General features: G+C 35.0%; 50 protein-coding genes and 1 pseudogene (2 of these 51 cut by a window edge). 35 read left to right on the forward strand and 16 right to left on the reverse strand.

The annotated features are described in order from the left end of the window. The 10 genes from EKM01_RS07570 to EKM01_RS07615 all read left to right on the forward strand — a co-directional run. A protein-coding gene (locus tag EKM01_RS07570) for a dienelactone hydrolase family protein (RefSeq protein ID WP_126576836.1) crosses the window boundary here: on the forward strand, positions 1–470 show its 3' portion. Its footprint begins 301 nt before the window's first position; the window shows 470 of its 771 coding nt (coding positions 302–771); the start codon falls outside the window, past its left edge; it ends in the stop codon at positions 468–470. 749 nt (positions 471–1219) lie between these two features. Beyond that, positions 1220–2995, forward strand: a complete 1776-nt coding sequence (locus tag EKM01_RS07575; protein ID WP_126460681.1) for a long-chain fatty acid--CoA ligase — start codon at positions 1220–1222, stop codon at positions 2993–2995. 5 nt (positions 2996–3000) lie between these two features. Then, complete coding sequence (locus EKM01_RS07580) at positions 3001–4053, forward strand: proline iminopeptidase-family hydrolase (protein WP_126515481.1); 1053 nt, start codon at positions 3001–3003, stop codon at positions 4051–4053. Between the two features lie 404 nt (positions 4054–4457). After that, positions 4458–4967, forward strand: coding sequence for a MarR family winged helix-turn-helix transcriptional regulator (locus EKM01_RS07585; protein ID WP_231507419.1), 510 nt, complete (start codon positions 4458–4460; stop codon positions 4965–4967). A gap of 43 nt (positions 4968–5010) precedes the next feature. Further along, positions 5011–7401: a 3-hydroxyacyl-CoA dehydrogenase/enoyl-CoA hydratase family protein gene (locus tag EKM01_RS07590; protein WP_126767641.1), complete on the forward strand. Its 2391-nt coding sequence runs from the start codon at positions 5011–5013 to the stop codon at positions 7399–7401. Positions 7402–7494: 93 nt separating this feature from the next. Further along, the gene (locus EKM01_RS07595; RefSeq protein ID WP_126460675.1) at positions 7495–8676 is read left to right on the forward strand and encodes an acetyl-CoA C-acyltransferase; all 1182 of its coding nucleotides are present in this window, start codon (positions 7495–7497) and stop codon (positions 8674–8676) included. Between the two features lie 147 nt (positions 8677–8823). Further along, positions 8824–10629, forward strand: a complete 1806-nt coding sequence (locus EKM01_RS07600) for an acyl-CoA dehydrogenase family protein (protein ID WP_126556028.1) — start codon at positions 8824–8826, stop codon at positions 10627–10629. A gap of 152 nt (positions 10630–10781) precedes the next feature. Then, positions 10782–14066 (forward strand): amidohydrolase family protein, encoded by a 3285-nt coding sequence (locus EKM01_RS07605; protein WP_126767644.1) that lies wholly within the window; start codon positions 10782–10784, stop codon positions 14064–14066. A gap of 403 nt (positions 14067–14469) precedes the next feature. Further along, complete coding sequence (locus tag EKM01_RS07610; RefSeq protein ID WP_233589313.1) at positions 14470–15129, forward strand: superoxide dismutase; 660 nt, start codon at positions 14470–14472, stop codon at positions 15127–15129. Between the two features lie 220 nt (positions 15130–15349). Continuing rightward, the gene (locus EKM01_RS07615) at positions 15350–16549 is read left to right on the forward strand and encodes an LETM1-related biofilm-associated protein (RefSeq protein WP_126767647.1); all 1200 of its coding nucleotides are present in this window, start codon (positions 15350–15352) and stop codon (positions 16547–16549) included. A gap of 45 nt (positions 16550–16594) precedes the next feature. Here the strand turns inward: EKM01_RS07615 and can are convergent, their stop codons facing one another. From can to EKM01_RS07635, 4 genes are all read right to left on the reverse strand, one after another. Beyond that, complete coding sequence (can, locus tag EKM01_RS07620; protein WP_126561731.1) at positions 16595–17230, reverse strand: carbonate dehydratase; 636 nt, start codon at positions 17228–17230, stop codon at positions 16595–16597. Positions 17231–17320: 90 nt separating this feature from the next. Next, positions 17321–18985: a SulP family inorganic anion transporter gene (locus EKM01_RS07625; protein WP_126767649.1), complete on the reverse strand. Its 1665-nt coding sequence runs from the start codon at positions 18983–18985 to the stop codon at positions 17321–17323. Between the two features lie 90 nt (positions 18986–19075). Continuing rightward, positions 19076–19351 carry a hypothetical protein gene (locus EKM01_RS07630; protein ID WP_233589311.1) on the reverse strand — a complete coding sequence of 92 codons (276 nt, stop codon included), beginning with the start codon at positions 19349–19351 and terminating at the stop codon, positions 19076–19078. Positions 19352–19486: 135 nt separating this feature from the next. Continuing rightward, entirely contained in the window at positions 19487–19966 is a 480-nt protein-coding gene (locus EKM01_RS07635; RefSeq protein WP_126460653.1) for a Dps family protein, read from the reverse strand. Between the two features lie 117 nt (positions 19967–20083). Between EKM01_RS07635 and EKM01_RS07640 the strand changes: the two genes are divergently transcribed. Continuing rightward, positions 20084–21025 (forward strand): LysR substrate-binding domain-containing protein, encoded by a 942-nt coding sequence (locus EKM01_RS07640; RefSeq protein ID WP_126460650.1) that lies wholly within the window; start codon positions 20084–20086, stop codon positions 21023–21025. A gap of 30 nt (positions 21026–21055) precedes the next feature. Here EKM01_RS07640 and EKM01_RS07645 read toward each other — a convergent pair whose 3' ends face one another. Together EKM01_RS07645 and mnmD are read right to left on the reverse strand one after the other, a co-directional pair. Beyond that, on the reverse strand, positions 21056–21253 hold the full coding sequence (locus tag EKM01_RS07645; protein ID WP_126455626.1) for a hypothetical protein: 198 nt from the start codon (positions 21251–21253) through the stop codon (positions 21056–21058). A gap of 165 nt (positions 21254–21418) precedes the next feature. Then, the gene (mnmD, locus tag EKM01_RS07650) at positions 21419–22081 is read right to left on the reverse strand and encodes a tRNA (5-methylaminomethyl-2-thiouridine)(34)-methyltransferase MnmD (protein ID WP_126460647.1); all 663 of its coding nucleotides are present in this window, start codon (positions 22079–22081) and stop codon (positions 21419–21421) included. Positions 22082–22378: 297 nt separating this feature from the next. Here mnmD and EKM01_RS07655 point away from each other — a divergent pair, with 297 nt between their 5' ends. Further along, positions 22379–23446 (forward strand): branched-chain amino acid aminotransferase, encoded by a 1068-nt coding sequence (locus EKM01_RS07655; protein ID WP_126460644.1) that lies wholly within the window; start codon positions 22379–22381, stop codon positions 23444–23446. 96 nt (positions 23447–23542) lie between these two features. Here EKM01_RS07655 and EKM01_RS07660 read toward each other — a convergent pair whose 3' ends face one another. After that, on the reverse strand, positions 23543–23929 hold the full coding sequence (locus tag EKM01_RS07660) for a nucleoside triphosphate pyrophosphohydrolase family protein (protein WP_126455620.1): 387 nt from the start codon (positions 23927–23929) through the stop codon (positions 23543–23545). Between the two features lie 83 nt (positions 23930–24012). Between EKM01_RS07660 and EKM01_RS14780 the strand changes: the two genes are divergently transcribed. The 5 genes from EKM01_RS14780 to EKM01_RS07685 all read left to right on the forward strand — a co-directional run bounded on the left by EKM01_RS14780 (position 24013) and on the right by EKM01_RS07685 (position 27151). Next, on the forward strand, positions 24013–24201 hold the full coding sequence (locus EKM01_RS14780; RefSeq protein WP_126460641.1) for a hypothetical protein: 189 nt from the start codon (positions 24013–24015) through the stop codon (positions 24199–24201). Positions 24202–24477: 276 nt separating this feature from the next. Next, entirely contained in the window at positions 24478–25599 is a 1122-nt protein-coding gene (locus tag EKM01_RS07670) for an SRPBCC family protein (protein WP_126767652.1), read from the forward strand. Between the two features lie 64 nt (positions 25600–25663). Continuing rightward, the gene (locus EKM01_RS07675) at positions 25664–26206 is read left to right on the forward strand and encodes an RNA polymerase sigma factor (protein ID WP_126576842.1); all 543 of its coding nucleotides are present in this window, start codon (positions 25664–25666) and stop codon (positions 26204–26206) included. A gap of 33 nt (positions 26207–26239) precedes the next feature. Beyond that, complete coding sequence (locus EKM01_RS07680) at positions 26240–26656, forward strand: hypothetical protein (RefSeq protein WP_126561727.1); 417 nt, start codon at positions 26240–26242, stop codon at positions 26654–26656. A gap of 36 nt (positions 26657–26692) precedes the next feature. Further along, positions 26693–27151, forward strand: a complete 459-nt coding sequence (locus EKM01_RS07685; protein ID WP_126460629.1) for a sensor of ECF-type sigma factor — start codon at positions 26693–26695, stop codon at positions 27149–27151. Between the two features lie 68 nt (positions 27152–27219). Here EKM01_RS07685 and EKM01_RS07690 read toward each other — a convergent pair whose 3' ends face one another. Next, positions 27220–28281 (reverse strand): oxidoreductase, encoded by a 1062-nt coding sequence (locus EKM01_RS07690; protein ID WP_126767655.1) that lies wholly within the window; start codon positions 28279–28281, stop codon positions 27220–27222. 115 nt (positions 28282–28396) lie between these two features. Between EKM01_RS07690 and EKM01_RS07695 the strand changes: the two genes are divergently transcribed. The 3 genes from EKM01_RS07695 (at position 28397) to EKM01_RS07705 (ending at position 33151) form a co-directional block, all read left to right on the forward strand. Continuing rightward, the gene (locus EKM01_RS07695) at positions 28397–29674 is read left to right on the forward strand and encodes a hypothetical protein (RefSeq protein ID WP_126767659.1); all 1278 of its coding nucleotides are present in this window, start codon (positions 28397–28399) and stop codon (positions 29672–29674) included. Between the two features lie 117 nt (positions 29675–29791). Continuing rightward, positions 29792–31753 carry a KUP/HAK/KT family potassium transporter gene (locus EKM01_RS07700; RefSeq protein WP_126460620.1) on the forward strand — a complete coding sequence of 654 codons (1962 nt, stop codon included), beginning with the start codon at positions 29792–29794 and terminating at the stop codon, positions 31751–31753. Between the two features lie 141 nt (positions 31754–31894). Beyond that, positions 31895–33151, forward strand: a complete 1257-nt coding sequence (locus EKM01_RS07705) for an RsmB/NOP family class I SAM-dependent RNA methyltransferase (protein WP_126455602.1) — start codon at positions 31895–31897, stop codon at positions 33149–33151. Between the two features lie 103 nt (positions 33152–33254). Here the strand turns inward: EKM01_RS07705 and rho are convergent, their stop codons facing one another. Continuing rightward, on the reverse strand, positions 33255–35021 hold the full coding sequence (gene rho, locus EKM01_RS07710) for a transcription termination factor Rho (protein ID WP_126460613.1): 1767 nt from the start codon (positions 35019–35021) through the stop codon (positions 33255–33257). Positions 35022–35202: 181 nt separating this feature from the next. On the opposite strand from rho, the gene EKM01_RS07715 reads away from it, so the two are divergent. The 3 genes from EKM01_RS07715 (at position 35203) to EKM01_RS07725 (ending at position 38290) form a co-directional block, all read left to right on the forward strand. Next, positions 35203–35616: a DUF4293 domain-containing protein gene (locus EKM01_RS07715; RefSeq protein WP_126460610.1), complete on the forward strand. Its 414-nt coding sequence runs from the start codon at positions 35203–35205 to the stop codon at positions 35614–35616. Between the two features lie 141 nt (positions 35617–35757). Continuing rightward, the gene (locus EKM01_RS07720; protein WP_126460607.1) at positions 35758–36420 is read left to right on the forward strand and encodes a response regulator transcription factor; all 663 of its coding nucleotides are present in this window, start codon (positions 35758–35760) and stop codon (positions 36418–36420) included. Between the two features lie 142 nt (positions 36421–36562). Next, positions 36563–38290: a tetratricopeptide repeat-containing sensor histidine kinase gene (locus EKM01_RS07725; RefSeq protein WP_126767662.1), complete on the forward strand. Its 1728-nt coding sequence runs from the start codon at positions 36563–36565 to the stop codon at positions 38288–38290. Here EKM01_RS07725 and EKM01_RS07730 read toward each other — a convergent pair. Continuing rightward, the gene (locus EKM01_RS07730) at positions 38265–38762 is read right to left on the reverse strand and encodes a metallophosphoesterase (RefSeq protein WP_126767665.1); all 498 of its coding nucleotides are present in this window, start codon (positions 38760–38762) and stop codon (positions 38265–38267) included. The two genes, EKM01_RS07725 and EKM01_RS07730, sit on opposite strands and share 26 nt — an antisense overlap. A gap of 321 nt (positions 38763–39083) precedes the next feature. Here EKM01_RS07730 and truA point away from each other — a divergent pair, with 321 nt between their 5' ends. The 6 genes and pseudogenes from truA to EKM01_RS14785 all read left to right on the forward strand — a co-directional run. Continuing rightward, positions 39084–39854 (forward strand): tRNA pseudouridine(38-40) synthase TruA, encoded by a 771-nt coding sequence (truA, locus tag EKM01_RS07735; RefSeq protein WP_126556229.1) that lies wholly within the window; start codon positions 39084–39086, stop codon positions 39852–39854. Positions 39855–39939: 85 nt separating this feature from the next. Next, positions 39940–41694 (forward strand): ABC transporter ATP-binding protein, encoded by a 1755-nt coding sequence (locus tag EKM01_RS07740; protein ID WP_126556232.1) that lies wholly within the window; start codon positions 39940–39942, stop codon positions 41692–41694. 183 nt (positions 41695–41877) lie between these two features. Further along, complete coding sequence (gene lpdA, locus EKM01_RS07745; protein ID WP_126767667.1) at positions 41878–43266, forward strand: dihydrolipoyl dehydrogenase; 1389 nt, start codon at positions 41878–41880, stop codon at positions 43264–43266. 222 nt (positions 43267–43488) lie between these two features. After that, positions 43489–44325 carry a serine O-acetyltransferase gene (locus EKM01_RS07750; RefSeq protein ID WP_126576847.1) on the forward strand — a complete coding sequence of 279 codons (837 nt, stop codon included), beginning with the start codon at positions 43489–43491 and terminating at the stop codon, positions 44323–44325. A gap of 5 nt (positions 44326–44330) precedes the next feature. Further along, the gene (cysK, locus tag EKM01_RS07755) at positions 44331–45245 is read left to right on the forward strand and encodes a cysteine synthase A (RefSeq protein ID WP_126767670.1); all 915 of its coding nucleotides are present in this window, start codon (positions 44331–44333) and stop codon (positions 45243–45245) included. Between the two features lie 444 nt (positions 45246–45689). After that, a pseudogene (locus EKM01_RS14785) lies at positions 45690–45857 on the forward strand (helix-turn-helix domain-containing protein); the annotation flags it as partial. Between the two features lie 79 nt (positions 45858–45936). On the opposite strand, the gene EKM01_RS07765 reads toward EKM01_RS14785, so the two are convergent. Together EKM01_RS07765 and EKM01_RS07770 are read right to left on the reverse strand one after the other, a co-directional pair. Further along, positions 45937–46977 carry an RluA family pseudouridine synthase gene (locus tag EKM01_RS07765; RefSeq protein WP_126554455.1) on the reverse strand — a complete coding sequence of 347 codons (1041 nt, stop codon included), beginning with the start codon at positions 46975–46977 and terminating at the stop codon, positions 45937–45939. Next, positions 46967–47587 (reverse strand): PASTA domain-containing protein, encoded by a 621-nt coding sequence (locus EKM01_RS07770; protein WP_126460585.1) that lies wholly within the window; start codon positions 47585–47587, stop codon positions 46967–46969. Before EKM01_RS07770 ends, EKM01_RS07765 begins: the two co-directional genes overlap by 11 nt. Before the next feature lie 119 nt (positions 47588–47706). Here EKM01_RS07770 and EKM01_RS07775 point away from each other — a divergent pair, with 119 nt between their 5' ends. The 3 genes from EKM01_RS07775 to EKM01_RS07785 all read left to right on the forward strand — a co-directional run bounded on the left by EKM01_RS07775 (position 47707) and on the right by EKM01_RS07785 (position 49963). Beyond that, positions 47707–48675: a D-alanine--D-alanine ligase gene (locus EKM01_RS07775; RefSeq protein ID WP_126561717.1), complete on the forward strand. Its 969-nt coding sequence runs from the start codon at positions 47707–47709 to the stop codon at positions 48673–48675. A 107-nt stretch (positions 48676–48782) separates the two neighbouring features. Continuing rightward, positions 48783–49238, forward strand: a complete 456-nt coding sequence (gene coaD / locus EKM01_RS07780; protein WP_126554451.1) for a pantetheine-phosphate adenylyltransferase — start codon at positions 48783–48785, stop codon at positions 49236–49238. Positions 49239–49384: 146 nt separating this feature from the next. Continuing rightward, entirely contained in the window at positions 49385–49963 is a 579-nt protein-coding gene (locus tag EKM01_RS07785; protein WP_126460579.1) for an alkylphosphonate utilization protein, read from the forward strand. 219 nt (positions 49964–50182) lie between these two features. Here the strand turns inward: EKM01_RS07785 and EKM01_RS07790 are convergent, their stop codons facing one another. After that, a complete protein-coding gene (locus EKM01_RS07790) occupies positions 50183–51529 on the reverse strand; it encodes a DEAD/DEAH box helicase (protein WP_126460577.1) in 1347 nt (448 codons plus the stop codon). A gap of 150 nt (positions 51530–51679) precedes the next feature. On the opposite strand from EKM01_RS07790, the gene EKM01_RS07795 reads away from it, so the two are divergent. Further along, positions 51680–53410 (forward strand): M14 family metallopeptidase, encoded by a 1731-nt coding sequence (locus EKM01_RS07795; RefSeq protein ID WP_126767673.1) that lies wholly within the window; start codon positions 51680–51682, stop codon positions 53408–53410. A 155-nt stretch (positions 53411–53565) separates the two neighbouring features. Here the strand turns inward: EKM01_RS07795 and EKM01_RS07800 are convergent, their stop codons facing one another. Continuing rightward, the gene (locus tag EKM01_RS07800; RefSeq protein ID WP_126460572.1) at positions 53566–54168 is read right to left on the reverse strand and encodes an NUDIX hydrolase; all 603 of its coding nucleotides are present in this window, start codon (positions 54166–54168) and stop codon (positions 53566–53568) included. Between the two features lie 7 nt (positions 54169–54175). Here EKM01_RS07800 and pyrE point away from each other — a divergent pair, with 7 nt between their 5' ends. Further along, on the forward strand, positions 54176–54817 hold the full coding sequence (gene pyrE, locus EKM01_RS07805) for an orotate phosphoribosyltransferase (RefSeq protein WP_126460569.1): 642 nt from the start codon (positions 54176–54178) through the stop codon (positions 54815–54817). A gap of 33 nt (positions 54818–54850) precedes the next feature. Then, positions 54851–55243, forward strand: coding sequence for an SRPBCC family protein (locus tag EKM01_RS07810; protein WP_126767676.1), 393 nt, complete (start codon positions 54851–54853; stop codon positions 55241–55243). Positions 55244–55560: 317 nt separating this feature from the next. On the opposite strand, the gene EKM01_RS07815 is transcribed toward EKM01_RS07810, so the two are convergent. Together EKM01_RS07815 and EKM01_RS07820 are read right to left on the reverse strand one after the other, a co-directional pair. Next, positions 55561–56625 (reverse strand): alkaline phosphatase D family protein, encoded by a 1065-nt coding sequence (locus EKM01_RS07815; RefSeq protein ID WP_126568341.1) that lies wholly within the window; start codon positions 56623–56625, stop codon positions 55561–55563. A 35-nt stretch (positions 56626–56660) separates the two neighbouring features. Then, positions 56661–57671 carry the 3' portion of a SusD/RagB family nutrient-binding outer membrane lipoprotein gene (locus tag EKM01_RS07820; RefSeq protein ID WP_126767679.1) on the reverse strand. 396 nt of this gene lie beyond the right edge of the window, so only the last 1011 of its 1407 coding nucleotides appear in the window; its start codon lies off the right edge, out of view; its stop codon occupies positions 56661–56663.

The following is a 57671-nucleotide window of genomic DNA, read 5'->3' on the forward strand; positions in this document are numbered from 1 at the left end:
GTTTTTACAAAAAAAATGTAGCTGATTATCAAAGACGCATTCAACTTGCTTTAGACCAATTAGTAAAAGCAGGCGCAAATCCTGCCAATATCGTAGTAATAGGCTATTGTTTTGGCGGAACAGGAGCACTGGAAGCCGCAAGAGCGGGAATGAAAATTCAAGGTGCAGTTTCTTTTCACGGAGGTTTAGGACATGATGCCGCAAGGGTAAATAATCCAATCACGGCTGAAATCCTGGTTTTACATGGTGCTGACGACACCTATGTGCCAGCAACGGAAGTATCGTCCTTTCAACAAGAAATGAGAGATACAAAAGCAGAATGGGAAATGATTTATTATGCAAATTCCGTACATGCCTTTACTGAAATTGAAGCTGGTAATGATAATTCAAAAGGAGCAGCGTATAACGAAAAAGCTGCTATACGTTCTTGGGAGCGCATGAATTCTTTCTTAAAAGAAGTTTTAAAATAATTTAGAATTTTTTTTTCAAAAAAAGTATACGTTCCAATTTTTTGTTAATTTTATAAATTAAAATGTACCTGACCGCGCTAATATACCACAATCGTTAGCGCAGTTTTACAAACTGTGCCCACAACAGAGAGCAAACAATGCAAAAAACTATGAGCAATTCAGGGCTTTTTGCTGTTTTTAAAACAAAAAATGTCTGCTAAGAATAAAGCCCTAAAAACCGAAGACCGGATTAGAAAATGAATTAGAATTGGTTTTATTAGATTTATTTTAGTGGCTAATTGGAATTGATACGGTTTTCAAAACTGCGCCAACGATTCTCTGTAAATACTAATGATCTAGTGAACGCTTTTCCTCACTGGCGCTCGTTTATCCATGTTCTTTGGTGCTCGTTTGCAACGAGTACATACTTAAATTAAGACACAAATTATAATATTTATAATGCGGATCGTTAAAAATTTCTTTAAGATTTTTTACAGAATAGATTATATAACTGCGTTACAAAAACTTTATAGTTCACATTAGTGACTAGGCACTAAAGTTTAACGGCACATTGAAAAGGGTACGAAGCCGGAAAATCTCGCACGGCCGTACACGCTTTTTTATTATAATCCTACACTAAAATTTTACTTCATGAAAACGATTTCGTTAAATAGTAACAATCCTTTCATAATTTTGCGATATAATTTCTAATTTTTAAAATTTATCCTTATTTTTTTTTTAATTTGCAATCAAATCCAATATTTTCTATAATGACAAATATCACCCGCCTTTTTGATTTCCCTTATTATCAGCAAGAAAAATACAATTCCATTCCGGATGCTTTAACAACAAAGCAAAATGGAGTTTGGATCAAAACATCTACACAGGAATATATCGCTAAAGCCAATGCCGTTTCGAGAGCACTACTCCGAATGGGTGTTCAAAAAGACGATAAAATTGCTATCATCTCTTCTAATAACAGAACCGAATGGAATATTATGGATATTGGTGTGTTGCAAACCGGCGCACAAACCGTTCCCATTTATCCTACCATTTCAGAAGAAGATTACGAATATATTCTGAACCATTCCGGTTCTATGTACTGTTTCGTATCGGATGCCGAAGTGCTTCGAAAAGTAAACCTCATCAAACATAAAGTTCCTACACTCAAAGAAGTATATTCCTTCAACGAAATAGAAGGTTGCACCAACTGGAATGAATTACTGATTCTTGGCGTAGACAACGGAAACCAAAACGAAGTGGAACAACGCAAAAATAACGTAAAAACTGAAGATTTAGCCACAATAATCTATACTTCCGGAACAACGGGAAGACCAAAAGGAGTCATGCTTTCTCATAAAAACATTGTATCGAATGTTTTAGACAGTGCTTCGAGAATTCCGTTTGAAGCCGGAAAAAGCCGTGCTTTAAGCTTCCTTCCTATTTGCCATATTTTTGAAAGAATGATTTTGTATTTATACCAATATTACGGAGTTTCAGTATATTTTGGCGAATCAATTGATAAAATTAGTGACAATCTAAAAGAAGTAAGACCAACAGTAATTACTGCCGTTCCGAGACTTTTAGAGAAAGTATACGATAAAATATACGCTAAAGGAACGGAGTTAACCGGTGTCAAAAAGAAACTATTTTTTTGGGCGATTGACTTAGGTTTAATCTATGAGCCGTATGGCAAAAATGGTTTTTGGTATGAATTACAACTCAAAATTGCCCGCAAACTGATTTTTAGTAAATGGAAGGAAGGTTTGGGTGGAAACCTCGATTTAATGGTTTCCGGAAGCGCTGCTTTGCAACCAAGACTAGCCCGCATTTTTGCCGCTGCCGAAATCCCAGTTATGGAAGGCTACGGATTGACCGAGACCTCTCCGGTAATCTCTGTAAATGATATTAGAAATGGTGGTTTCAGAGTGGGAACGGTGGGTAAAGTAATTGATAATGTGGAAGTATTAATTGCTGAAGACGGCGAAATCCTTTGTAAAGGACCAAACGTAATGATGGGCTATTACAAAGATGAGAAATTGACCAATGAAGTAATAACTGACGGCTATTTTCACACTGGTGATATTGGAATTTTTGACGAAGACGGATTCTTAAAAATCACGGATCGTAAGAAAGAAATGTTCAAAACCTCAGGTGGTAAATATATTGCCCCACAATTAATCGAAAATACGATGAAACAATCGCGTTTCATTGAACAAATTATGGTTATTGGTGACGGTCAAAAAATGCCGGCTGCCTTTATTCAGCCGAGTTTTGATTTCATCAAAGAATGGGCCGTTATCCACGGAATCAACATAGGAAAAAGCAATGAAGAAATAATTGCCAACGAAAAAGTAATCGAAAGAATCCAATTGGAAATTGACAATCTGAACGAAAAATTTGGAAATTGGGAGAAGATAAAACGTTTTGAGCTAACGCCGGATTTATGGTCTGTGGAAGGTGGACAGCTTACGCCAACCCTGAAACTAAAACGAAAAATAGTAATGGAAAAATACATTGATTTATTCCATAAAATCTACAACTAGCCGTTATGAAACTAAAAGTCTTGATTTACTCCGTTGTCAGTGTGTTCTTTTTTTCTAATTGTCAGGAAAAACCAAAGGAAGATTCCATAAAAGCAAATTATTTAGATTTCTCCAAACGGGACGACCAACTCACAGGCGGCATCAAAATGATTCCGATTCATACGCCAAAAGGCACGTTTAAAGTCTGGACCAAACGAGTGGGCAATAATCCTAAAATAAAGGTGTTGTTGCTGCACGGCGGCCCAGGTTTGACCCATGAATTATACGAGGCCTTTGACGGTTATTTTCCCAACGAAAGCATTGAATACATTTATTACGATCAGTTAGGCTCGTATTACAGCGACCAACCCAACGACAACAGTTTGTGGACCAATGAACGTTTTGTGGAGGAAGTCGAGCAAGTGCGAATCGCATTAGGCTTGGACAGTTCTAATTTTTACCTGATGGGACAATCTTGGGGCGGAATCCTAGCAATGGAATACGCTTTGAAATACCAAAAAAACCTGAAAGGATTAATTATCTCAAATATGATGGCGAGTGCTCAGGAATATAACGCTTACGCAAAAGACGTTCTGGCACCGCAAATGGATTCTAAAATCCTAAAGCAATTACAGGATATCGAAAAAAATAATGATTTTGATAATCCAAAATACAGCGAATTACTGTTCAAACATTACTACACGGAACATATTTTGAGAATGCCACTCGAAAAATGGCCAGAATCCATCAACAGATGTTTCAAGCACATTAATCCTAATGTATATGTTTTTATGCAAGGCCACAGTGAATTTGGCATCACTGGAAATGCCTCCCTTAAAAATTGGGATGTCAAAGCCAGACTAAAAACCCTTACTGTTCCAACCTTGAGTATTGGTTCTAAATACGATACTATGGATCCCGAACACATGAAATGGATTGCTAACGAAGTCCAAAACGGACGTTTCTTGTTTTGTCCTAACGGAAGTCACCTTTCACAATACGATGACCCAAAAACCTATTTTCCGGGTGTGATTAAGTTCTTGAAAGATGTGGATAAAGGGGAGTTTAAGAAGGGTTAAATAAAAGATACTATAAAAAACCACGAATTGATTTTCGTGGTTTTTTGGTTTTTAGTCGAGAACAATAAACTCAAAAATCAAATTTAACGATAGTAAACTACTTATTACGTAAATCCATAATCCCAACAATTAAATTAAAATCCCCAATCATTCTCCTCAGCAGGATTTGCGTAAGGGATGGAAGTGGCATCCCACGCTTTTTAGCGTGGATACAACGTACAGCCCGACCCGGAGTTTTTTACGCAGGGATACGACCAAAAAATTAATTACTCTTAAAAAAAGAGTATAATCTCCTCTATTTCAGTGGAGATTTTTTATATTTAATGCTTTTTAACAAAAAAATGTTTTAATATATTATGCGTGCATAGTATTTTTTATTATATTTGAAAACGATATAGTTACTTATGAAAGATAAAACGATAGATTATATTTTACGTGCCACCTGGCAAGCAGTGGCCAGAATGTATAATGAAGAAGCTTCGAAATACGATGCGAGCATGGCTACTGGGTTCGCTTTATTGAGTATTGATAAGGAAGGTGGGACGCCATCGACCTCATTAGGACCAAAAATGGGAATGGAAGCTACCAGCTTAACCAGAACCCTTAAATCTATGGAGGAAAAAGGCTTGATTATTCGCAAGAAAAATCCAGTGGATGGCCGTGGAGTATTGATTTACCTCACGGATTTTGGTAAAGAAAAAAGAGAATTGTCAAAAAATACGGTGTTGAAATTCAATGAAACGGTGAAACAAACTATTTCGGAAGAGAAACTGCAGCACTTTATTGAAGTTGCAGAAGCCATCAATGAATTAATTCAAGAGAAAAATATATTTACGCACACGAGCGCCAGCGAACTGGCGGAACAAACTGAAAAAACAGCGAATGACACCGCCAAAATTGAAATCCTTCAATAAAAATAGCGCTGTCATTTTCTAATGAAAATCAAATATTATTTATATGAAACGCACAATTAAAAAAGTTGCAGTGATTGGATCCGGAATTATGGGTTCAGGAATTGCTTGTCATTTTGCTAACATTGGAGTTGAAGTTCTGTTATTAGATATTGTTCCAAGAGAACTTACCGAAGCGGAAGCTAAAAAAGGACTGACTTTAGAAAGCAAAATCGTTAGAAACCGATTGGTAAATGAGCATTTGGCCAATTCCCTGAAATCGAAACCCTCTCCTATTTACAATCCAAAATTTGCCAGCAGAATTACTACTGGAAATACCACAGATGACATGGCGAAAATCGCTACTGTGGATTGGATTATTGAAGTTGTTGTAGAACGGTTAGACATCAAGAAAATGGTTTTTGAACAAATTGAAAAATTCAGAAAACCGGGAACTCTAGTAACTTCAAATACATCTGGAATTCCAATTCACTTTATGAGTGAAGGACGAAGCGACGATTTCCAAAAGCATTTCTGCGGGACACACTTTTTTAACCCTGCGCGTTATTTGAAATTATTCGAAATCATTCCTGGCCCGCACACAGCATCGGAAGTTTTGGATTTTCTTACGGATTATGGATCCAAATTCTTGGGTAAAACTTCGGTCGTGGCCAAAGATACTCCAGCGTTTATTGGAAACCGAATCGGGATTTATGGGATTCAAAGTTTGTTTCATTTAGTTAAAGAAATGGGATTGACGATTGAAGAAGTGGATAAATTGACCGGTTCAGTTATTGGAAGACCAAAATCAGCTACTTTCAGAACTGTTGACGTAGTTGGATTGGATACTTTGGTGCACGTTGCCAACGGAATCTACGAAAATTGTCCGAATGACGAGCAACACGATTTGTTTAAATTGCCGGATTTTGTCAACAAAATGATGGAGAACAAATGGTTGGGAAGCAAAACTGGTCAAGGTTTTTATAAAAAAGTAGACAAGGATATTTTATCATTGGATTTAGATACTTTAGAATATCGTCCGGCTAAAAGAGCGTCTTTCGCCACTTTAGAACTGACAAAAACGATTGATAAACCTATTGACCGTTTTAAAGTTTTGGTAAAAGGAAAAGATAAAGCAGGCGAATTTTACCGTAAAAGTTTTGCGGGAATGTTTGCTTACGTTTCCAACAGAATTCCTGAAATTTCAGATGAATTATACAAGATTGACGATGCCATGAAAGCCGGTTTTGGATGGGAAAATGGTCCTTTCGAAATTTGGGACGCCATTGGTGTTGCCAAAGGAATCGAAATGATGAAAGCGGAAGGCCTTGAACCAGCTGCTTGGGTAACTGATATGCTTGTTAATGGAACTAAAAGTTTCTATTCAATAAAAGAAGGTGCTACTTATTTTTATGATATTCCAACAAAATCTGCAACTAAGGTTCCTGGTCAGGATGCCTTTATTATCCTGAACAACATACGCGAAAGCAAAAAAGTGTGGAGCAATAGCGGCGCTATTATTCAAGATTTAGGAGATGGAATTTTGAACTTAGAATTCCAGTCTAAAATGAATACGATTGGTGGCGATGTTTTACAGGCGATCAACAAAGCGATTGACTTATCTGAAAAAGAATATCAAGGATTGGTTATTGGAAATCAGGCAGCGAATTTCTCTGTGGGTGCTAACATAGGAATGATTTTCATGATGGCCGTCGAGCAAGAATACGACGAGCTGAATATGGCCATCAAAATGTTCCAAGACACAATGATGCGCGTGCGCTACTCCGGAATTCCAGTTGTGGTTGCGCCACACGGAATGACTTTTGGCGGTGGTTGCGAAATGAGCTTACACGCTGATAAAGTTGTTGCTGCAGCCGAAACGTATATGGGATTAGTAGAATTTGGCGTTGGAGTTATTCCTGGCGGTGGCGGATCTAAAGAGATGGCATTGCGTGCTGCAGATTTATTCCATAAAAATGATGTGGAGTTGAACGTATTGCAAGAATATTTCTTGACGATCGCTATGGCAAAAGTATCTACTTCAGGTTACGAAGCTTTTGATACCGGACTTTTACAACACGGAAAAGATATCATCGTTGTGAATAAAGACCGTCAGATTGCTGAAGCAAAGAAACACGCTTTATTAATGGCAGAAGCAGGTTACACACAACCAATTCGCAGAAGCGACGTAAAAGTTCTTGGAAAACAAGCTTTGGGAATGTTCTTAGTAGGAACAGACCAAATGGAAGCCGGAAAATACATCTCGGAACACGACAAGAAAATCGCTAACAAACTAGCTTATGTTATGGCTGGTGGAGATTTATCAGAACCAACTTTAGTAACCGAACAATATTTATTGGATCTGGAACGTGAAGCATTCTTATCTCTTTGTACAGAAAGAAAAACATTAGAAAGAATCCAGTTTATGTTAACCAAAGGAAAACCGTTACGCAATTAGAAAATAGAACAAGGAGAATAGAATATAGATTAAAAACAAAATTTAAAGTCTATTATTTATTCTCTATATTCTCAACTCTTAAAAAAAAAAAAAATGAAAACAGCCTATATAGTAAAAGCATACAGAACAGCCGTGGGGAAAGCCCCAAAAGGCGTGTTTAGATTTAAACGTCCTGATGAATTGGCAGCAGAAACCATTCAGTTTATGATGAATGAGTTGCCTGATTTTGACAAAAAACGTATCGATGACGTGATGGTAGGAAATGCCATGCCAGAAGCAGAACAAGGACTAAACGTGGGACGATTAATTTCCTTAATGGGATTGAAAATCGAAGATGTACCAGGTGTAACCGTAAACCGTTATTGCGCGTCAGGATTAGAAACAATTGGTATGGCTACAGCCAAAATTCAATCGGGAATGGCAGATTGTATTATTGCCGGTGGTGCCGAGAGCATGAGTTTTATTCCAATGGGAGGGTACAAACCAACTCCGGATTATGCTGTTGCAAAAGCGGGGAACGAAGATTACTATTGGGGAATGGGGCTAACTGCAGAAGCTGTTGCCAAACAATTCAATGTGTCTCGTGCAGACCAAGATGAGTTTGCTTACAACTCACACCTGAAAGCTCTTAAAGCACAAGCCGAAGGCAAATTTGACAAACAAATTGTTCCTATTACGGTAGAACAAACATTTATCAATGAAAATGGTAAAAAAGAAACCAAATCCTATATCGTAAATAAAGATGAAGGCCCGAGAGCTGGAACTTCAGTAGAAGCTTTGGCTGGTTTACGTCCTGTTTTTGAAGAAGGCGGAAGTGTAACTGCCGGGAATTCTTCTCAAATGAGTGACGGAGCCGCTTTTGTTCTAATCATGAGCGAAGAAATGGTTAAGGAACTGAACCTTACTCCTATTGCTCGTTTGGTGAACTTCGCTTCGGCAGGAGTAGAACCAAGATTAATGGGAATTGGCCCGGTAAAAGCGATTCCAAAAGCATTGAAACAAGCAGGATTAACATTAAATGATGTTGATTTAATTGAATTAAACGAAGCTTTTGCATCACAATCGTTAGCCGTAATTCGTGAATTAGGATTGAATCCTGATATCGTAAACGTCAACGGTGGAGCAATTGCAATGGGACATCCACTGGGCTGTACCGGAGCAAAACTGTCTGTTCAACTCTTCGACGAAATGAAAAAAAGAGGCAACAAATACGGAATTGTGAGTATGTGTGTGGGAACTGGACAAGGAACTGCTGGGGTTTACGAACTTTTGTAGTCAAAGATTTCCATCCGTTTGTCATTCCGACAAAGAAGGAATCTTTACTATTAATGCAGAATTAGCTACTGAGATTCCTCCTTGTTTGGAATGACAATATTGACAATTCAATTTATAAATAAAATTCATCATTTAAAATAACAAGAAATGGCAGATACAATTGAAAAAAACGTAACCCGTGGCGGTCAGTTTTTAGTTAAACAAACAAAGTGCGAAGATATCTTTACACCAGAAGATTTTTCAGAAGAGCAATTAATGATGCGTGACTCTGTAAAAGAATTTGTAGATAAAGAATTGTGGGCACACAAAGATCGTTTTGAGAAAAAGGATTATGCGTATACACAAGAAACCATGAAAAAAGCTGGGGACTTAGGACTTTTAGGAGTTGCTGTACCTGAAGCTTATGGTGGATTAGGAATGGGATTTGTATCAACAATGTTGGTTTGTGATTATATTTCGGGAGCAACAGGTTCATTCTCAACTGCTTTTGGAGCACATACCGGAATTGGGACTATGCCAATAACTTTGTACGGAACAGAAGAACAAAAACAAAAATACGTTCCAAAATTAGCTTCTGGCGAATGGTTTGGAGCCTATTGTTTAACAGAGCCAGGCGCAGGATCTGATGCTAATTCTGGAAAAACAAAAGCTGTTTTATCAGAAGATGGTACACATTACAAAATCACAGGACAAAAAATGTGGATTTCAAACGCTGGATTTTGTTCATTGTTTATCGTTTTTGCCCGTATTGGTGATGATAAAAATATCACTGGTTTTATCCTAGAAAACACAGCTGATAACGGAATATCAATGGGCGAAGAAGAGCATAAATTAGGAATACGTGCTTCCTCTACGCGTCAGGTTTTCTTTAATGAAACAAAAGTTCCTGTAGAAAACATGTTGTCCGAAAGAGGAAACGGTTTCAAAATTGCCATGAACGCTTTGAATGTAGGTCGCATCAAATTAGCAGCTGCTTGTTTGGATGCACAGCGCAGAGTTATTTCAGGTTCAGTGAAATATGCTAATGAAAGAATCCAGTTCAATACTGCAATTTCTCAGTTTGGTGCTATCCGTGCAAAACTAGCAGAAATGGCTACAAGTTGTTACGCTGGAGAAAGCGCTTCCTACCGCGCTGCAAAAGATATTGAAGACAGAATTATAGCTCGTGAAGCCGAAGGAGTTTCACATCAGGAAGCAGAATTGAAAGGCGTTGAAGAATATGCTATTGAATGTTCAATCCTTAAAGTAGCCGTTTCTGAAGATGTACAAAATTGTGCTGATGAAGGAATTCAAATTTTTGGCGGAATGGGATTCTCTGAGGACACTCCGATGGAAAGTGCTTGGAGAGATGCCAGAATTGCCCGTATTTACGAAGGAACTAACGAAATCAACAGAATGCTTTCAGTAGGGATGCTGATTAAAAAAGCGATGAAAGGTCACGTTGATTTACTTGGACCTGCATCAAAAGTACAAGAAGAATTAATGGGAATTCCTTCTTTTGAAACCCCTGATTATTCTGAATTGTTTGCAGAAGAAAAAGAAATGATTGGCAAATTAAAAAAAGCATTCTTAATGGTAGCCGGTGGAGCTGTTCAAAAATACGGTCCGGATTTAGATGCACACCAACAGTTATTGATGGCCGCTTCAGATATTTTAATCGAAATCTATATGGCTGAAAGCACAATCCTTAGAACGGAGAAGTTAGCCAAAAAAGAAGGAGAAACTAAAGTACAAGAGCAAATTGCAATGGCCAAATTATACTTGTATAAAGCCGTAGATATTGTTACTCAAAAAGGAAAAGAAAGTGTTATTTCCTTTGCTGAAGGCGATGAACAACGTATGATGTTGATGGGACTACGTCGTTTTACTAAATATACAAATATGCCAAATGTTGTAGGATTAAGAGAAACAATAACGGTTAAATTAGTAGCTGAAAATGAATATTGTTTTTAATTACAAAAAAAAATACTGCTTTAATTGATACAAAAACCACTCGCAACTGCGGGTGGTTTTTTGCTTTTATAGCAATAAGATAGAAATAGAAATACAAACTACTTCATTTTATTACCTATATTTATCCTCTATCACTATTTAATTTCTTTTTAATGAATAAAAAAACAAGCTTATTTCTACTCGCATTTTCTTTTATTTCCACCATTTATGGACAGGAAAAGCCGAAATGGGATGTCGCAAAACCTGGAAAAGAATTCAATTACAAGACCCATAAATTTACCACATCCGAAGGAACTTGGATGAACCTCGATGTGAGTCCAGACGGGAAAACGATCGTTTTTGATCTCTTGGGAGATATTTACCAGATGCCTATAACAGGCGGAACAGCAAAAATACTTCGTTCCGGTATTCCTTTTGAAGTACAACCCAGATTCAGCCCTGACGGAAAACACATTTCGTTCACTAGCGATGCTGGTGGTGGCGATAATATTTGGTTCATGAAAGCCGATGGAAGTGAAGTGAAACAAATCACTAAGGAAAATTTTCAACTACTGAACAATGCGACTTGGATGCCCAACGGCAATTATCTGGTAGCAAGAAAACACTTTACATCAAGCCGTTCTCTTGGCGCTGGTGAAATGTGGCAATACCACATTAGCGGTGGTAGTGGCGTACAATTGACCAAACGAAAAAACGACCAGCAAGATGTTAACGAACCTGTAATTTCTCCTGATGGCAAATACATGTATTACAGTGAAGACGTTTCTCCCGGTGGTTATTTCAAATACAATAAAGATCCTAACAGTGAAATCTATGCTATCAATCGCTATGATTTTGAAACGGGAGAAACAGAAAAAATTACGGGTGGTCCGGGAGGCGCCGCTCGACCACAAATTTCAAGAGATGGTAAACTGTTAGCGTATGTAAAACGAGTGCGTACCGCAACGGTTTTGTATGTTCATAATTTAGAAACAGGTGAAGAAGGTCCCGTTTATGATAAACTTAACAAAGATCAACAAGCCGCTTGGGCTTTGTTTGGTGTGTATCCTAATTTCAATTGGATGCCAAACAATGAAGACATTATAATTTGGACCGGAGGTAAAATTCAAAAAATAAATACAAAAACAAATCAGGTAACACAGATTCCTTTCACAGCCGATGTCGCTATTGACATTGCAGATCGGGTACATTCTGATACTCCAATAACTGACAATGACTTTACAGTAAAAATGATCCGTGATGCTGTAACCGCTCCCGATGGAAAAACAGTAGTCTTTAGAGCTTTAGGATATTTATGGACTAAAAGCTTGCCTAATGGAAGTCCAAAACGATTGACTACAGATACTGATTTTGAAGCAGAACCTACTTTTACCGCTAATGGTAAAGAGATAATCTATGTTAGTTGGAACGACACAAATTTAGGCGCTATCAGAAAAATTAATTTAGAAAGTAAAAAATCTGTTAAATTAACCTCTGAAAAAGGAATTTACAGAACACCAAGTCTCTCTCCTGACCAAAAAACAATTGTCTACGTCAAGGAAGGCGGAAATATGGATCAAGGTTTTGCTTTTTCAAAAAAACCAGGGATTTACACCATGAATGTTACAGGTGGCAAATCAAAATTTATTACCTCAAAAGGAGAATATCCTGTGTTTACTAAAGAAGGAAATCGTATTTTCTTCCAAACTGGGGGAGTCTTTTTTGGGGATTTAACCAAAGAACTCAAAAGTGTTGACCTTAACGGAAAAGAAGAACGCACCCATATTAAATCCAAATATGCCAACCGATTGGTGCCAAGTCCAGACAATCAGTGGATCGCTTTCACCCATTTACACAAAGCTTATGTGGCTCCATTAAACATCAACGGCCAAGAAGTAGATTTGGACGAAAAAACTACGAATGTACCTGTGTCAGAATTGTCAAAAGAGGCTGGAATTAATTTACATTGGTCACCCAATAGCAAAAACGTGATGTGGATGTTAGGCAATACTTATTTTTCGAATGCCGTAAAAAACAGATTTACTTTTTTACCGGATTCACCTGAAAAAGTTGAAAAACCATCTGATATAGGTATTAAAATAGATTTAAAATCAAAAGTTGATAAACCAAAAGGCAAAATTGCCCTGACGAATGCTCGTATCATCACTATGGACGGCGACAAAGTGATTGAAAACGGTAGTATTATAATCAATGAAAATCGGATTGAAGCCATTGGTAATGCAAGTGACATTCGTATTCCTGAAACGGCTATGGTTTATGACCTGACTGGTAAAACTATTATGCCTGGAATGGTAGATGCTCATGCCCATGTAGGTGCTTTTCGTTATGGATTAACCACCCAACAAAATTGGCCTTTCTATGCAAATTTAGCCTTTGGAGTAACGACATCGCATGATCCGTCTTCTAACACGGAATCTATTTTTACCCTTTCGGAAATGGTAAAAAGTGGTGCCATTGTAGGACCCCGAATATATTCAACCGGATTTATTTTGTACGGTGCTGAAGGAGACTTTAAAGCAATTGTCAATACTATTGATGACGCTCGTTTTGCAGTAAAACGGACCAAAGTTTTTGGAGCACTTTCTGTAAAAAGCTATAATCAACCAAGACGTGACCAACGTCAACAGGTATTGCAAGCGGCCAGAGAAGAAGAAATTAATGTGGTACCAGAAGGCGGCTCGACATTCTTTACTAACATGACCATGGTGATTGACGGTCATACTGGAGTGGAACACAATATACCAGTAGCACCCGTTTATAAAGATGTACTCGAACTTTGGGGCACCAGTAAAGTAGGCTATACTCCTACCCTAATCGTAAATTATGGCGGATTGAATGCCGAATATTATTGGTATCAAAAAACGAATGTTTGGGAAAACAAAAAACTACTCCAATTCACCCCAAGGGCCGTAATTGATTCCCGCTCCAGATATCGCATGATGGCTCCTGATGAAGAGTATGAAAACGATCATATTTTGACATCTAAAACCGTAAAAACGCTTGCTGACAATGGCGTAAAAGTCAATATGGGAGCACACGGACAGTTGCAAGGAATGGGAGCACACTGGGAATTATGGAGTATACAGCAAGGTGGAATGAGCAATTTAGAAAGTTTGAAAACAGCCACCATTAATGCAGCCAATTATATCGGAGCCGGAAAAGACATTGGTTCATTAGAAACCGGAAAATTGGCTGACATTTTAGTTTTGGATAAAAACCCATTAGAAAATATACAAAACTCCAATACGTTATTGTATACCATCGCAAATGGCCGAATGTACGAATCCGAAACAATGAATGAAATAGGTAACGAACCTAAAAAAAGAGAAAATTTTTATTGGGAAAACAACGCATACAATGCTAATTTCCCATGGCATGAGGAGTCCAATAGCTTTATGCATCAACAATGTTGTAGTTCTGGCTTTAGCCACAACTAAGAATTAATTTTAAACTAAAAAAACCATTCGCAAAACGAATGGTTTTTTTGTTTAAATTCAACTTGTTAAAAAAGCAACTAATTACTTCATTTTTAAATACTTGTTAATTTCAGGATATGCCAATTCAAAATGAAATTTATATAATTTCCGTAAAAAAAATAGATATTCAAAATATCATTGTAGGTAAAACAAATCAAATTTTAAGTCTTTATTAACCCAAGTCGGTCTATTAATGATTATTTTTATACAAATATTTAATCCCTCATTTAAGACTAACAAATAAATTATGGAAAATAATAATACACGAAGAAATTTTTTAAAAAAAACGGCCCTATTGTCTACAGGTACAATTATTGGCTCTGGATTATTCAATGCTGCATTTGCTGCCCAGCCAGTACTGCAAATTGACAATCAACCCTATGAAGCAGCTTTCACAGATACTCCTGGAACCTACAGTCTTCCTAAATTAGGTTATAGCTATAATGAATTAGAGCCTCATATTGATAAAGCTACAATGGAAATTCACTACAGCAAACACCATCAAGCTTATGTGACAAATTTGAATAAAGCCATTGATACTTTGGATAAAAACTTAATTGATTATTCAAAATCTTTAGAAAATATCTTTGAAAAAATGTCTAAATTCCCAGAAGCCATTCGGAATAACGGAGGCGGACATTACAATCACAGCTTGTTTTGGAGTTTAATGAAACCTAATGGTGGTGGTATTCCAAAAGGCAAATTGGCAGCAGCCATAACCACAACTTTTGGTTCTTTTGATGAATTCAAGAAACAATTTAGTGATGCATCTATGAAAAGATTTGGTTCCGGTTGGGCCTGGTTAGTGGTGCAAGACGGAAAATTAGTAATAGGTTCTACGGCAAACCAAGACAATCCTTTGATGCGATTACGAGGGAAGGGACTTAAAGGAAAACCCGTTTTAGCTTTAGATGTCTGGGAACATGCGTATTATCTTAAAAATCAAAACCGAAGAGCTGATTATATAAACTCCTTTTGGAATGTAGTTGATTGGGATGCCGCCGAAAACTTATTTAATTCTTAAAAAACAATAAAAACCCTGAATTAAAAAGTAGGATTCCGGGTTTTTTATTTAAAAAAAAGGGGCCTCTGAGACTTCATTTTTTAATAATTATTCGTTAGAAATCCGTACTGTTCAAAATTAAAAAAACCAATACTAATTAAAAGTAATATCTGTGTTAAACTAAAAAACAGAAGTTAAAATTACGAAAAAAAGTATAGCTTTGTACCTTCAAATTAAAGCAATGATTAACCCTTCAGCATCAGGTTGGATAGATAAATTTTTTATTGAACAAAAGTTTTCAAAAGAAACGGTTTCAAAAACTACCGATATATTTTATCAAAAAGTTAGAGAAACAGGTTTTATATATGGCCATATCATTGCATTTGAAACTGTAGCACCTATTGAAACTAAGGGTTGGTTCAAAGAAGAGATTTCAAAAGTCGCACTTTTAAATACTTTGCATGCAGTTTTTTGTTTAACAAATGAAAATATCAGCCCTGATAATTTCATTAAACAAGCCGTTACTTTTTACAATCAAATGAATCCTCAAGGCTTTAACCTATTTAAAAAAATACTGCCAAAGAATTCTCCTGCTTTAACTTTAGAAAAAATAATTGATGAGCGTGTTCAAACAAATGATAGCATCATCAGTAAAAATTTTTCTCACCTAGTAACTAATGCCTTACTGTTTATTGATGTCTTGGCCTTTCGCCAATACTTAATTCATGGTGAAATTCCGGAAAAGTATTTAAAAAAGATCGAGGAAACTATTGTAAATGTGGTCACACTTGCTTTAAAAATTAAAACAAAAAAATCTCAATACGATGATTTATTAATCAAGCTTTTTGAAGCTTCTATTCGCTACAGTAAATTCTCTAAGGTATCAGTACAAAGCTTAGAGACACTTGAACTAGATTATTTTTCAAATGACTTAGAAAAATACTATTTGATAGATCTTGCAGGAATGGCTTTATGGAGTGATGGAGAAATTGAAGATAATGAAGCTTATTTTTTGCATTCACTGGCTAAAACGGTTTCGATCCCGGATGGTTTTTCGGATGAAAGTATCCGCAGTACGAATGCCTTTATTACGAAACATAAAAAGGAAATTCCTTATTTTAATTATTCAAATCCAGTAAAACATTTTTATGCCCAAACGACTCAAAGTGTGGTCACACTGATTAGTCGCAATAAGAACAGATTGTCTAAGGAAATCGCACAAAGTAAGGAGTTAATGGTACTATTAGCCTACTCTACTCGCAGGGATTTAGACGAGAAAGAGAAGAAAAAAGTCAAGAAACAATTACTGGAAATTTGCAAAACCATTCCGTCGTTGACTATATTCCTTCTTCCTGGCGGTAGCTTATTGCTGCCTATTTTAATTAAATTTATACCTCAACTACTACCCTCCGCTTTTAACGAAAATCTTGATGACGAATAATAAAAGCCGCTAAAAGCGGCTTTTATTTATTACAATTTTTGGGGATTAAAATTTCAACTGATAGACTTCATCCAAATCTTTTTCGGAACTGATATTCACCTCTAAATCCGTTACAAAACCGGAATTAAGACCATAAGCCCATCCGTGTAAGGTTAAGTCCTGACCATTTCGCCATGCTGCCTGAACAATTGAAGTTTTAGCCAAATCATAAACTTGTTCTTTAACATTCAATTCTACAAAAGTGTTGAATCGCTCTGTTTCATCTAAAATAGAATCTAAGTAGGCACTGTGCAAACGATAGACATCTTTTATGTGACGAATCCAGTTGTCAATGATACCAATAGAATCATTACCCATAGCTGCTTTGACACCGCCGCAACCATAATGTCCGCATACCAGTACATGTTTTACTTTCAATACATTTACTGCGTAATCCAGTACACTCAACATATTCATATCTGAATGAACCACCATATTAGCAATATTTCTATGAACAAAAACTTCGCCTGGTTTAGCTCCTATAATTTCATTTGCAGGAACCCTGCTGTCAGAACAGCCTATCCATAATAAGGGTGGTGTTTGCCCTTTGGCCAGGTCTTCAAAATAATTAGGATCAGAAGCCAAAGATGTTTCTACCCATTTTTCATTATTTTCCAGTATTTTTTTATAAAAATCACTCATAATCGTTGTGTACTTATTTTGTTTATATCCTTACTTAGTGACAAATTAATGCTTTGTAAAGGACTCATTTTTAAATTTATTAGTGCGAAATTAATTTTTATTTTTAGTGAATTCTTCGTCAGGCACCTCTCGTTTAACCATTACCCTTTTTGCTGCATCATAATAATGCTCAATAGTTACATGGTTTTTGGTTTCTTGAGTATTTTCTAAATCATAGGCTTTTTTAAATCCTTTGAGTTTGACTTTTATATTATGATCTATAGCTCTTGTTGTTTTGAATTCATATATCAAATCTAAAATGTCATGCGCTATATACACGGTGTCTTTGGCATCAATTATCACTTTAGAATTTTCAGGAATCTCGTTTAAAGTATATTTGATGGCTGCTTTGTTCAAAAAAGAAACTTCTTGCGCCAAATCAATGTGGATAACATCACCATCTTCATATTCTTCTTTTCTAAAACTGTAAGCTCTTTTCAGGTTTCCTTTTAAAACAAAAATAACACTGATGACAATTCCTAATGCCACCCCTTTTAATAAATCCGTAAAAACAACTGCTAATAGAGTCGCAATAAAAGGGACAAATTGATATTTCCCTTTTTCCAAAAAATGTTTGAAAGTGGCTGGTTTAGCTAACTTGTAACCAACCAAAATTAAAATTGCGGCTAATGTAGCCAATGGAATTTTATTCAGGATAACAGGAATTACAAGTACACTCACTAATAATAGTACCCCATGAATTATAGTAGACATCTTTGATTTAGCACCTGAATTAGAATTTGCTGAGGTACGCACAATTACCGAGGTCAAGGGAAGACCTCCTAGAAGTGAGCTTATCACATTTCCAACACCTTGTGCTTTCAATTCCATATTAGTGTGCGTATAACGTCTTTGAATATCCATTCGGTCTGCTGCTTCAATACTCAATAACGTTTCTATCGAAGCGACTATTGCAATAGTAAAGGCTACTATCCAAACTTTTGGATTCGAAATCCCAGAAAAATTGGGAGTAACTATAATCGTCTTAAATTCCTCCAGACTGGTAGGAACCGGTAAAGAAACTAAATGCTCGTTAGTAATAGCCCACGGACTTCCTGTTCTGATGAAAATCTCATTCAAAACAACACCTAAAACTACAGCAACCAATGCACCAGGAACTAATTTTAAATCCTTCAAAAAAGGGACTTTATTCCAGGAAATCAATACCGCTACAGAGATTAAAGTGATAATTATAGATCCAACCTGAATATAATCAAAAATATTTAATAAGGTTGAAAATGTATTACCTCCGTCCTTTTGCATAAAAGCTAAATCGCCTTCAAAATCGCTATCGTATCCAAAGGCATGAGGCAATTGTTTTAAAATAATTATAATTCCAATACCGGCCAGCATTCCTTCGATGACATTTGTTGGAAAATAATTTGATATACTTCCTGCTTTAAGAAATCCTAGAACTAATTGTATTAGACCTGCTATAAAAACAGCCGTCAAAAAAACATCAAATGCACCTAAATCCGTTATTGCGGTAAGAACAATTGCGGTAAGACCTGCTGCAGGGCCTGAAACACTGATGTGTGATGTACTTAAATACCCAACGACAATTCCTCCAACAATTCCTGAAATAATTCCTGAAAATAATGGAGCACCGGAAGCCATTGCAATACCCAAACACAAGGGCAAAGCTACTAAAAAAACCACTAATCCTGATGCAAAATCAGATTTAAGGGTAGCAAAAAGATTAATTTTTCTTGTCATAATACCAAACTAAAGATTGAATACAAAGAGCTGTTTTCACGTTGAAAGTATGTGAAAATTGATTTAAGAAACACTAAAACCAACACTGTCTTAAACTTGGTTGGGTGGTAGTATAAATATAGAAGAGGTAATATTATCATGCTTTGATAAATTTTCAGAAAGAATAGCACTAGAAGATAATTTTGTTGCAATAATTATTTCCAAAGTAGATTCAGAACTAAATAATACTTTAATTTCTTTGTGAACGTGTTCCTCTTCAGAAAAACTATAGAAAACAGAGATATCTGAACTTTTCTCAATCACCGCAACAATAGTTGGGGTGACAAGGAAAGCTAAAAATAGAATTAAAAATATTTTAGATATCATTTTCATTGTCGCAAAAATAGAATTTAGTTTATAATAAAAGTAACAGTTTTTATTTATTTTAAAAAAAATAAAATTCAAAAAAAAACCAGATAAAAATGCATCATTTTTATCTGGTTTTTTTTTGAATTTTAAGTGTTACAAACTTTCTTCAAGCCAGGCCTGCATCATCCAGATTGTCTTTTCTTGTTCTGAAATGAAATCACTCATCATCGCATTAGTACCTTCATCATTGATTTGTGCCGATTTGTCAAGAATTACTCTTTCAATCTTTAATAAATGAGATAGTGATGTAACAATTAAATGTACTGCTTTTTCATCATTTGAAATATTTTTACCAACTACTAATTGATTGTTTTTTATATAGTCTTCAAACGTATGGAGCGGCGTTCCACCAACAGTGAGAACTCTTTCAGCAATTAAATCAATTTTTATTTGAGAATCCGTGTATAATTGCTCAAATTTTACATGCAAATCAAAAAAACGCTTTCCTCTAATATTCCAATGAATTCCTCTTAAATTTTGATAATATACTTGAAAATTAGCTAACAAAACATTTAGTTCAGTTGCTATTAATTCTGACTCTTTTACCGGTAAACCTAAAATATTTGTTTTCATTTTAATGTTGTTTTATATTTATTTCCGTTATATGACAAATTTAGTGTAAGATTAACGAAAAACACTATAATAAAAAGTTATTGTTTTATTAAATTTGTATCAGATATAATTATAACCATGACAATTACTCAATTAAAATACGTACTTGCAGTAGCTGAACACAAGAATTTCACTCTTGCTGCAGAAAAATGTTTTGTTACTCAACCTACACTGAGTATGCAAATTCAAAAAATAGAAGAAGAATTAAGTATTCAAATATTTGACCGTACCAAAAAACCAATCCAGCTCACTGATATCGGGTATAAAATTGTAAACCAGGCAAAAAATATAGTCAATGAAGCTGATAGAATACAAGATATTGTTGAACAACAAAAAGGTTTTATAGGCGGTGAATTTAGATTAGGCATCATTCCAACAATCATGCCTACTTTATTGCCAATGTTTCTAAATAATTTTATAAAAAAATATCCAAAAGTAAAACTTATTATTGAAGAGTTAAATACCGAAGAAATTATTATTAAACTCAATAATGGACACCTGGACGCTGCAATTGCCGCAACTCCTTTGATGGAAGAAAAAATTAAAGAAATAGTCTTGTATTTCGAACCTTTTGTTGCGTACATCCCTGAAAACCACCATAATTTTCAAAAAGAAGAAATAGAAGTTTCAGATTTAAACTTGGATGAAATTTTATTATTACAAGACGGACATTGTTTTAGAGAAGGAATTTTAAACTTATGCAAGAGTACTGGTAAAAATGAAATCAACCATTTTCAAATACAAAGTGGCAGTTTTGAAACCTTGATAAAACTAGCTGATGAAGGTCTGGGAACAACGCTGCTTCCTTATTTGCATACCTTAGATTTAAAAGAAAAAGACAAGCTAAAACTTCGTCATTTTAAAGAACCTAAGCCTGCAAGAGAAGTCAGTTTGATTTTTCCTAAAAGCGAATTAAAAATTCAAATAATAGATGCACTTCGAAATACCATAACAGGAGTTGTAAAAGGAGCAATTGTTTTTCAAAATGTTCAGATAATAAGTCCCATCGCAAAAAAATAAAAAAAGGAACCGTTTATGGTTCCTTTTTTACTATGAATTTACTATTAGTAAACAGTGCTTTAGTTCCGGTTTACCAATAGTGAAATTTAATAACCACTCCCGTAATTGATCCATTTCATAGGGCAATAATGTCTTAATAGCTTTTTCTAATTCTTTGCTAAAAAGCATAACATCAAAGCTTACTCTTTCTAAAACTGATTTAGTATAATCATACATGATTTTCGACATAATTAATGAAGATTTTAGGTTAGATTTTAATTGAAAGTGATGTAAAAATACATTTTTTACAACTAGAACATAGTTATTTAACGTAGTTTTTAGTTTTTTTATTTTTCGTACTACTTTTGATCAAAAATATAATATATTATTGATAATAAGCCACTTAACAAATATTTATTTTTTAGTAGCTCTGAACATTTCTCTTTTTCCTGGTGGTCCGGCTAATTTTTCAACCGTAAAACCTACTTCTAACATGCTCCTTTTTACAACTCCTCTGGCTGCATAAGTCACTAAAACTCCATTACTTTTCAGTGCTGTATGCATTCTTTTAAAAATATCCGTACTCCATAATTCAGGCTGCACTCTGTAACCAAAAGCATCAAAGTAAATCAAATCAAATGTGTTATTGTCGTCAATTACTTCAAAAAACTGCTTTCTTTTAGTCAACAAAAAATCATTACTAAGCGCTATTTTCTCTCCCCAGACACTTTGATGCATTGCTATAAAAATGTCACTTTCTTGAGCAGCATTCAACTCTGTAACATAATTCATACATAAAACTTCGTCAGGAGATATAGGATATGCCTCTACGCCAACATAATCGATAGACTGATTCATTTTTTTTGCTTCTAATAAGGTAATAAAAGCATTCAATCCGGTACCAAAACCAATTTCTAAAATAGAAACCGCTTTATTTTGAAATAAGGAAAGTCCGTTTTTAATAAAGACATGTTGCGCTTCCTGAATGGCTCCATGTTTAGAATGATAACACTCATCCCATTCCTCTATTCGTATGGTTGTGGAACCATCAAGTGTTTGTATTATTTCTCTTTTCAAAATTATTATTTGAGGTTATTTGAAGTTTTATAATTATATGAGCAGTCCAAATTTAATCAAAACTAAAATGATTGTCCTAAATAAAGTACATTTATTATGCAAATCCCATAAAATTGATGCTGATTTTTTCTGTTTTTTCAAAAATAAATAAATCGTACGTAAAGGCTATAATTAATGGTGTTTTGTCAAGTATTTTAGTGATTTTTATTTAATTTTGCAATTATTAAAGTTCTTTTTGCATAATCAAGATTTTAATACCCAATTGTAGTAACATATAAAAATAAACAATACATTATCATGAGTACAACTCAAACTAGCAAAATTGAAATAATTAAAGCACCCACTTCAAAAATAAATGAAGTTGATTTTAAAAGTTTAAGCTTTGGATCTGTTTTTTCAGATCATTTATTTGAATGTGATTTTAAAAATGGGGAATGGCAACAACCAGTCATTAAGCCTTACGCACCTTTTTTGTTAGATCCATCGTCAAGAGTTTTTCATTATGGTCAAGCTATTTTTGAAGGTATGAAAGCGTACAAAGATGAGAACAATGACGTTTGGCTTTTTAGACCCGATCAAAACTACAGCCGTTTCAACACCTCTGCTGTTAGGATGGCTATGCCGGAAGTTCCAGAAGATATATTCCTGAATGGTTTAAATCAATTGCTGCAATTAGACGAAGCATGGATAAAAAAAGGAAAAGGAAATGCCTTATATATCAGACCCTTTATGATTGCAACAGGTACCGGAGTAATTGCAAACCCATCAAATGAATATAAGTTCATGATTATTTTATCGCCTGTTTCCTCTTATTATTCAGGTGATGTAAAAGTAATAATTGCGGAGCATTACAGCAGGGCGGCTAATGGTGGAATTGGAGCTGCAAAAGCAGCCGGAAATTATGCAGCCCAATTTTATCCAACTAATTTAGCAAATAAAGAAGGCTTTCAACAAATAATCTGGACTGATGATGCCACACACACAAAATTAGAAGAAGCCGGTACGATGAATGTGTTTTTTAGAATAAATGACACATTATTAACGGCTCCTGTAAGTGAAAGAATACTTGATGGTGTTACTCGAAAAACACTGATTGATTTAGCAAAGAGTGAAGGTATAAATGTAGAAATTCGTTCAGTTTTAGTATCTGAACTTGTTGAGGCATTTAAAAACGAAACTTTAAAAGAAATTTTTGGTGCAGGAACAGCTGCTGTGGTAAGTCCCATTTCAGGATTCTCCTATCAGGATGTGTATCATGAATTACCAAAAATTGAAAACACAATGGCTTTGCAACTGAAAACTAAATTAGAAAATATCCAAAATAAATTAGATGCGGATCCTTTTGGCTGGACTGTTAAAGTATAATTCAAAGATTTAAAAATTAAAAAAAAGCGATTTTCAGTGTGAAAATCGCTTTTTTATATCATACACATCATCAAAGAATTTCTGAAATTTCTACCTCTATTTACCAATTATTTTAGAGAAATCAGGCTTGAAATAATTTGGCCCTTTCATGACCTTACCATCTTCACGGTAAATAGGCTCCCCATCCTGACCCAACTTACTCATATTACTACGTTGAATTTCATCAAAAACGGCTTCTATTTTGTCTTGCAGCCCATGCTCAATAATCGTTCCGCATAAAATGTACATCATATCGCCTAATGCATCGGCAATTTCTATTAAATCATTATTCTGAACAGCCTCTAAATATTCTTCATTCTCTTCTTTCATCAAATTGAAACGAAGGATATGTTTGGTTTCAGCTAAGCCGGCTATTGGAGTTTCGCTATGCCCAATTTTGAAAGCGGTATGGAATTCTTTGACGGCATTAATTTGTTTTTGCATAATTTAAATTTTATTAAATGAAAATACAAATTAGCAAACTATTATTAAACAAATAGCTAAATTTGTCAAAAATAATATAAAGTATGTTTAGTCAGGGACAATTCATTTTTGCCGGCTTTTTTTTTGTTGCATTCAGTATTGCAATGATTTATGCCTACCGAAAAGATTTAGCGTTACACCGAAAATTTTATAAAGGAAATTATAAAATTTTAATTGGGTTTGGAGTTTTTATTGGCATTTTATTTTTGATAAAAGTCTTTTTCAAACGTTAGTTTTTTTTTAAATGTCTTCTGAAAAGAGGACTTTTTTTAATTTGTTCTTTTCTTATTTTAAAAACAAATCCTAATTGCTAATTAGTGCAAGGTGCCAAATAGTGCTACCTGAACATGTCCCCTATAAATTTTATTCTAGAAATCATTCTCCTAAAGTATTCCTTTCGTAAAACAACTATTTAATTAAAACATTCAAGTCGCGTTTTTTTATTTAACAGTTTTGGCGACTTGTAAATTAAATTTTTAACTTTACAAAAATTAATACAATTAGATATCATGAGGATTATAAAATATTTATTTCTTTTGTTGCTGCTTAGTTTAGTGGCTTTATCCATTTTTGTAGCTACACAAAAAGGGGAATTCGCTGTACAAAGAAGTCATATTATTAATTCTCCTAAATCAACGGTATTTAATTTTGTTAATGATTATAAAAATTGGCAGGATTTTGGTGCCTGGATCGTTGAAGATCCTGAAATTATAATCACCTATCCTAAAAACACTGTAGGAAAGGGAGCTTCCTTCACTTGGGAAGGAAAAGAAGTCAAAGGGGATATGCAAACGGTTTTTGTAAAAGAAAATGAAAGTATTTCTCAAAAAATAAATTACAACGGAGGGGTATCATCCGTTTTCTTGAGTTTAAAAGACACGGTTGGCGGAACAAAGGTCACTTGGAAAACCACCGGGAAAATGAGTTTCGTTATGAAGATCACTGCTGCTTTAAACGGCGGTATCAATACAGTTATAGGTGCCATGCAGGAAAAAAGCTTGGCTAATCTAGACAAAACACTAGTTTACGAGATAAATACCCATCAAATAAAGGTAAAAGGTGTGGTAAAAAAACTAGCAACTTTTTATTTGCACCAAACTTTTACAAGCAAAATTTCAAATATTACTAAAAATGCCCGAATCGTTTTTCCAAAAATCATTCTTTTTTGTGAACAAAACAATATAGAATTGAATGGAAAGCCTTTTATTATTTATCACACTTACAATCCAGTAAATGGATTGAGTAGATTGTCTTTTTGTATCCCTATAAAAAATCAAATTTTAACCAGTTCAGGCAGTGATATTTTATCCGGTAAACTCGAACCTTTCGAAGCCTTGAAAACAACCTTAACCGGTGATTATTCACACATAAAAAAAGCGCTAGATAAAACAACAGCGTACAGCAATGCTAACAAAATAAGTATTGACACTAAATTTTCACACCTAGAGAACTATACCATCGGCAAAGCGGAAATAAAAAATCCATCAAAGTGGATTACTGACATTTACTTTCCAATAAAACCAAAAGTAATTCCTGTTAAAGTCTTTGCTCCAGCAGCAATCAATAAACCTCCAGCGGTAAAAACACCGGAACCTGCACAAAAAAAGGAAGAAGAACAATCTGAATTTTAATATTATCTTTCCACCGAATTAAACCTTTTTGATAAAGAGTATTCTAAATTCATAAATAAAAAATTTGCAAGACGAACAGGAATATATAAATAACTTGTTGAACTCTAAAACACAAAATCAAGCGTTTCAGCAGTTGTTACAAGAGTATCAAAGACCGTTATACAATCACATTCGTAACATTGTTTTAAATCACGATGATGCGGATGATATCTTGCAAAATACTTTTATCAAAATATTTCAAAATTTAAAAAATTTTAAAGGAGACAGTAAACTCTTCTCTTGGATGTATCGTATTGCTACTAATGAAGCATTGACTTTTTTGAAACAAAAATCAAAAATCAATACGGTATCGTCTGAAATTTTACAAAGTAAAACTATTGATAATCTCGAAGCTGATGTGTTTTTTGATGGAAACGAAATTCAACTAAAATTACAAAAAGCAATTGCTTTATTACCTGAAAAACAACAGTTAGTTTTTAAAATGAAATATTTTGAAGAACTAAAATACGAGGAAATATCTGCTATTTTAGGCACTTCAGTTGGAGGATTAAAAGCTTCCTATCACCTTGCTGTAAAAAAAATAGAAGCATTTGTATCTACTAATTAAACCTTTTTGCAATACCACTGTCTAATGAATAGTATGAAAACATTTAAATTAGAAAACGAGCCCAAAATTGAGACTGGATTTAAGATTCCTGACCATTATTTTGAAAATTTTTCAGCAAAAATGATGAAGCAATTACCCATAGAGGAGCCAAAAGTATTTTCTATTTTTCAAAAAAGAAAAAACAGGATTCTAATGGTTGCAGCAATTTTAGTAATAGCCCTGATGATTCCTGTTTTAAGCCCGTCAGCAAGCAACCCTAACGAAATAGACACGCTCACTCTGGAAAATTATTTAACCTATCAATCGAGTGTAAACCCTTATGATTTAATAAGTGAATTAGAAACCGAAGATATCAATAATATTAAAGCAGATAATGAAGTTTTAGAAGATGAAGCTATAGAGGATCATTTATCCGAAAATGCTAATCTGGAGCATCTTCTTTTAGAATAAAAAACGCGTTCACCGATTATAATAAATAAAACAAAAATGAAATATAAAAAAATATTCCCAATACTGTTGCTACTTCTTTCCTTTAATTTTTATGGCCAACATGAAAACATGAAAGAGAAAAAAGAACAAATTAAAGCTTTGAAAGTAGCCTTTTTGACAACTGAGTTAAACTTGACCACTAGTGAAGCCGAAAAATTCTGGCCTATTTACAACCTGTTTGATGACAAACAATTTGAATTAAGACATCAGAAAATGAAAAGTTTCATGAGAAGAATGAATGATGGATCTTTAGATCAAATCACGGAGAAAGAAGCCAATTCATTTTTAGTTCAAATAGAAGAAACCGAAGAAGAATTGTTTTTTTTACGGAAGAAATTTGTTCAAAATTTGAGAGAAATATTTCCATCTGTAAAAATTTTAAAACTTAAAAAAGCAGAGGAAGACTTCAATAGAAAGCTGTTGCAACAATACCGCAACAAAGCGCATAAAAAATAACATCTTTTTTTATTAGTTCGATAAAACATCCTAAACACAAGTAAAAACTTGAGCTTAGGATGTTTTTGTTATTTAAAATTGATCCGAATCATTTTATTTTTCCCTGCAGCAACAGCCGTTTTTTTATCTATGAACCGGAGCGTATTAAGACTTTTATCCTTTGCTATTTGTTGCCATGATTCACCACCATCCGAGGAGTAATAAACCCCTGTAGTCCCCACAGTAACGAGTTTCTTACCATTGCTTTCAGGAATATATTGCACACAGGAAGCATACCCAAATCCTTGATTCTCAGCAATAAGCCCCCATGTTTTCCCACCATCCGCAGTACGGGCTTTATTGGAAAAATTCTGGTTTTGATCTTCATAATCCCCTCCTGCTACAAAACCGATTTTTGCATCATAAAAATCGGCAGTAAAAATTCCGGTCATTGCCTTTCCTTGTGCCATTGGAGTTTCAAAAACGGTCCAACACTTTCCTTTATCAGGAGAATAAAAAACCCTTGATTTTTTTCCACCAGAAACAATCCAAGTATTATTCCCTTTAATTACAATATTAGTATTGCTTGCCGCAAAAGCAGCTTCGCCTTGCATCACTTTTGGTAATTTATCGCACGGAATTTTATTCCATGATCGGCCTCCATCACGTGTTGTAATAATATTAAGACAATCAGCGATTGGATCTCCCATAGCAATACCTTCTGTATCGTCCCAAAATTGCATACTATCATAAAAGACCTTCTCATGGCTTTCCTGATATACTATTTGTGAATCCTTTTCCTCTTTTGAAATTTGATACAACACTGCAGGATTTGCCACATTGAGAATAAAAATATGATTGGCTGTTTGAGCGATACTCCTAAAATCAAGTATCAAAGAATCCTTGGTGATTTTGTGCTCTATTTTTTGATTGGTATCTAAATTATATAACCCGTATCTACCTTTATCAGCAGCATACCAGATTTTGTTTTTATCAATTTGAATCGCTCTGATACTTATTTGATCTTGAAATAAGGTATCAATTTCAACGGACTGAAAACTAACGTTATGTAACTTTTCCGACTTATAAACACTTGTTTTACAGGATACAAATCCATTTAAAACCAACAGCACTAAAGAAATATTTTTCATTTTTGTACATTTTAAGGCTAATTTACAATTAATAATATAAATACAAATAGCACCCAAATTATATTGGCACAGTAATTGGATATTGAAAAAAAGGAAAAACTTAATCCAATTAATTATGAAAACGAAACTATTACTATTGAGTCTGTTGACCGCTGTTTTCGCAACACAAATACAGGCACAAAACAGAACATACGTAAATGCTGTGAATGCCGAAATCAGTGATAATCTTGATCTGAGAGCTGTTGCTGATATCTTTGGTGATTCTAGAGACCTGCAGGATTTTGAAAGACGCCTTAATGATCCTGAGCTGCAAATATCAAATTTAGATTTGAATAATGATAATGAAGTTGACTATTTACGGATTATTGAAACGGTAGAAAACAGAACCCATCTCATCATCGTTCAGTCAGTGATTGATGAAGATATCTACCAAGATGTTGCAACAATTGATGTTGAGAAAGACAGAAACAATAAAATTCATGTACAAATAGTTGGTAATGAATTTATGTATGGCCAAAATTACATTTATGAGCCAGTTTATTACAGTACTCCAGTAATTTATGCATCCTTCTGGTCTACTAATTACCGCCCTTACTATTCCACTTGGAATTGGAATTATTATCCGTCCTATTATTATGCTTGGAATCCATTTCCCGTTTTTAGATACATAAATAACATAAACATTAATTTGAATATCAACAACAATTATAACTATGTCAATAACCGTAGAAGTAATCGTGCAGTAGTTTTACACAATTCAAGACGTTCAAACGGATATGAAAGACAACATCCAAATGCGTCTTTTTCCAGAAGAAATAGTACTGTAAATAACCGCCATGAATTAGATCAAAGAAGAGTATCCAGAAATGAAACCGGTTATTCTAATAGAAGAGCAATAGTGCAAAGAGAATATTCTCAAAACAGAACAAGTCCTTCCAGACAAGCAGCACCGCAAAGAGCTGAATCGTCCAGAGAATATTCTCAAAACAGAACAAGTCCTTCCAGGCAACCAGCACCGCAAAGAGCGGAATCTTCCAGAGAATATTCTCAAAACAGAACAAGTCCTTCAAGACAAGCAGCACCGCAAAGAGCTCAATCATCCAGAGAATATTCTCAAAACAGAACAAGTCCTTCCAGACAACCAGCACCGCAAAGAGCGGAATCGTCCAGAGAATATTCTCAAAACAGAACAAGTCCTTCCAGACAAGCAGCACCGCAAAGAGCTCAATCATCCAGAGAATATTCTCAAAACAGAACAAGTCCTTCCAGGCAAGCAGCACCGCAAAGAGCGGAATCTCAAAACAGAGGCAACACATCAAGAGCATCAGGTCCTCAGAGAACGGAATCTCAAAGAGGCAATTCTTCTTCAAAAAATGAAAATAGAAGCTCCTAAAAATCTTAAATACAAAAAAAGAAACACGGCTCCCTAAACCGTGTTTCTTTTTTATCGGATAAAAAGCGCTAATTTATTTTAAAAGTGTAAATTTGAAAAGTTTTTTAAAAATTACACATGAGCGTATCGCACAAAGACCTGCACAGTAAATGGACATTAGGAGGTTTATTAATTTCATTAGGAATAATTTACGGTGACATAGGAACTTCACCATTGTATGTAATGAAAGCCATACTTGGCACCCACATTATTAATTCGGATATTGTCTTAGGTGGAATATCGTGTGTTTTTTGGACCCTTACACTGCAGACCACAATCAAATACGTACTAATCACGTTAAGCGCTGATAATCATGGCGAAGGCGGAATTTTTGCTTTATATGCTTTGGTCAAAAAAACAAAAATTCAGTGGTTGATTGTCCCGGCTATAATCGGAGGAAGTGCTTTATTAGCTGACGGAATCATAACGCCACCCATCTCCGTATCTTCAGCGGTTGAAGGAATAAGAACGTACTATCCAGAAATCAATACCATTCCAATTGTAATAAGTATTCTTTTTGTACTTTTTTCTATCCAGCAATTCGGCACCAAGTTAGTCGGTAAATTTTTTGCTCCAATGATGCTTATTTGGTTTGGGATGCTAGCGATACTTGGAATCGCACAAATTTCACAACACACCGAAGTTTTAAAAGCAATCAATCCTTACTACGCCTATCATTTATTGACCATCCATCCAGAAGGTTTTTTTGTTTTAGGTTTTGTATTTCTGTGTACAACAGGAGCTGAAGCATTATACTCAGACATGGGACATTGCGGACGAAAAAACATCCGAATTAGCTGGATTTTCGTAAAAACTGCATTAGTGTTGAATTATTTTGGACAAGCCGCCTATTTAATTCGCCACGAAGGAGAGACATTACAAACTTTAGGAGGAAAAAATGGAAACCCATTCTATCTCATCATGCCGGACTGGTTTCAGCCTATAGGAATTATAATTGCTACTCTAGCAGCTGTTATTGCCTCACAAGCCTTAATCAGCGGGTCATTTACATTGATAAATGAAGCAATGCGATTGAATTTTTGGCCAAAAGTAAAAATAAAATATCCTACAGAATTAAAAGGACAATTATACATTCCGTCTACAAACTGGTTATTATTTATTGGTTGCGTTGGAATTGTACTGCACTTTGAAGAATCCAGTAATATGGAGCATGCTTATGGACTGGCGATCATTTTGTGTATGATAATGACCACTATTTTACTGAATTTTTACCTGATAATGAAAAGAGTGAAATTATATTTTATAGTTCCATTGATTACTATTTATCTAATAATCGAATTTAGTTTCCTCGCAGCTAATGTTACGAAGTTTGCTGAAGGTGGCTATGTAACGCTTTTTATAGCAATCACTTTAATAGGTATAATGACTATTTGGTACCTGGCCAAAAAAATTAACAAAAGTTACACCAAAATTGTTAAAATTGAGGACTACAAAAAAGTACTAGTGGAGTTAAGTGCTGATTTATCCATTCCTAAATACGCAACACATTTAGTATATATGACTAATGCCGGTAGAATTGACGAGATCGAAGAAAAAGTAATGTATTCCATCTTACAAAAAAGACCCAAAAGAGCTGATATTTATTGGTTTGTTCACGTGAATATATTGACTGAACCTTATAAAACCGAATATAAAGTAACTGAAATTGTCAAAGATGATTTGTATCGTGTAGACTTTAATCTTGGTTTTAGAGAACCTACAAAAATAAATCTGATGTTTAGAGAGGTAATCCGGGATATGGTGCAAAAAGGAGAAGTAGATATAACCAGCCGCTACGAATCTTTGAATAAAAATAATATCATAGGTGATTTCAAATTTGTATTATCCGAAAAATTCCTTTCCAATGACAGTGATTTACGTTGGCACGAAAAAATAATTATGAACTCCTATTTCTTCATTAAAAAATTAAGTTTATCTGAAGAAAGAGCCTTTGGTTTGGATAGCAGTTCCGTAAAAGTGGAACAATTTCCAATGGTGCTCCATGCTCCTGAGAACATTGGACTGACAAGAGTAAAATAATTCTTTCTGTTTTTTTAATCCTCCAAGAAACACTGTAATAATACAGTGTTTTTTTATGTCGAAAAATTTAAAAACAACATTCATTATTTAAAATATAACATTCAATCAATTAATAGTACCTTTGCACCTCAATTATTTAAAATGAGATTACACAGAAATTTAGTTTACACAACAATAGACGCTTTGAACGCCATTTTTAACGAAGGAGAATATGCGGATAAAGTAGTTGCCCGATCTTTAAAAAAAGACAAACGTTGGGGAAGTTCTGATAGAAAGTTTGTTGCCGAAACCATCTACGAAATTGTGCGTTGGAAAAGATTATACGCAGAAATAGCCGAAGTAAAAGAGCCCTTTGACAGAGACAATCTTTGGAGAATGTTTTCTGTTTGGGCTGTATTAAGAGGTTATCCTATTCCGGATTGGCGACAGCTGGAAGGCACTCCAGAACGAAAAATAAAAGGACGTTTTGACGAACTTTCAAAAGTGAGAGCTTTAAAAGAATCTATTCCGGACTGGATGGACGAATTAGGAGTTAAGGAACTAGGCGAAAAAGTTTGGGCAACTGAAATTACAGCTCAAAACCAGCCTGCTAAAGTAATCTTAAGGGTAAATACGCTAAAGACAACCAGAGAAGCGCTGCGTGCTATTTTGATGGATTTAAACATTGAAACAGAAACGTTAAAAAATCAACCAGATGCTTTGGTTTTAAAAGAAAGAGCCAATGTTTTCTTGACTGATGCTTTCAAACAAGGTTTCTTTGAAGTTCAGGATGCCAACTCCCAATTAGTGGCTGCTTTTCTTGATGTAAAACCAGGAATGCGTATTGTGGATACCTGCGCAGGTGCTGGTGGGAAAACGTTGCACATTGCTTCTTTGATGGAAAATAAAGGACAATTAATTGCTATGGATTTGTATGAAAGCAAATTAAAGCAATTAAAAATCAGAGCCAAAAGAGACGGCGCTTTCAATATTGAATACCGAATTATTGACTCTACAAAAATCATCAAAAAATTACACGAAAAAGCAGACCGTGTTTTGATTGACGCACCCTGTAGTGGTTTAGGCGTTCTGAAAAGAAATCCGGACGCTAAATGGAAATTGAAACCGGAATTCATCGACAACATCCGTAAGGTACAATCGGAAGTTTTAGAAAGCTATTCTAAAATTGTAAAACCCGGCGGAAAATTAGTGTATGCTACTTGTTCTATACTACCCTCCGAAAATCAAGATCAAATTGCTCGTTTCCTGACAACTGACATTGGAAAACAATTCAATTTTATTAAAGACCAAAAAATATTGGCTTCAGAGTCAGGTTTTGATGGATTTTATATGGCTTTATTAGAACGTAAAGAAAGCTCAGAACAGAAAGAAAAAAGAGTACAAAAAGAAATAATATAGTATCTAGATTTAAGATTCTAGAATTCAAAAAAAAATCCTCGAATAAATCGAGGATTTTTTTATGTGTTATCTGTTTTGTTTATTCTATTCTCTTTTAATATCCCTAATCATTCATTGAGATTAAAAACTCTTCATTATTCTTGGTTTTCTTGAAACGATCATTGATGAAATCCATCGCCTCTACTGGGTTCATATCCGAAAGGTATTTTCTCATGATCCACATTCTTTGCAATGTTTTTTGATCTAATAACATATCGTCACGTCTGGTACTAGAAGAAGTCAAATCGATAGCTGGGAAAATACGTTTATTAGCAATTTTTCTATCTAATTGCAATTCCATATTACCAGTACCTTTAAATTCTTCAAAAATAACTTCGTCCATTTTCGAGCCGGTTTCAGTCAATGCAGTAGCAATGATACTCAACGAACCCCCATTTTCTACATTACGGGCAGCTCCAAAGAAACGTTTTGGTTTTTGCAATGCATTTGCATCCACACCACCACTTAACACCTTACCTGAAGCAGGCTGAACCGTATTATACGCTCTGGCCAAACGTGTAATGGAATCCAATAGAATCACTACATCGTGACCACATTCAACCAATCTTTTTGCTTTCTCAAGAACGATATTCGCAATTTTAACATGCTCTTGTGGTTCTCTGTCAAAAGTAGAAGCAATTACTTCACCACGCACACTACGTTGCATATCCGTAACCTCTTCCGGGCGTTCATCGATCAATAAAACAATCAAATATACTTCAGGATGATTGGCCGCAATAGCATTGGCAATTTCCTTCAACAACATGGTTTTACCTGTTTTTGGCTGCGCCACAATCATTCCGCGTTGTCCTTTTCCTATTGGTGAAAACAAATCGATAATTCGTGTTGAAATCGTACTTTGTTTTTCTGCCAATTTGAATTTTTCTGATGGAAAAACAGGCGTTAAATGTTCGAATGAAACTCTGTCGCGAACCACTTGAGGATCGTGTCCATTTATTTTTAAAACCCGAACTAATGGAAAAAATTTCTCTCCTTCTTTTGGTGGGCGAACTACACCTTTTACAGTATCTCCGGTTTTAAGACCGAACAATCTGATTTGAGAAGTCGACAAATAAATATCATCCGGCGACGCTAAATAGTTGTAATCCGAAGAACGCAAGAAACCATAGCCGTCCGGCATCATTTCCAGCACACCTTCGCTTTCTATAATTCCATCAAATTCAAAATCAGAAGCAGCAAAATTATTTTTTTTGTTTTTGAAGTTTGGATTTTGATTCCCATTTCCATTTTGACTTGGATTAGGATTTTGTTTGTGTAATTGGTTTGGATTTATTTTTTTAACCGGAGCTGAAACTTCTTCCTTCTCTTGTGTAGTTATATCTACAACTGTATCAGTCTCTTTTGCTGTTTCTTTTCCTTCTTCCTTATCCTTTTTTAAAGCAATTTTTTTCTCGTACGCTGACTTATTAAACTTAATCACCTTTCCTATTTTTTTAGCTCCGGATTCAAGTTCCTGAACAGAAGAGGAATCGTCGTCTTTGTCAACTGGCAATATTTCAACAGAATGGTCTTCAACGGAAACAGAAGATGCTGTCAAATTTTCTTCGGTTTCAAAAAATGAATTTTTCATCGTTTTTTGAATAGCAACTTTTTTTACAGGCAGTATTCTGGTTCTTTTTGGTTTATCCTCTTCCAGATTACTATTGGTTTTTGTCTCTAATGTTAAATCAACGTTAGCCTCTTGATGCGCTAAAATCTGACTGATTAAAGTCTCTTTTTTTACACCGTTAAATTTTATGGTTTTAGCTGATTTAGCTATTTCTTGAAGCTCAGAAAGCTTCATTTCTTTTAATGCAGAAATATTAAACATGAATGTTCTAGGAGTTTAATTAATTTTGAAAATAATGTAAAAGATAGGTAGTAAACATTAAAATGAATCAACCGCAGTATGAAGTGCTTACGGTATTATGATGCAATATTACGAATAAAATTTAATGATACAATAGTATTTATAAAAAAGAAAATATATTTTTGTGGTAGATATTTAACAAATGATACAAAGAATTCAAACCATTTATTTACTACTCGTATTTGTAGTAACAGGTATTTTACTGTTTTTTATTCCATTATGGACAATGGATACCGGTAAGGCATTTTATTTTATGCAAAGTCAAGTGTATACTATACTATTGGGATTGAGTACTACGTTGACTTTATTTAGTATTGTTTCCTATAAAAAAAGACAAAATCAGTTTGTTATTGGCAGATTGAATATCATATTAAATTTGATTTTATTAGGATTGTTTGTATATCGTTCACTAAATCTATCTGGAGAAACACCTGCTGTTTCGGAGAAAGGTATTGGGATGTTTCTTCCTGTAGCTGCTATCGTATTATTGGTTTTGGCCAATAAAGCAATCAAAAAGGATGAGGATCTTGTAAAATCTGTGGACAGATTGAGGTAAACCTATAAATTTTAGTTTATTAGTGCGAAGGAAACCCGAATGTAACAATTCGGGTTTTTTTATATCTGCAATGCAATAAAAACCTTATAATTTAAAATTTAGCTGAATATTTTTTATAAATTTGGATCTGATAATTACAACATGGCAGAAAAAATACGGATTCATCTTGCTGATGACCATCAAATTCTTATTGATGGAATTAGAACTTTATTACACACAATCCCTACATTTGAAGTAGTGGGATATTCCTTAAACGGCACTAATATTTATGAGGAAGTCACTAATAATAAAGCGGACATTCTTATTTTAGACATTAACATGCCGGAAAAAGACGGCATTGAGGTCCTCAAAGAATTTGCTAAAAAAGGATTTCCATGTAAGATTATCATTTTGTCCAGTTATGATGACTTACGAATAATAAAAGAGGTCATGAAGTTAGGCTGCAGCAGTTACTTAACTAAGAAATGTGCCGGAGAAAATATAGTTGAAGCCATTCTAGCGGTTACTAATGGTGAAGAATATTTTAGTAAATCTGTTAGAGAAAAAATATTCAGTACCGTAACTAAAGACAATCCAAAACTAAACAAACAAGTCCCAAGTCCAAATTCACTTTTAACCGAAAGAGAACTGGAAATCATAATCCTGATTTCATTAGAATATAGCGGCAAAGAAATCAGTGATCAATTATTTATTAGTGTTAATACCGTAGAGACCCATCGCAAAAACATAATGAAAAAACTCAGCGCAAAAAACTCTATAAGCCTAGTGAAATATGCCCTTAAAAATAAATTAATCAAATCCTGAATGAATTTAGATGAAACTTAAATGCTGTTTTTTTAATTAAAAAAAAGAAAACCAACCAATTTAATCCTGATTTAAAGTCAGTTTATTTTGAAAAATAAGGCGGATTTAAAAAACCAGAAATAACCAATCTATTCAATTATTTATGTCTCAGAAACAAATTGCTATAGTCTTAGTTTTACTATTGAACCTCACTGGTAGTTTTGTTTGTGCTCAAAAGAAAGAAACTCCAAAAAAGGAAGCTCTAACATTAGCAAAAGAAGCTAATCAGCATATGAAAGCTGGTAATTACGAGAAGTCCTTAATACAATCGAGACTTGCTTTGAGCCAAGCAATCAAAATCAAGGACAACAACCTGATAGCAAGAGCTTATAATACCATTGCTGCTAATTTTGATCAATTATCGGAATCTGACAAAGCTTTTTTCTACTACAACAAAGGACTGGAATACGCTAATAAAACTAATAATGATGTTTTAAAAAATTGGTTAAACAATAATTTAGGAAATATCTATTGCTTTGATAAAAAACAATATGAAAAAGGAATTTATTATTATAAAAAATCACTGCATTACAGCACTAAAACAAAAGATTCAGCACAAATTATATTTACAAAACTCAATTTGACGTGGGCCTATTTCGACAATGATCGCTATCAAGAAGGGCTTCCCTATTTAAACTACATCAACAAACACCACAAAAAACATGGAGACGAGTCTACAATTGTAGCTTTAAATATGCTCAACGGCATGTATCATAGCCATACAAACAACACTAAAAAAGCCCATTATTTTTTCCAAAAAGCAATTGAAAAAGGAATTAAAGGAACTGAAAAATCTGATTTATCATATTCCCACCTAGAGTTTTCTAAATTTTTATTGAAAAACAATGATTATAAAAATGCCTATAAAAATTTAATCCGATATAATACAATTACTGAGGAACTAAACGACCAAGAAAAACACAATAAAGCGAATGTTGCTGGCATAAACCTTGAAATTGATGAGTACAAAAGAGAAATCGACAAGATCGAAACAGAATATAAAACAAAACAACTTTTTTTACTGCAAGAACAATCCAGAAATAAAAAAATTGTGATTGTACTAATTGCTGTTCTACTGCTATTTTTCATCCTTTTTTACTTCTATTCTCAAAACACACAACTAAAACAAAAAAACAAACTAAAGGACTTACAAAGCAAAGTTCAGGAAAACATGATCAACGCATCCATTAACGGACAAGAATTAGAACGAAAAAAAATTGCGGCATTTTTGCATGATAACATTAGTGCTTTACTTTCATCAGCAGGACTACATCTTCATGCGTATACCTCTAAAAATCAATATTCAGCACAAGAAATCATAAAAACTAAGGCTATTCTTGAAGAAGCACACGATCAAGTACGGGATTTATCCCACGAACTGATGCCTTCGCTTTTAGCCCGTTTTGGATTATTTGATGCATTAGACGATTTGTGTGAAAAAAACTCCAATTCCATTCTGTACTTTGAATACGCAAGTTCCGTAGATCGAAAAACCCGTTATGATGAAGATTTCGAAATTAAAATTTATTTCATAATTATGGAACTCCTCAACAATACCATAAAACATAGTCAGGCAACACGTTCAGAATTAAGCATTCACGAAGATAATGATTTTCTGAATGTCAATGTTATGGATAATGGCCAAGGTTTTGATTCTAGTAAATTTCATATCCTTGAAGGTTTTGGCATCAACCAAATCAAAGCCCGAATCAATAATCTGAAAGGAACTATTGTCATAAACTCCAAAATAGGTTTCGGTACAACCATAAAAATAATAGTACCCATCACCTATCAAAAAAAAATAATCAGACCCGTTTTTCAATCTCAATAATTTCCAAATCTTTGATTTTGTCTCCTTCAATCACAAAACGCAACATCGTTCGCACCTGATGAAAACCACTTTTTCCTGCCGCACCAGGATTCATGTGTAATAAATTATGTTTTTTATCGAATATGACTTTTAGAATGTGCGAATGTCCACAAATAAATAATTTTGGCGGATTGGATTCCAACTCCGCTTTAATATTGGGATTGTATTTCCCCGGATAACCACCAATATGCGTAATCCAAACATCAACGCCTTCACACATAAAACGGTTGTGTAACGGAAATTCCAGTCGCGCCGTTGCATCATCAATATTTCCATACACGCAGCGCAACGGTTTCAGCTTTTGTATCGCATCAGTCACGGCCAAATCGCCTATATCACCCGCATGCCAAACTTCGTCAGCCAATGCAACATATTTCAAAATGGCATCATCAATATGACTGTGCGTGTCAGAAAGCAAAAGTATTTTTTTCATATTTATAGTGTCATTACGAGGTACGAAGTAATCTGAAGCAATTTGCTTCGCCAGTTCGCTTCGCTCGTGTCCAGCTATCCGTTTCAATCTTTATTGTTTTTAAAGAAAAAACAATAAAGGATTTCCACTACAAATATTTACATTCACTGAACTCCTATGAAAATAAAAGTTTAGTGAAGTAATCTGGGCTACGATTTTGTGGTAAAAATATACATTCGAATTCCAAATAAAAAATCAAATCGAAACTTAACAAACTTTGCACCTTGGCAACTTCGTGGCAAAAAAATTAATAAGTATCTTTGTGGCTTCAAAAAAATTCACTTGAGATATTTTATCAAATTAGCATACAGCGGAACCCATTATCACGGCTGGCAATACCAACCCAATGCTGCCTCTGTTCAGGAAACGATGAACAAAGCGTTTTCGGTGCTATTGAACACAACCGTCAATCTTATGGGCGCCGGTAGAACGGATACCGGGGTTCACGCCAAAGAAATGTATGCCCATTTTGATTTTGAAACACCAATTGATATTCCAAGTTTACTGCACAAACTCAACTCCTACTTGCCCAAAGACATTGTTATTTATGACATTATACCGGTTCACGATGAAGCGCACACTCGTTTTGATGCCACTAAAAGGACCTATGAATATCACATCAATACATTCAAAGATGTTTTTTTGCAAGAACAAAGTTGGTATTTCCATCAAAAATTAGATATTGATTTGATGAATGAAGCGGCGCAACTATTATTCAATCACACTGATTTTCAATGTTTTTCAAAAGTCAACACAGATGTAAATACCTTTGACTGCACTATTTTTGAAGCATATTGGACTCGAGGCACAGCTGAACAGGGCGCAGACAAACAAGAAAACGGCAATTTGATTTTTACCATTTCTGCCAACCGTTTTTTACGCAATATGGTTCGTTCCATTGTGGGAACATTAGTAAATATAGGATTACACAAGAGTACACTGGCTGATTTTACTGCCATCATAGAAAGTAAAAACCGAGATAAAGCTGGTTTTTCGGTTCCGGCACATGGTTTGTATTTAACCAAAATAGATTACGATTACATTACACAATAGCCCTGATAGTAGTGAAAATCCTTTTATGTTTTTCTTTAAAAACACAAAAGATTGCAACGAATAGCAGGAAACAGCTCCAAAAAACATGAAAGCAAAAGCATTTGATACTAGATTATTCAAACGAATATTAAAATTTACCAAACCCTATCAATGGCGTTTTAACGGAGTGATTATTTTTGCCGTTTCGCTATCAGTATTTGCGGCATTACGCCCGTATTTATTGAAACAAACTGTAGATGGTTACATTTCGACCCAAGACCAACAGGGATTATTATTGTATGTGATCCTGATGGGAATTGTACTATTGCTGGAGGTATTCTCGCAGTTTTACTTTGTGTATTGGGCAAACTGGCTCGGTCAAGATATTGTAAAAGACATTCGGACAAAACTGTTTCAACACATTTTGAGTTTCCGAATGAAATATTTTGATCACGTTCCCGTAGGACAGCTCGTGACACGCTCGGTTTCGGATATAGAATCCATTGCTCGTATTTTCAGTCAGGGTTTGTTTATGATTATCAGTGACTTGATGAAAATGTTCGTAGTACTGATTTTCATGTTTTACATGAACTGGAAACTGACTTGGATCGTAATTATTGCAATGCCCATTCTGGTTTATTTTACCCGAATTTTTCAGCGTAAAATGCAAGTCGCTTTTGAAGAAGTGCGAAATCAAATCGCTAACATGAACTCGTTTGTTCAGGAACGTGTGACAGGAATGAAGATTGTACAACTCTTTAATCGTGAAAAAATTGAATACAACAAATTCAAAAACATAAATGACAAGCACAAAAAAGCGTGGATAAAAACCATTCTGTATAACTCCATATTTTTTCCTATTGCAGATATCATTTCGTCCTTAACCCTTGGTTTTATTGTACTATATGGCGGCATCAAGATCTTGAACGGAGATAATTTTACCACTTTTGGGGATTTATTTTCCTATACAATGTTCATTGGAATGTTGTTTAACCCGTTGCGCCAAATTGCTGATAAGTTCAACGAGATGCAACTGGGAATGATTGCGGCAAACCGTGTTTTTGACATTTTAGACACCGAAGATCAAATTCAGGATACCGGAATTATTGAAGCTCCAATTTTTAAAGGAGATATCGAATTCAAGAATGTCCGTTTTGGATATATTCCGGATGAAGAAGTAATAAAAGGAATCGATCTGGAGGTAAGTGCCGGTCAAACGATTGCCATCGTAGGGTCTACAGGTGCCGGAAAATCTACGATCATAAACTTACTGAATCGTTTTTACGAAATCAATAGTGGCTCTATTTACATCGATAATCACAATATTGAGAATTACACTTTAGGTTCCTTACGTAAACAAATTGCAGTAGTATTGCAGGATGTTTTCCTTTTTGCCGATACTATTTTCAACAACATCACCTTGAATAATCCTGAAATTAATCGGGAACAGGTTTTGGCTGCAGCCAAAAATATTGGCGTCCATGAATTCATCATGAGCTTACCGGATAATTATGATTTTGACGTGAAGGAACGCGGCGTTATGCTTTCTTCCGGTCAGCGTCAATTAATTGCTTTCTTGAGAGCGTATGTGAGTAATCCAAGTATTTTGATTCTGGATGAAGCTACTTCATCGATTGACACCTACTCTGAAGAATTGATTCAGCGTGCTACAGAAACCATTACTAAAGGCAGAACTTCGATTGTGATTGCGCACCGTTTGGCCACGATTGTCAATGCTGATAAAATTGTGGTAATGGACAAAGGACTGATTGTAGAACAAGGAACGCATCAGGAATTAATCAACCGCGAAAGTGGGTATTACAAGAATTTGTATGATTCTCAGTTTTCGGTAGCAAATTAGTTTTTGCTGCAAAGGAATAGCAGTTACAAAAACAAAGATCGATTTACACTTTTGCAATTTGTTCAAAACAAAGATGTTTTCTTGAAAATTAGTTAGTTTGCTACTTTATTAGTTTGAAACTTTCTCAAAACAGAATAAATCCTTAAATTCGCCCAATCAATTAAATAAGAAAAACACATAAAAATGAAATACGATATTATAGTTTTAGGAAGTGGTCCAGGTGGTTATGTTACAGCTATTAGAGCATCACAATTAGGCTTTAAAGTAGCCGTAATCGAAAAAGAAAATTTAGGTGGTGTGTGCTTGAATTGGGGCTGTATCCCGACGAAAGCGTTGCTGAAATCAGCTCAGGTTTTTGATTATCTAAAACACGCTTCTGATTACGGATTGACTATTTCATCATTTGATAAAGACTTCCCTGCTGTTGTACAACGCAGTCGCAGCGTAGCTGACGGAATGAGCAAAGGGGTTAAATTCTTGATGAAAAAAAATAAAATCGATGTGATTGATGGCTTTGGAAAACTAAAACCAGGAAAAAAAATTGATGTTACGGACAAAGACAATAAAATTACCGAATACAGTGCAGATCATATCATTATCGCTACTGGAGCACGTTCTCGTGAATTGCCAAACTTGCCTCAAGATGGTATAAAAGTAATAGGATATCGTCAAGCAATGACATTACCAACACAACCAAAATCAATGATTATCGTTGGTTCTGGAGCAATTGGAGTAGAGTTTGCACATTTCTACAACTCTATGGGAACCGAGGTAACTATTGTAGAATTTATGCCTAATGTAGTTCCTGTTGAAGACGAAGACATTTCGAAACAAATGGAGCGTTCTATGAAAAAAGCAGGTGTCAAAATTATGACCAGCTCCTCTGTTGAGAAAATTGATACCACTGGAGCAGGTGTTAAAGCGTATGTAAAAACAGCAAAAGGAGAAGAAGTGTTAGAAGCTGAGATTTTACTTTCGGCTGTTGGAATCAAAACAAACATTGAAAACATAGGATTAGAAGAAGTAGGAATCGCTACTGACAAAGATAAAATTTTGGTAAATGCTTACAACCAAACTAACATTCCGGGTTATTACGCTATTGGTGATGTTACGCCAGGACAAGCACTAGCACATGTAGCTTCTGCCGAAGGAATCAATTGTGTGGAGAAAATTGCAGGATTACACGTGGAACCTATCGATTACGGAAACGTACCGGGCTGTACCTATGCCACTCCTGAAATTGCTTCTGTAGGTTTGACTGAAAAACAAGCTAAAGAAAAAGGATACGAATTAAAAATTGGTAAATTCCCATTTTCAGCTTCCGGAAAAGCAAAAGCTTCCGGTACACCAGATGGTTTTGTAAAAGTAATTTTTGATGCTAAATACGGAGAATGGTTAGGATGTCACATGATTGGAGCCGGAGTTACCGATATGATTGCTGAGGCAGTTGTAGCGCGTAAACTGGAAACTACAGGACACGAAATTTTAAAATCAATTCACCCACACCCAACCATGAGTGAAGCGGTTATGGAAGCGGTTGCTGATGCGTATGGTGAGGTAATACATTTATAGATTGTAAATTAACAATTTTTGATTTCAGATTTATTAATCCGATTTGTTCATACAAATCGGATTTTTTTTATGAAATCATTTCCAACACCAAACGCTTATTTTGTGGGAATTTAACATATTAACATTTATTTACAAAGCAGGGTTATGAATCTATTCAATTCTGCTTTATATTTGTATTTCGAGGATTTTTACTCGTTTAATTCTGATTTTATTCCATTATAAATGAATACTGAAACCAACCGTTTTTCGAATACACTGCATGAAAACCAAAATAAAAGTTGGGTAAGAGCCATAGATTCCTCTAAAATCATCAATTGGATTGATGATTTGTTCAAAATATTATTTCCGGAGAAAGCTTTAGAAACGATCCAAATTGAATTGCTTTTGGACCAAAACAAAGCCTGTTTTATTGCTATCCTATCGGAAATTGTAAAAGACAAAACGTCCAATGAAATTCTAGATGATGCCGAATCTTTTTATCGCGCGCTTCCAAAACTTTATGATTCGATGCAAAAAGATGCACAAGCTATTCTGGATACGGATCCCGCTGCTGATTGCATTCAGGAAATTATCAATTCCTATCCCGGTTTTTTTGCTATAGAAGTTTACCGTATTGCTAACGCTATTGCTTCTCGTACCTCGTGTCTGCTGCCGCGAATTCTAACCGAATATGCTCATAGCAAAACCGGAATCGACATTCACCCCAGTGCCACAATTGATGTTCCATTCATGATTGATCACGGTACCGGAATTGTCATTGGCGAGACTACAATCATAGGGAAACACGTAAGCATTTATCAAGGAGTCACTTTGGGAGCATTGCAAGTAGAGAAAAATATGCAGGAAAAAAAACGCCATCCTACCGTAGAAGATCATGTAATTATTTATGCAAATGCCACTATTTTGGGCGGCAGCACCATCATAGGAAACCACAGTATTGTAGGCGGAAACACGTTTATCACCAAGAGTATGAATCCGTATTCCTTTGTTATGCAATCCAATAAAAATACGGTTCTGAATCAGCAGGAAATAAAAGATATTAATTTTTTCTCTATATAAATATTATGAAATACAATAACATACTCGAAACAATAGGCAACACCCCACATGTAAGAATCAATCGTTTATATGGTGCCAATCACAATGTATGGATCAAATTAGAACGTGCCAATCCCGGTGCCAGTATCAAGGACAGGATCGCTCTTGCCATGATTGAAGATGCCGAAACCAAAGGATTATTAAAAGCCGGAGGTACTATCATTGAAGCCACTTCTGGAAATACAGGAATTGGACTCGCGATGGTTGCGGCCGTAAAAGGCTATAAATTAATATTAGTAATGCCTGAATCAATGTCCATAGAAAGACGCCGACTCATGAGCCTTTATGGTGCCGAATTTGTCTTGACGCCCCGTGAAAAAGGGATGAAAGGCGCGTTGGAAAAAGCACAGGAATTAGTTACCGAAATACCTAATGCCTGGTCACCACTTCAGTTTGAAAATCCCGCCAACATCGAAATTCATAAAACAGCCACCGCACAGGAAATTATAAAAGCATTCCCTGACGGTCTGGATTATTTGATCACAGGCGTAGGAACCGGAGGGCACATCACGGGTTGTGCCGAAATATTGAAAAAACATTTCCCAAACCTTAAAGTATATGCAGTTGAACCTGATGCTTCTCCCGTTATCAGCGGTGGCACCCCGGCTCCCCACCCTATTCAGGGAATTGGAGCAGGATTCATACCTACCAACTTGCGTACTGATTTACTGGACGGAACCATCCAAGTAAGCAAAGACGATGCATTTACCTATACCCAAAGAGCCGCAAAAGAAGAAGGCATGTTCATAGGAATATCCTCTGGAGCATCTCTGGCAGCGGTAGCAAAAAAACTACCAGAAATCCCAGAAAATGCTAAAATATTAACCTTTTGTTACGACACTGGCGAACATTATTTAAGCATCGAAGGCTTATTTGTATAAACAAAAATCTTCATTAAAATACAAACCGATTTGTGAAAACAAGTCGGTTTTTTTTAGGCTTTTCATTTTTATGGGCGTGTCTTTGTTGCAAAACTATTGTCCAAACAGATTGATCTTAAAATAATGTTTAGCATAATGCTCCTTTTGACTTTATGACGTTTAAACTTCCGACTTACTTAGTTGGCTTTTGGGATAAAGCAGACAATAAAAATACGTAAGTTTTTGCAAACCACGAATTTGTAAAAAACAGAAAAAGTTCCCAGAAACGAAATAGCAAGAGCTAGCAAAATATTTTGAAGATAGATCAAAAAAGATAATGCCCTGACAACTACAAAATAAAAGATAAATATATCAGAAAACATTAAACGGAAGAAAGAGAAAAACATAAATATCAACTTCGGACGGATATTTAGGACGGATGATTAAAATACCAGACAAAAACAAAACTTAATTCAAGAACAATTGGGAAAACTTATTAGTGTCTCAAAAGCAAAGATTTCTATACTTGAAAGCAATACCAATAGCCCGACGATTGAAACAATATTTAAAGTGTTTAGCGCCTTAAAAGCGAATATCAATTTTAATATGACAATTAAAAAAAAGAATTTGTAATTAACTTATACAATTACTCTAAGTCCAGACTTTCAGACTAGAAACAAAAAAAGCCCCAATCTCTGGGGCTTTTCCTGTTTTATTCCTCTTCCTCCGTACTATGCGACTTTGAATAGCCTCTCCATTTCTCGATGCAGTCCTGTAAATCCTGCGGAAGTTCCGTATCAAAACGCAGCATCTCACCGGTTGTAGGATGAACAAAACCCAATGTTTTAGCGTGCAAAGCCTGTCTTGGCAATGCTTTGAAACAGTTGTCAATAAACTGTTTGTATTTTGTAAACGTAGTACCTTTTAAAATCAAATGACCGCCATACCGCTCATCATTAAATAAAGGATGTCCTATGTGCTTCAAGTGTGCCCGAATTTGGTGCGTTCTCCCGGTTTCCAGTTGGCATGAAATTAAAGTAACATAACCAAAACGCTCCAACACTTTGTAATGCGTCACGGCTGGCTTCCCTATTTCCGGATCAGCAAAAACCGCCATCTGCATGCGGTCTTTAAGGTGACGTGCCAAGTTTCCTTCAATCGTTCCTTTTTCTTCGACTACATTTCCCCAAACCAAAGCCACATACTCTCTTTCGGAAGTTTTAGCTTCAAATTGCTTGGCAAGATGTGTCATAGCCGCTTCGGTTTTAGCAATCACTAATAAACCAGAAGTGTCTTTGTCAATTCGATGCACTAATCCGGGACGTTCGCTGCTGTTCATTGGCAAATTATCAAAATGATACGCCAAAGCATGTACTAAAGTTCCGGTGTAATTTCCATGACCGGGATGCACTACCATTCCTGGCAATTTGTTGATCAATAACAAAGTATCGTCTTCATACACAATATCAAGCGGAATATTCTCCGGAATAATATGGTTTTCATAAGGAGGATGCGTAAGCATCACCCGAACTACATCATGGGCTTTTACCTTGTAATTCGACTTTACGGTGGCATCGTTTACAAAAATATTGCCATCGGTCGCCGCAATTTGTATTTTATTGCGAGTTGCATTTTGAATCAAACTCATCAAATATTTATCAATCCGCAAAGACGTTTGTCCTTTAGGAACTTCAAATCTAAAATGTTCAAATAACTCGTCTTCTAAATCTATTGTATCACTATTATTGTTCATCAACTGGTATTTCTTCTATTGGTGTTGCCAGTGTATCTGCAGCACTGGTCTCTTCATAACTCATTTTTCCGTCTCCTAAAACCAAGTCGATTTTGGAGGATTTTAAGACTCTGTCCCCTGCTTTCAGGTTTCTGCCTTTGAAACGCATTTCCAGCACCATGTCTTTTCCAAGATTGGGAACGTAGGTAATTTCTCCTTCCTCAAGCCCTAAAGCTTTCAATGTAGGTACTGCTTCGCGATACGTTTTATTGACTAAATCCGGAATACGAACCGATGAAAATCCCGAAGTATTTATTTTAATATATATTTTTCGTCCTACTTTTACTTTCGTACCGGGCGTTGGATCTTGCTTAACTACACTAAATTGCGGAAAATCACTTCTATAATCTACGCTGTCTAAAAGTACATAATCTAAATCCAGCTCATTCAGTTTTTCCTCGACTTGTTCTTCTGTCAACTTACGCAAATCCGGCACGGTAATTTCATGTCCATGATCTGTTGTAAAAGTCAACCAATGCATAAATAAATAACCCAAAGCGACAATAATGGCAAGTGCAATTAGTATTTGAACAAAGAAAACACGGCTGGTAAGATACTTACGTAAACTCATAAATTTATTTTTATATCTGGCAAAGATAAAGCTATTTCGTTTCAAAAAAAATGATAATTTTGTTTAGAATTCGTTTAGTCGGTCAATCGATTAAACGTTTAACCGATTAAACGTATATAATGAAAAACATTGCCATCATCATGGGCGGATATTCCAGCGAGTATAAAATCTCTCTTATCAGCGGAAACGTCGTATATCAATTTCTAGACAAAACAAAATACAACGGATTCCGAATCCATATTTTCAAAGAAAAATGGGTTTATGTTGATGCTGATGATGCCGAATTCACTATCGATAAAAATGATTTTTCAGTAACTGTTGATGGTAATAAAATCACTTTTGACTGTGTGTTCAACGCCATCCATGGAACACCAGGCGAAGACGGATTAATGCAGGCCTATTTTGAATTATTGCATATTCCGCAAACTTCCTGCGATTATTACCAAGCAGCATTAACGTTCAACAAACGCGATTTATTATCAGTTTTAAAACCATACGGCATAAAAACAGCCACTTCCTATTACTTAAACAAAGGTGACCGTATCAATACGGACGAAATTGTAGCTAAAGTAGGTTTGCCCTGTTTTGTAAAACCCAACAAAGCCGGTTCTAGTTTTGGTATTTCCAAAGTAAAAACTGCTGCCGAATTGCCCATTGCAATAGAAGTTGCTTACAAAGAAGACAACGAAATTATCATAGAAAGCTTCTTGGATGGCACCGAAGTTTCTGTAGGAGTAATCAATTATAAAGGAAAAGTAACCGTATTACCAATAACTGAAATTGTTTCAGACAATGATTTCTTCGATTATGAAGCCAAATATTTGGGTAAATCACAGGAAATCACTCCAGCGAGAATCTCGGATGAAATGACTCAAAAAGTGAGTGAAATTGCTAAACGTGCATATGAAGTCCTGAAAATGAAAGGTTTTTCCCGAAGCGAATTTATATTGGTAAACGGAGAGCCACACATGTTGGAAATGAACACCATTCCGGGATTAACAACGGAAAGTTTGATTCCGCAACAAGCCAAAGCCGCCGGAATTTCATTGGAAGATTTGTTTACAAATGCGATAGAACTGGCTTTGTAATAAATCACTTAATTCTTAAATACTAAACAAACGTGTCATTTAAACAAAGGAATACATTCAAATAATGTCATTCCTCCGCTGTCAGAATGACAAAACAGAAAAAATAAATGAGAAAAGCAATATTTCCAGGTTCATTTGACCCCATCACTTTAGGACATGAAGACATCATCAAAAGAAGCATTTCCTTATTTGATGAAATCGTTATTGCCATTGGTATCAATGCCGAAAAAAAATATATGTTTTCCCTCGAAGAAAGAAAACAATTCATTGAGGAAACCTTCAAAAACGAACCAAAAGTTTCCGTGATTACCTATGAAGGTTTGACGATTGATCTGTGCCACAAAATAAACGCTAATTTTATCCTTCGCGGTTTGCGCAATCCTGCTGATTTCGAATTTGAAAAAGCAATTGCGCACACGAATCGTCGGTTATCAAAAATTGAAACTGTGTTTTTATTGACCGCTGCAAAAACGTCGTACATCAGCTCCAGTATTGTACGAGATGTAATTCGCAACAACGGGCAATATGAAATGCTGGTTCCCGATGCAGTCCGAGTAAAATAATTTTAAAGCGATTTTGTCAAGTCGAGCGCAGTCGATACTAATGGATAGGTCTCGACTGCGCTCGACTTGACAAATAAACAGTCCTAATATAACTTGTAAAACGAGGCAATAATCCGTAATTTTGCCAAAAATAAAAGCCGTTAAACATGAGTATAGAAAGAGAATTAAGCAAACGCAGCGGGTCAAAATGTGAACTTTGTGGCGCAACTGAGAACCTGAAAGTGTACCAGGTATTGCCTACCAAAAAAGGAGGGATTGAGGAAAACATCATGGCTTGTAGCACCTGTATTGACCAAATTGAAAATCCGGATACCGTAGATTTAAATCATTGGAGATGTCTAAATGATAGCATGTGGAGTGAACATACTGCCGTACAAGTTGTCGCGTGGAGAATGTTAAGCCGTTTGCGTGGTTCTGGATGGCCTCAAGAATTATTAGACCAAATGTATTTAGACGAAGATACTTTGGCTTGGGCACAAGCAACAGGTGAAGGCGAAGAAGAGGAGAACAAAGTCATTCACCGTGACAGCAACGGCGTGATTCTTGAAATTGGAGATTCAGTAGTTTTAATCAAAGATTTGAAAGTAAAAGGTTCAAGCATGGTAGCTAAACAAGGAACTGCAGTGCGTAACATCAGACTGGATCATGAAAATGCCGAATATATTGAGGGTAAAGTAGACGGCCAGACTATTGTCATTATTACACAATACGTTAAGAAAATATAATGGTCAGTTGACAGTTTTTAATGATCAGTACCTGAGTTGATAAAAAAATTCAGTGGTCAGAAATAAGTGTAATCAGAGACTTCATTAAAGCAAAAAATCGTTAACAGTAAATTTAATTTACCTTTAACGATTTTTTTATTGTCAATTATTTTACGGATAACTAACCCAGAAGCTTCAGGACTGAACACTGAACACTTTTCAAAACTGAACACTAAAAAACTACTCCTCTTCTTTCTTAATCACTTTTCGAGCGACTTCGATTTTGAATTTCTTGCCTTTCATTTTTTCGTCTTTGATGGCGTGAAGTAAATCTTTCACTTTATTGAATTTCACCGCTGCAAATGAGATAAAATCTTTCACTTCAATTAATCCTAAATCGTCTTTTTCTAATTTCCCTTTTTGGGAAAAGAAACCTACGATATCAATTTTATTCAATTTATTTTTCTTTCCACCACTGATGTAAATCGTTTGAAATTCAGGTGGTTTTGGCAATGAAGTGGAATTCTCCACTTTCAAAGCTTCCATTCCGTAATCGATGTAATCCATTTTTTTCTCACTTTCATGAGCAATAATATACGCCGTACCAGAAGCTAGCATACGTGCTGTACGTCCGTTTCTATGGGTAAATTCGTCTTCTTTAGATGGCAAATGATAATGAATAACATGATTCATTTCAGGGATATCGAGTCCACGAGCAGCCAAGTCAGTTGTGATTAGATAACTTACACTTCCGTTTCTAAACTGGATTAAGGCGCGTTCTCTTTCGTCCTGATCCATTCCGCCATGATAATACGTGGCATAAATTCCTTTTTCGTTCAACGTATCGCTGATGCGCTCTGCAGCATCACGATGATTACAAAAAACAATTGCCGATTGTGATTTCAACGAACAAATCAAGTTGAATAAACTTCCTATTTTATCTTTTTCTTTCGAAACGACCATTTTCATCGAAAGATTCGTTTCGGCCACGTTTTCTGGAATAAAGTCCAAAATAGTCGGGTTTACGACTCTTGTATATCGTGGAATTTCAATATCGGAAGTGGCCGAAACCAAAACGCGTTTGTTGAGTTTCGTTAATTTTCCAATTATAAAAGACATTTGTTCATGGAAACCCAATTGCAACGATTTATCAAACTCATCCAAAATCAAGGTTTGAATTTTATCTACTCGGAAAGTGCCTCTGTCGATATGATCCGCGATTCTTCCCGGAGTTCCTATTAAAACTGCTGGAGGATTACTTAAGTTTTTAATTTCGGTATCGATGGAGTGTCCGCCATAGCACACATTTACTTTATAATCGGTTCCCATTTTTTTCCAAACCTGCTCAATCTGCAATCCTAATTCGCGTGAAGGAACCAAAATTAAACATTGAACCGATTGAATTTCGGGTTGTAACATTTCTAAAATCGGCAACAAAAAAGCCAAAGTTTTTCCGGAACCTGTTGGCGAAAGTAATAAAATATTATTGTCATTCAAGATTGCATCTTGTGCTACTTCCTGCATTTTGTTCAGGCTTTCGATGCCTAAATTCGAAAGTATATTATTGGAATGGTGTTTCTTATTCATTTTTTTTATTTGGACAAAGGTAATTTTTAATTCTCAGTTATGAATTTTGTATTTTCATTCTTTTTCAATCGGGTATTTCCTTTTCTTACATTCATATCTACAGCTGTCTAAAAAAAGCTACATTTGATATTCCATTTAAAAAACCGAAAAATGAGACTTTTCACATTCCTTTTTTTACTATTCTCCATCAGTGCTTTTGCACAAAAAAACAATAAATACGATACTTTTTTCGAAAAAGGTAATGGAAATCAATCGGCATCTTACCAAGAAACAATTGCGTACTTCAAACTTCTGGCGGATGATTTCCCTACTATCGAAATGCGAAAAATGGGACAGACAGACAGCGGTGAGCCTTTGCACATGGTTATTTTTAATCCGGAACAGCAATTTGACTTTGGAACCATCCAAAAAAACAAAGCGGTAATTCTGCTTAATAACGGAATTCACGCAGGGGAACCTGACGGAATTGACGCTTCTATGCAACTGTTTAGAGATTTAGCTTTAGGCAAAATAAAAGTGCCAAAAAACACCATTATCGTTTGTATTCCGGTGTACAATATTGGCGGCGCTTTAAACAGAAACTCCACTTCAAGAGCCAATCAGGACGGACCTGAAATCTATGGCTTTCGTGGCAATGCCAGAAACTACGATTTGAATCGAGATTTTATCAAATCAGACACCCGTAACACGAAAAGCTTTGTAGAAATATTCCATAAAGTAAATGCAGATGTTTTTATTGACAATCACGTCAGCAATGGCGCGGATTACCAATACAAACTGACGTATATTATGACCCAACATAATAAACTAGGAACTATTTTAGGGAATTTTTTAAATACTGAAATGATGCCTGCTTTGGTCGAAGATTTACAAAAAAAGAATATCGAAACTACGCCTTATGTCAATGCTTTTCAGGACACACCAGACAAAGGTTTTGGTCAGTTTTTTGAGAGTCCACGATTTGCAACCGGTTATACTTCATTGTTCAACACCATTGGGTTTGTGGTGGAAACGCACATGCTAAAAAATTATGTGGATCGGGTGAAAGTAACTTACGAATACATGCGTTCCGCAATTGATTTTACAGATGCTAATTACAAAAAAATCAAACAACTGCGATTAAAAAATGAAGAGCAGTATAAACCACAACAATCGTACACGATAAAATGGGAAATTGACAGTACAAAAACGATTCCTTTTTCGTTTTTAGGCTATGAAGCCAGTTACAAAAAAAGCGACGTCACCTCCGGAAACCGTTTGTTTTATGACCAAACAAAACCGTACAAAAAAGATATTCCGTACAATAAGGAATTTAAATCGGTAAAAGAGATAATAATACCAGAAGCGTATATAATTCCGAGAGGATTTTGGCCTGTAATTGAATTATTAAAGAGCAATACGATCTCCTATCGCCAATTAAAAAAGGACACAATAATTGAAGTTGAAAGCTACAGGATTGCGGATTTCAAAACGGCAAGTTCCGCATACGAAGGTCATTATTTACACCGAAACACTTCGGTAACCGCTAAAATGGAGAAAGTGGCTTTCGCCAAAGGGGATTACGTTATTCCTACACAACAAAAGGGAATCAAATACCTATTGGAAACATTGGAACCAGAGGCCGTCGATTCTTTTTTCAATTGGAATTTTTTCGACACGATGCTACAACAAAAAGAAGGGTATTCCGATTATGTTTTTGAAGATTCTGCAACACAAATTTTGAAAGATAATCCAAAATTAAAAGCCGAATTTGATTTAAAAAAACAAAGTGACGTTACCTTTATCAATAATCCGGAAGCGCAACTGGACTGGATCTACAAACATTCCGTTTATTATGAAAAGGCACATTTACGCTATCCTGTGTATCGTGTTTTAAAATAAAAAAACGCTCGTTAAAATGTTTATTACACACAAATTTCACGAATTCCCACAGATTAATTCGTGGAAATTAGTGAAATTAGTGTTTAACTTACTATGCCAATTTAAAAATCAGTTCAAAACTGTTCAATCAGCTTATCTTTTGACAAAATGAAGTGCTATCTCAAGTGCTTTTCTTCTTCAAATAATAATTTTATATTTTCATAGGAATTTTTCAAAGCTTCCTTAATTTGCTCCGGATTCATCCATGCTACTTTATCAATTCCTTCTTCTAATTGTCCATGAGGTGTTCCTTCAAAATCAGATTGCATTTCGAACCAATGTGTAATTTTTAGTTTGTACTTGCCGTTACGTCTAAAAACATGATACGTTTTTTGAAGTTTATGGGAAATTGTCAAGCCATTTACTCCGGTTTCCTCCTCTACTTCTCGCATAGCAGTATCCCCAATTTCCTCTCCTTTTTCGATTCCTCCTTTGGGTAAATCCCATTTTCCGTTTCTAAAAATGAATAAGACTTCTCCTTTTTTATTGTACACCAAGCCACCTCCTGCTTTAGTAACCGGGATTTTTGCTTTCAAAGTCTTCATAATCAAGCTTTCATCCGGATGGTATAAATAGGCTTTATTAATTTTATTTTGAAAGATTTTTACTATAAGTTGCTCTATATCAATGCTTTCTAGCAAAAATAATTGAAAATCGGTCTCCTTGGAGATATGATTTGTTAAAAAAAGTGGTTTGTCGTTAACAAAAACTTTATACATTTGTACTATGATTTTTAATAAAGATACAGCCGAAAAAACAGCCGAATTTCTTTTGCAAATAAATGCAATTAAATTGAATCCAAGAAATCCTTTTACATGGGCTTCTGGATGGAAATCGCCTATTTATTGTGACAACCGATTAATCCTCTCATTTCCAGCGGTACGAAATTATGTCCGGGATGAATTTTCTAAGAATATTCAGAAACAATTTGGTAAACCAGATGTTATTGCCGGTGTAGCCACTGGAGCAATAGGAATTGGTATGCTGGTTGCTGAAAGTTTAGGAGTACCGTTTGTATATGTGCGTCCGGAACCTAAAAAACACGGGAGACTAAATCAAGTCGAAGGTTTTTTACAAAAAGGGCAAAATGTAATAGTGGTGGAAGATTTGATCAGTACCGGAAACAGTAGTTTACTTGCTGTGGAAGCGTTGCGCGAAGCAGGAGCCAATGTCAAGGGCATGGCCGCGATATTTACGTATGGTTTTGATGTAGCTGAAACTAATTTCAAGAGCGCACATGTTGATTTATACACTTTAAGCAATTATCAAAATTTATTGAATTTGGCTGTAGCCAAAAGATACATTACTGAAGAAGAAGAACAAACTTTAAGAGAATGGAATGTAAATCCGTCTACCTGGAACATTTAAGTTTAAAAAAATAAAAACAAAATCCTACAAAACATGAACTTAGAAAGTCCAAAAGTTACTGTACCCAAATCCGCTCAAGAATTATTTGGTTTATTAAGCGATGTAAAAAATTTTGAAAAACTAATGCCTGAAAACATTGCTAAATTTGAGGTTATTGGTGATGATGCATTTATTTTTGGATTAAAAGGCATGCCCGAAATCAAACTTAAAATGAAAGAAAAAGTAGCGCCTGTAAAAATTGTTTTGGGAGCTGCAAGTGACAAACTTCCATTTACTCTTATAGCAAATATTGAGACTATAACAGAGCAATCCAGTGCTGTAAAACTTGATTTTGAAGGAGAATTTAACCCTATGATGGCCATGATGATAAAAGGACCAATTGGAAAATTTATAGAAACTTTAGCAGCCAATATGAATAAATTGTAAAAACTGTTTAAGTAGTAACAATATAATAATATTTTAAGTACATGACAAAAAGCTAATCAGATTGTTCTATAATAAATATTTTTGTTATGTACTAAAAAACAATTGTTTAAAATAAAGTTGTTTTTCTAAAAACAGAAAGTTAAAATTGTTAATAACTATTTTTTTTTAGAATAGGCTGAATAGTTACCAAAAAAAATAGCTAATGATTAGGTTTTTTAAACGCTTTGTCATTAGCTATTGTAATTTTGAGATAAATTACTTTTATTATAATAATCTAAATATGTTTTGATCAATTACTCATAAAGAGATAATTCCCGTTAATTGAATGAAATTTCTGATAGAAGAAAATTATGATTACTCACAATACCATTTTTGTCAAATAAGTTTAGCTTTATCAATGGCACTTTATTTTTGTAGAAAATTTCTATTAAGCCAATGTTATTTTGGATAATAACACCGCCAATTCTGTTTTTATTTGATTCAGTACTAGTCCATGTTTGGGTTATCCCGCTTGAGGTAACATCATACAATGGATACGTGTTTTTTGTATTCATTTTTGAAATCTCACCCCAGTGAACATCTCCCGAAATGAATACAACTCCGTTGGCTTTGGTTTTGTCTATTAAATCAACGAATTTTGTTTGTTCATGAGGCATATTTGTCCAAGATTCATACCCGTTGTACTCATGTCCAAATTGCAAACTTGAGGCAATGATTCGGATATTTGCTTTTTTCGACAATTCATTTTCTAGCCATTTCCATTGCTTGTCTCCAAGAATCGTACTGTCTTTTTTACTATATGGAATATAGTCATTTTTATAAACTGAATTTTTAGGCTCATTTTTTAATAAATTATCTCTAAAAGTTCTTGTGTCCAGCATTATTATCTGAAGTGTTTTATCACCTAGTTTTACATATTCGGAACCATAAATACCTTCATGGTCTCTTCTTTCAGAGTTTTGAGGAACTTCCCAAAAGTTCATAAAAATTTCTTTCGACTCTTTTTTAAAAGGGTAGTGCCTTCCTTTATCGTTTTCTCCAAAATCATGATCGTCCCAAACCGATAAAATTTTAGTTCTTTTTTTTAATTCTTGAAATTCAACTTTGGATGCTAATTTTTCATATTTATTTTTTAATAAATTCATGTCTCGAGTGTCTCCATAAATATTATCCCCAAGATAAATAAATAAATCAGGATTTAGCTTCACGGCGTTCAAAAGCATAGGCTGATCTTTGTCCTGATGGGCACAAGAGCCAAATGCAATTTTGAAACTTTCATCGAGTGAAGTCCCTTGATTCTCATTTTTTTGAGCGTTGCAAAAAATACTGTTTGTTAATATAAATAATTGCAGTATTATTAATAATCTATTAAAATTTGTCATTGTTTTTTTTTTTTAATCGGTTCTGTCATTAAACCTTAAAAGTTATCCCACCAAATTTTATTGTTAATGTTGTCTCCTCCGATTGCTTTCACTGCAGCACTATTATTTTCGGCATTTACGGATTGCTCTATACTTGGATACATTATTCTTCTGGGCACTTTACCACTATTTTTAGCTCCGGGACCAGCTTGAATAAAGCTTGGTTTTCCAGTTCTTTTCCAATCTATCCAAGCTTCTACACCAGTGTGGTATAAAGCCAGCCATTTCTGTGTATACAACACATCATTGGTGGCGCTATAAGGTGCCGTTGTGACTAAATAATTAGCAGGCATAGTGACACTCCATTGATTAAATGATGCTTCTACAGCAGTGTTGTAATACACCTGGGCAGTTCCGGTAGTAATTATATTTCGTTGACGGGCTTCGGCTAACAAGAAATTTAACTCACTATAAGTCATGAATATTGAAGTTATTTTAGTTTTTGTATAAAAATAATCTTCGGCTCTACGGGAGTATTTTGTTGGTTCCCCAATTTGATCTAAAGCAAGACCTGGCTGAACCCCTTTATAATTATTGGTTCCAGCAATTGGATCGATCCATTCATTCAGACGCGGATCATTGTTCGTGATTAATGTATTTACGATATGGGTTGAAGGCATAACGATATTATAACCATACAATCGGTTTATTCCATCAGTCATAGGAGATATATTTGGAAAAACACCAGTGTACTTGTAATTTGCATTGTCTAAGTTTGACGCAAATAAGGGATAGGTTGCCGGGTTCGAAATGATTTCACTTAGTTTCGTATTTACAACTGTCTTATTAGAAACACGCATTAACAATCGTACATGAAGTGAATTGCAGAATTTTTTCCATTTCAACATGGATCCGTTAAACAATAAATCACCTTCTATTGATTTGCTCGTTTCGATTATGGAATTAGCAGTAGTTAAATTTTCAAATATTTTTGTATAAATCTGTTCTTGAGAATCATACACTGGTTTCAAAATTCCGTCTTCTCCTTTTGATGATTCCGAATAAGG

It is taken from the genome of Flavobacterium sp. RSP46 (assembly GCF_003984825.1).
GTDB lineage: Bacteria > Bacteroidota > Bacteroidia > Flavobacteriales > Flavobacteriaceae > Flavobacterium.

Coding starts and splice junctions, on each gene's coding strand:
- EKM01_RS07575 (WP_126460681.1), top strand. CDS start 1,220: ATGACAAATATCACCCGCCTTTTTGATTTCCCTTATTATCAGCAAGAA.
- EKM01_RS07580 (WP_126515481.1), top strand. CDS start 3,001: ATGAAACTAAAAGTCTTGATTTACTCCGTTGTCAGTGTGTTCTTTTTT.
- EKM01_RS07585 (WP_231507419.1), top strand. CDS start 4,458: ATGAAAGATAAAACGATAGATTATATTTTACGTGCCACCTGGCAAGCA.
- EKM01_RS07590 (WP_126767641.1), top strand. CDS start 5,011: ATGAAACGCACAATTAAAAAAGTTGCAGTGATTGGATCCGGAATTATG.
- EKM01_RS07595 (WP_126460675.1), top strand. CDS start 7,495: ATGAAAACAGCCTATATAGTAAAAGCATACAGAACAGCCGTGGGGAAA.
- EKM01_RS07600 (WP_126556028.1), top strand. CDS start 8,824: ATGGCAGATACAATTGAAAAAAACGTAACCCGTGGCGGTCAGTTTTTA.
- EKM01_RS07605 (WP_126767644.1), top strand. CDS start 10,782: ATGAATAAAAAAACAAGCTTATTTCTACTCGCATTTTCTTTTATTTCC.
- EKM01_RS07615 (WP_126767647.1), top strand. CDS start 15,350: ATGATTAACCCTTCAGCATCAGGTTGGATAGATAAATTTTTTATTGAA.
- can (WP_126561731.1), bottom strand. CDS start 17,230: ATGAGTGATTTTTATAAAAAAATACTGGAAAATAATGAAAAATGGGTA.
- EKM01_RS07625 (WP_126767649.1), bottom strand. CDS start 18,985: ATGACAAGAAAAATTAATCTTTTTGCTACCCTTAAATCTGATTTTGCA.
- EKM01_RS07630 (WP_233589311.1), bottom strand. CDS start 19,351: ATGATATCTAAAATATTTTTAATTCTATTTTTAGCTTTCCTTGTCACC.
- EKM01_RS07635 (WP_126460653.1), bottom strand. CDS start 19,966: ATGAAAACAAATATTTTAGGTTTACCGGTAAAAGAGTCAGAATTAATA.
- EKM01_RS07640 (WP_126460650.1), top strand. CDS start 20,084: ATGACAATTACTCAATTAAAATACGTACTTGCAGTAGCTGAACACAAG.
- EKM01_RS07645 (WP_126455626.1), bottom strand. CDS start 21,253: ATGTCGAAAATCATGTATGATTATACTAAATCAGTTTTAGAAAGAGTA.
- EKM01_RS07655 (WP_126460644.1), top strand. CDS start 22,379: ATGAGTACAACTCAAACTAGCAAAATTGAAATAATTAAAGCACCCACT.
- EKM01_RS07660 (WP_126455620.1), bottom strand. CDS start 23,929: ATGCAAAAACAAATTAATGCCGTCAAAGAATTCCATACCGCTTTCAAA.
- EKM01_RS14780 (WP_126460641.1), top strand. CDS start 24,013: ATGTTTAGTCAGGGACAATTCATTTTTGCCGGCTTTTTTTTTGTTGCA.
- EKM01_RS07670 (WP_126767652.1), top strand. CDS start 24,478: ATGAGGATTATAAAATATTTATTTCTTTTGTTGCTGCTTAGTTTAGTG.
- EKM01_RS07680 (WP_126561727.1), top strand. CDS start 26,240: ATGAAAACATTTAAATTAGAAAACGAGCCCAAAATTGAGACTGGATTT.
- EKM01_RS07685 (WP_126460629.1), top strand. CDS start 26,693: ATGAAATATAAAAAAATATTCCCAATACTGTTGCTACTTCTTTCCTTT.
- EKM01_RS07690 (WP_126767655.1), bottom strand. CDS start 28,281: ATGAAAAATATTTCTTTAGTGCTGTTGGTTTTAAATGGATTTGTATCC.
- EKM01_RS07695 (WP_126767659.1), top strand. CDS start 28,397: ATGAAAACGAAACTATTACTATTGAGTCTGTTGACCGCTGTTTTCGCA.
- EKM01_RS07700 (WP_126460620.1), top strand. CDS start 29,792: ATGAGCGTATCGCACAAAGACCTGCACAGTAAATGGACATTAGGAGGT.
- EKM01_RS07705 (WP_126455602.1), top strand. CDS start 31,895: ATGAGATTACACAGAAATTTAGTTTACACAACAATAGACGCTTTGAAC.
- rho (WP_126460613.1), bottom strand. CDS start 35,021: ATGTTTAATATTTCTGCATTAAAAGAAATGAAGCTTTCTGAGCTTCAA.
- EKM01_RS07715 (WP_126460610.1), top strand. CDS start 35,203: ATGATACAAAGAATTCAAACCATTTATTTACTACTCGTATTTGTAGTA.
- EKM01_RS07720 (WP_126460607.1), top strand. CDS start 35,758: ATGGCAGAAAAAATACGGATTCATCTTGCTGATGACCATCAAATTCTT.
- EKM01_RS07725 (WP_126767662.1), top strand. CDS start 36,563: ATGTCTCAGAAACAAATTGCTATAGTCTTAGTTTTACTATTGAACCTC.
- EKM01_RS07730 (WP_126767665.1), bottom strand. CDS start 38,762: ATGAAAAAAATACTTTTGCTTTCTGACACGCACAGTCATATTGATGAT.
- EKM01_RS07740 (WP_126556232.1), top strand. CDS start 39,940: ATGAAAGCAAAAGCATTTGATACTAGATTATTCAAACGAATATTAAAA.
- lpdA (WP_126767667.1), top strand. CDS start 41,878: ATGAAATACGATATTATAGTTTTAGGAAGTGGTCCAGGTGGTTATGTT.
- EKM01_RS07750 (WP_126576847.1), top strand. CDS start 43,489: ATGAATACTGAAACCAACCGTTTTTCGAATACACTGCATGAAAACCAA.
- cysK (WP_126767670.1), top strand. CDS start 44,331: ATGAAATACAATAACATACTCGAAACAATAGGCAACACCCCACATGTA.
- EKM01_RS07765 (WP_126554455.1), bottom strand. CDS start 46,977: ATGAACAATAATAGTGATACAATAGATTTAGAAGACGAGTTATTTGAA.
- EKM01_RS07770 (WP_126460585.1), bottom strand. CDS start 47,587: ATGAGTTTACGTAAGTATCTTACCAGCCGTGTTTTCTTTGTTCAAATA.
- EKM01_RS07775 (WP_126561717.1), top strand. CDS start 47,707: ATGAAAAACATTGCCATCATCATGGGCGGATATTCCAGCGAGTATAAA.
- coaD (WP_126554451.1), top strand. CDS start 48,783: ATGAGAAAAGCAATATTTCCAGGTTCATTTGACCCCATCACTTTAGGA.
- EKM01_RS07785 (WP_126460579.1), top strand. CDS start 49,385: ATGAGTATAGAAAGAGAATTAAGCAAACGCAGCGGGTCAAAATGTGAA.
- EKM01_RS07790 (WP_126460577.1), bottom strand. CDS start 51,529: ATGAATAAGAAACACCATTCCAATAATATACTTTCGAATTTAGGCATC.
- EKM01_RS07795 (WP_126767673.1), top strand. CDS start 51,680: ATGAGACTTTTCACATTCCTTTTTTTACTATTCTCCATCAGTGCTTTT.
- EKM01_RS07800 (WP_126460572.1), bottom strand. CDS start 54,168: ATGTATAAAGTTTTTGTTAACGACAAACCACTTTTTTTAACAAATCAT.
- pyrE (WP_126460569.1), top strand. CDS start 54,176: ATGATTTTTAATAAAGATACAGCCGAAAAAACAGCCGAATTTCTTTTG.
- EKM01_RS07810 (WP_126767676.1), top strand. CDS start 54,851: ATGAACTTAGAAAGTCCAAAAGTTACTGTACCCAAATCCGCTCAAGAA.
- EKM01_RS07815 (WP_126568341.1), bottom strand. CDS start 56,625: ATGACAAATTTTAATAGATTATTAATAATACTGCAATTATTTATATTA.